This window comes from Gemmatimonas sp., assembly GCF_046594945.1.
Lineage (GTDB): Bacteria > Gemmatimonadota > Gemmatimonadetes > Gemmatimonadales > Gemmatimonadaceae > Gemmatimonas.
Genome location: NZ_JBKJRB010000077.1, coordinates 1 through 57,671, shown reverse-complemented (window position 1 = coordinate 57,671; position 57,671 = coordinate 1). Strand labels below are relative to the sequence as shown.

Sequence of the window (57,671 nt, the reverse complement as noted above, 5' to 3'; positions counted from 1 at the left end):
CGGATGCGACGGCCGCGTCGATGCGGTCGGCGTTTGCCTCCGCACCAATGGGAGCGAACGAATCGGTGACGAGTCCTTCGAGGTCGACGCTGCTGCGCGCGTGGCGCGCCAGTAGTTCGATGTGCCATCCATGCGGCGCCGGCCCGTGCACGGCGGTGGTCCCGTCGGCGGTGGTAATGCGCGCCACTGGTGACTCGCCGGGTGCTTCGCCGCCGGGTGCGGCTCCGCTGCGGGCGTCGAGTAGTACGCGATGGACCGCTGGGTGCTCCTCGGACGTCTTCCAATGCCAGACCGACACCAGTCGACCAGTGGGTCCATGCAGTTCGACAGCGTGTCGGACCGTCTCGTTGCACCCTGGGGCACCGGGCGTGCGCGCCCGAATCAGGGTGGTCGGCACGTTGGCGGCGAACAGGAGTTGCGCGTTGGCGCGATGGCCGGGCGCGCCGCTTGCGGTGACTGCGATCGCGTCGATAACCGCCGTTCCTTCGATCGCGACCGACTCCACGTGATGCAGAAAATCGAAGCCGTCTTCGAGCCCGCCGGCTCCCGGTCGCAACGTGGGCGCGAAGGCGAAGGGCGTGGTGCGAAGCGCGTCACCACAGACGGGCAACGTGATCGTGATGTCGTCGGATGCCGCAGCTGCGGATGCGGATTCAGCGACGGCCGGATCGCGGCCCCATTCGAGCAGGTCGACGCAATAGCCCTCGCACACCACGATCGTTCGCGTGGCGCGTAGGCCTTGCCCAATCGATGCGCGCTTCTGAATCCAGCCCATCCCGCCACGATCCTCAAATGCAACGAGCGTGGCGCTGCCAGTCGGTTGTGAACCGCCGTTTACGAGCGGTGCGTGATGCGCGAGCGTGCTGCGATACCAGTACAGCGTGCGTTCCACGTAGCTGCCCGTGCCGGGATCCTGCAACCACCGTTCGGGACCGGTGTGCAGCGTGAGCGCGAGGCGATCCGGGTGCCCGTGACCACTGCCGGAATGGCCGCCTTCGAGCGCGACGTACACCTGCCCGTGTTCGCGCCGCAGCACCGCCAGTCCCTGCGACGGGAGCACCACACTGGCGGGGGCCACGCTTGCCGCGGGAACAGGTTGGGCCGACGCCATGAGTACTGATCGCCACGAGAGATCCGCCCGCGAGAGCGCCGACGGGCCTTCGTTTCGCTCGGCATCGGCGGTGGAGCGGGCACGCGCATTGGAGTGATGGGTGAGCGATCCGTCGTAGAGACGCGACAAGAGGCCCGCGAGTCGTGGATCGGCGCGATGGGCGTGCCCAAGTTCGCACCACTCGGCGAACCGCCACTGACGAATCGAGACCGCGTACGGCGAATCGCGCCGTGACGGGATGGTCTCGTCGGGAAGCAGGCCGAGAAATGGTGTGACGAAACCCGAGGCGTAGCGATCACCAAGGGCTGCCGGCAGCGACAAGCCAGCCGCCGCGAGCAGCTGCATGCCGTACCAGAGCGCACGGTGCGCGAAGAAGTGATAGTTCTCGCCTTCGTACCAGCTGCCGTCGGCCAGCAGGCCCTGCTCCATGAGCTTGAGCAGCCCATCGCTGGCCTCGAGTCGACGCTGGAACGCGCGCTGGTCATCCAGTACACGGAAGGCCGACAGGACAGCGACCTCGTTCCACACCTGCCGGTTGGACGTGGCCTCGTGAAACGACGCGATGAGCGCCGCGCTGGGCGCGATGAGTTGCTCGCGTAGGCGCGCACCCACGGGACCGGCGCCCGGCGCTATCGCCGCGTCGAGCAGATCGAGCGCGTGACAGATGTTGAGCAGCCAGATGGACTCGAGATAGGTGCTGAAGAACGGCCGTGTGGGCCCGAGCACGTTGTCGCGATTGGGCCACTGGCCGTAGCGATCGGCCAACTCCGAGAGGATGCGTACGGCGAGCGCCGCGTGTTTGGGTTCACCGCGCAGCGCGTAGAGTGTGGCAGCGTGCACGGCGCGTTCGGCCGTGTACAGTTGCGCACCCATCGCCCACCAGTCATCGTGCTCGACACCCGTGTAGGCCCGATCACAGCGCTTGCAGCGGTGCGCATGCGGTGACCGCGGATCGAACTCGAGCAGCACTCCATGCACCGGACAGCGTCCGCCGGCTCGTGTGAGACGCGCCTTCTGTCGCGGGATTGGCAGCTCGCCGAGCAAGAGCGGCTCCAGCTCGGCGGCGAGTCCCTGAATGGTGGGCGCGAGCGACGATCCCACGGCGGTCTCTCGTCGGCGCGCGTGGAGGTCGAGCGGCAGCAGTGGGAGGCGCTTCACGGCGTGTCCTTGCGAGTCCACCGCGCGACGGTGACGAGTTCTCCACGCAGATCCATCTGCACGCCATCAAGTTTGCGCGAGCGTCCCTGCACGCCTCGCGCGTGAAAGAGCCAAGCCACCGGCATCCGTTCATCGAGTTCAGCCGCCACGGCGCTCCAGGCACTGGCCGCTGATTCCGGGGCGGCACTGCGGGCGGCGGCGAGCCGGCCGTTAAGCGAGGCGGTGTGAAAACCGGTGTAGTCGAGCGCACCGCCACGTTGCGCGGACGCGAAGAGGGCCGACAGGTGACCAAGGGCGATGTCACCGGGAATACCGGTGAGCACGACATCGAACTGCTTTGTCGGCGCGCGCACTGTTGCGAGGAAGGTGGAGAGCTCCATCACGCGCAGCTTGAGCACGACCCCACGCGCCGCGAGGTCGGCCTGCACCAGTTGCTCGACCGCCATGTCGCCGCCGCCCACGGTTAGCAGCGTGACTTCCAGCGGCGTGCCACGGCGCGCGCGACTTCCCCCCGTGTGGGTGCGCATCCAACTGGCGGCATCGAGCAACGAGTCGGCTTGCCGTGTGTCGTGCTGCGGGGCGTGGGCGGTGGAAAACGGCAACCCCGGTGGAATGGCGCCACTGGCCGGCGTGGCGTAGCCCGCCACGGCGGCGCGAACGAGACGCTCGCGATCGATCGATAAACTCAGCGCCCGCCGCACGCGGGCATCGTCGAACGGTGCGCGTGTGGTGTTGAAGGCGAGCACGGTCGAAAAGAGTGCGGGCGGCGTCATCAACATGAGCGACGGGTCTCTCTCCACGAGATGGGCCATGGTTGGCGATACGCCCGCGACGTCGAGTTCTCCGCTCACCAACCCGGCGAACTTCGTGGCGGCCTCGTCGACGACCGCGACAATAATCTGTTGTGCGTTGGGGGGCCCGCCGAGCGCGGCCGGGAAGTCTGCGTTGCGTGCGAATCGCCACTGTCGCCCCGCGGTGCGCGAGATGAAGCGAAACGGCCCATTTCCGACTGGTGCCGTCGAGTACGGATGCGCGCGCCAACGGGCACGCGGCACGCTATCAAGGAGATGTTTCGGCACGAGGGGCAGTTCGGCGAGCACGGTAGGCAGCGCGGTGCGTGGTTCGCGAAAGACAACGCGCACGGTACTGTCGTTAAGCGCGACGACGCTGTCCATATCCGCCACATCACCAGCTCGCGGCGAGCCCAGCGTCGGGTCTCGCGCCGCAGCGATGGTGAAGGCCACATCCGCCGCGGTGGTCGGTTCCCCATCGTGCCACCTCAGGCCCATGAACAGCGTAAACGTGACTGACCGACGCGACGGATCCCAGTGCCACGATCGCGCAAAGTAGGGCTCCGACTGTAGCGCGCTGTCGAGCTTCACGAGCGTGACGAACAGGGCGTGCCGCTGCAGTTGCCGGGAGAGCGGATGCACCGTGACCAGTGGATTGCCAGACTCGAGGTCGGCTCCGGAGGCCATGACGATCGTGCCTGCGGGTCGGTCGGGCCGACCACACGCCGCGAGTCCTATCACCAAGGCAACGACAAAGCGCCCTGCGAGGGCGGCGGCGGCGCGCGCAATCCATTGTCGCGTGCGGGTTGACGTCGTCGCGCCACGAGGCATCATCCCCCAGGTGCATCGTCTCTCGTCACGCGTACTCGACGCGCTCGTGCTGCTCTGGCTCGTTACCACCATCACCTTCGCGCTGATCCATCTGGCGCCGGGTGATCCGGCGGCGTTGCTGATCTCTCCGACGGCGTCCGCCGAGGAGGCGGCCCGACAGCGGACCACACTGGGGCTCGATGCCCCGCTGCTGATGCAATATGCGCACTGGATCGGCGGCGTGCTGCGCGGGGATCTGGGTGAGAGTCTCGTGCGGGCCGAACCGGTCACACGCGTTATTGCGGATGCCCTGCCGGTTTCATTGTTTCTCGGCGGCGTGTCGTTGCTGGCAAGCTTCGTGATCGGCACGATGCTGGGGATGATTCAGTCGCTCCGGGCATCGCACCGCGCGGACCGCGTGATCACGGCCCTGACGACGGCGATTTACGCCGCACCCAGTTTCTGGTTGGCTCTCGCGCTGGTGACCCTGTTCACGTCGGGTGTGGTGTGGCTCGGGCTGCCGCCGTTCCTGCGACTTCCGGCGTTCGGGATGCAGGACCCCGCCGCCGACCCGACGTCGATTGGCTGGGCAGACCGATGGCGCCACGCCGTCTTGCCGCTGCTGGTGCTGTCGTTGCCCGGCGCGGCCGGTGTGTCGCGCTTCGCGCGACGCGCGCTGCTGGACGCCGCCGTGGCGCCGCATGTGTCGGCGGCGTATGCGCGCGGATTATCACGCGGCGGTGTCGAACGGGCGCACGTACTGCGGAACGCACTCACCCCGCTCGTGGTCCTGTTCGGTCTCACATTGCCCGGCGTGATTGCTGGCTCGGTGTTCGTTGAGCAGGTGTTCGCCTGGCCCGGACTTGGGCGCACGATGCTGTCGGCGATCGCCGCCCGTGACTATCCGGTGGTGCTCGGACTCACGTTGGTGTACGCCGGCGCGGTGGTGACGGCCAATCTACTGTCCGACGTGATCCTGCTGCGGCTCGATCCGCGCCGGCGGACGCCGTGACGGTCGGCCTCGTGTCGGCAGCACGATCCGGCCCGGTATTTGAGCGCGCCCCGCGCTGGGCGGCAGGTGTACTGCTCGCGATGACGGTTGCGGCGATCGTGGTGCCGACATTGGCGTCCGATGGCTCTCGAGACATCGGCGACGTGCTTGCCACGCGCTTAGTCCCTCCGTTCTCGCGCGACGGGCGCGGCGTTTGGCATTTGCTGGGCACCGATGCCTTTGGCCGTGATCTTTGGGTGCGCTTGTGGACGGGCGCCCGCATTTCGCTGGGAGTGGGCGTTACGGGATCAGCGCTCAGCGGCGCCTTGGGCATTTTGCTGGGCGCGATCGCGGGCTGGCGCGGCGGCGTCATTGATCGGGCGATCGTGGCGTTTGGCGACGCGCTGCTGGCGATTCCCCGCTTGGTCTTGCTGCTCGTGATCGCGTCGCTTTGGGGTCCTGGGCTCGGGGTCGTGATCAGTGTGCTCGGCCTCACGGGATGGATGTCGGTGATGCGCCTCGTGCGCGCGGACGTGCAGGGTGCGCGCGCGCTGGCGTTCGTAGAAGCGGCGAACGCCCTGGGCGTGCCGTCGTGGCGCGTGCTGCAGAGACATGTGTTACCGAATGCGTTGGGCAGCGCGCTGGTGGCGATTACTCTTGGCGTCGGCAACGCCATTCTCTTGGAGAGCGGCCTGTCGTTTTTGGGCCTCGGCATTCAGCCTCCCGCCTCGAGTTGGGGTAACATGATCGCTGGCGGTCGCGAGTGGCTGTTGGTCGCTCCGTGGATTGCTCTTATGCCGGGGCTCGCATTGGTGCTCACGGTGGTAGCGTGCACCGCGCTCGGCGACGCGCTGGGGGACCGCCGCACGGGGAGCGATATTCGGTAGGGGGTGCGGCGACGATGCCGCCGATATTTCAATCGGCCGCGGCAATCAGTAGGGTCACAATCTCCCGTGGCCCGGCGGTGAACTCCACGCGAGCGGCACGCGATGTCGCGGCCTCGAGCGGCGTTTCGTCGAGCCGACACCGGGTGACAAGCCACGGCCCGTCGTGGGGGAGCCGCCAGTAGCCTTGCACCGCAGTCGAGCTGAGGTTCACAGCGCGCAAGATGACCCCATCGGAGCGTTGTGCTAGCGTGACGGCCGACGCTTCGAGGCCGCCCCCGTGCAGTGCGGGCCCGGCCATGAGCGTGGACGTATTTGCCACATCTAGATCGCGCCACGTGTCCCCGCATAGCGGGAGCAACAGCGAATCGGCAGCGCGACTGACAGTGTGCGCGCGCTCCGTTCCATCGTCGTGCAGCATCAGGCCAACGCGCGCACTGAAGCGACCGAGACACTGAGCCGCGGGCGTAGGCGAAGGCCAACCGCCATGTCCCGGACGCTCTGGAAGATCGGCGCGTGAGAGTTCACCGATCGCTCGCACGAGCGTGAGCGACAGTGCGTCGGACTTACACTCGGCCTCAGCAAGTCCGTCGGCGAACATCGTGATGCACCGCCCGTGCTGCGATTGTGTGGCCCAGCGATGCATCGGCATGGTAGGCACGACCGTTTCGCGCGCGTTCGGGGGTGCGACGGCGACTCGGCGTTCCACCGGACCGAAGGCCGCATCGGCCATCGTGAGCGGGTTAGTGAATCCGGTGTGACAGACGACCCGCAGTCGGTGATTGCGGCGTCGATTCACGCCGCGCAGATCGCACCGCAGCACGTCGGACGCCGCGTCGAGCACGAGGGTCGTGTGTACGCGAATATCCCGCGCCACGGACTCCCAGCAGAGACGGACGGCGGCCCTGAGCGGACCACGGTGCAGCACCAGTGTCTCAACGCACGCCAACGATTCGGGCGTACCGCGCAGTGACGGTGTGTAGCTGTCGCCGAGGTCGATCGTGCTCTCGAGCTGGAGTGCATGGTCGATTCGATGCGCGTGCTGCTCGATGGCGACCTGACCGTCGCGGATCGTGACCCGCAGGCGGTCGTTCTCGAGCACGATGCCGGACGCCGACTCCACGACGCGCACGGCGGGCGGCGCCGGGAGCTGCTCGTGATGTAGATGGTCGCAGACACCGATGCGTCGAGCGTCGAACACACGAAGTCCGTAGGCAGGTATCTCCGGAATCCACGCCAGCATCCGATGCACGCGCACGAGGTCGTTATCCGGGTAGTGCTGCGGCGATTCACGCCGCGAATGTACAACCCGGACATCGAGCGGCTGTAACACCATGCCTGGTAAAAACTCCGACATGAGCGAAGGGTGGTCCTGCCCCGTCACAATAGCTGGAGGTGCATCGGCGCCTTCCGGGCCGACGGCGATATCAGCCAGCGTCTCGAGCACACGAAGCTCGGCGACGCCGCCGCGGGCGTTGGCCGCGCGATTGCGCACTACGACGGCGTGATCGGTGCCGGGATCGATGGACCGCGAACGCGCCGCGACGATGTCGTGCTGCAGGGCGAGTTGCAACGTGGCTTCACGGAGTCCACGCACCTGCGACTGCACGCTCTCCTGACGAGCGTCCATGGCGCGCGCGACCGCGTCGACGGAACAGCCGCAGAGCGTATCGTGTGGATGTGTCTCCAGCAGCTCCTGCCACGCGCTGTTCAGCAGCGCAGGCAACTGCGAGAGCGTGAGCGTGCCGTTGGACGCCGTCGAGCGAGAACGCGCCGCGGCATGATGCAACCACGAGAGCACGAGCCACGGTTCGACATCGCGTAACAACGCACGCTCCAGCAACGCGTTGCGGCGCTTCTGGTGCGCGCGCGTGGCGAGCGTTCCTCCGAGCGTCCACGTGTACCCATAGGAGTCGCGCAGTTCACCGCGCACAACGGGCAGCACCGTGTCGCCACAGGCCGCATTGAACAGGTCGACGAAATCAGCCAGCGAACATCGTTGGACGATCGTTTCCGGAGCGGCCGCCTCGCGGAGCGCGTGCACCGAGGCGATCACGTCGGGCTGCAGCGCGTGGTGGTCGGCACCGTTCAGCAGCAAGACAACCCCGGTGCGATTCCGCTCCTCCAACACCGACTGCATCCGCGACCAACGCGCGACAGCGGCGGCGGGCGTCGCCGGCAATGCACTGCCGTATTCGTAGCCGTCAGGTGGCAGATGGTGCACCACGACCGACGATCCGTCGACCGCCGCCCATCGGAAGGCGTCTGTGGCAGGATGGGACGCACCGCCGGCACCGCGCCAGACGATTGCCGCGGGGAATCCGTATCCCGCTGCAATGGATGGCAACGCCGCCGGATGTCCGAAAGTGTCCGGGCAGTAGGCAATCGGTGGTGGTGCCGCCCCAAGGCGACGCAACACGCGATGCCCGGCTTCGAGATTCCGCAGGATCGCTTCACCGGACGGGATGAGGTTGTCGGCGAGCACGAACCACGGTCCGGCTTCGAGGGCCCCCGCGGTCAGCCGCGCGCGCAACTCGGCCTCCCTCTCGGGGCGCACCGCCAGAAAGTCGAGCAGCGTGATCGCCTGCCCGTCGAGGAGGAACGACTCGCCGACGGCGCTGCGCTCGAGCACGGCGTCCAGCAGCGCCACCAGCCGTTGGCGGAACCGGGATGCCGTGTGGTACCACTCCCGATCCCAATGGGTATGGGACACCACGCACACCCGCAGCGGGGTCCGCAGCGGCGTCCGGCCCGCGGTGCGAGATGCGTGGAAGGTGGCAGGCACGAGCGGAAGCTACCTTCCGTACCGACTCAGCGGCCAGACCGCGAATGACTCCGTGCTGACGTGCGCGCCTGCGGTTGACCGCGACGCCACCTCCATCGACCTTTCGGCCTGTCGAATGACTCCCGCCGTTCCCGTTCTTGCCTGTATCCGGATGTCTGCTTGGATCTTCTGACCGAGTTCTACCACAAGCTTCGTGACCTTCCCGCCCTCGTGCAGTGGGCTGGGTACGTGGGGCTGACCATTATCATCTTCGCAGAGACAGGGCTGCTGGTCGGCTTTTTTCTCCCTGGGGATTCACTCTTGGTGACCGCGGGGCTTCTGGCGGCGGACCCGGCATTTGGCCTTAACGTGTGGCTGCTGGGGCTGATCCTGACCGTAGCGGCCATTGTGGGCGACACGGTCGGCTATCACGTGGGCAAGGCCACCGGTCCGCGTATCTTTACCCGCCAGAACTCGATCTTTTTTCACAAGGATCACCTGCTGAAAGCGCAGGCGTTCTACGAGAAGCATGGCGGCAAGACGATCATTATCGCGCGCTTCATGCCCATCGTTCGGACGTTCGCCCCCGTGGTGGCCGGCGTCGGACAAATGCGGTACGCGTCGTTTCTTGCATATAACGTGGTCGGTGGCGTGCTGTGGATCTGGAGCATGCTCATCACCGGCTACGTGCTGGCGAAGACGGTGCCGGGCGTGGCCAAGCATGTCGAGAAGGTGATTCTGGTGGTCGTGCTCCTGTCGATTCTTCCGGGCATTATTGCTTGGTGGCGCAATCGGAGTCCCGAGGTGAAGGCCTAAACGCTCGCGCCGTCTCGTTCGAACTCGCGTCGTACTCACGTCCTACTGAAGGAGTCGTTGTCATGGCCCACGTTCTTCCCCCGCTACCGTACGCGCCCGAGGCGCTCGAGCCGCATATCGATGCGCAGACCATGAATATTCATCATGGCAAGCATCATCAGGCGTATGTCACGAATCTGAATGCTGCGATCGAGAAGGCGCCGGAGCTGGCGTCATGGTCGATCGACGAGCTGTGCAGCAAGATCAACGACGTACCGGAGGCGGTTCGCACGGCGGTCCGGAACAACGGTGGTGGCCATTGGAATCACTCGCTGTTCTGGCAGACGATGGCGCCGAACGCGGGTGGCGAGCCCACCGGCGCGCTGTCCGAGGCCATCACGAAGGCGTTCGGTTCCTTCGCCGCCTTCAAGGACCAGTTTCAGGCCGCCGGCATCGGTCGCTTCGGTTCAGGCTGGGCATGGTTGGTGTCCGCGAATGGTGCACTCTCGATCATGAGCACGCCGAATCAGGACAATCCGCTAATGGAAGGCAAGCACGCGCTCTTCGGCTGCGACGTGTGGGAGCATGCGTATTACCTGCAGTACCAGAACCGTCGCGCGGACTATCTTGGCGCCTACTGGAACGTGGTGAACTGGGCCGAAGTCGCGAAGCGATTCGCTAGCTGACCGCAACGCGACTGCCGCACAAAACCCGAACGCATTCCTCGCCGCGGTATTGTCGCGACAGATGCGTTCGGGGTTTTGCTGATCCGCCTACAGTACGCTTACCCGATTGCCGGCTCGGGCCGATGAGTGCGACGTGCGCTCATGATCAACGTGAACGCGGTGTAGGTCACGACGACAGCCACGAGCCATCGCATGGCCGTGAGCGGCAGCGACTTCACGATGAAGGCCGCAACGAGTACCGCCGGAACGCCGCCGATAATGTTGCCGACCACGGCACGCGGGTTGACCTTGCCAAGGCGGATGAAGCGCGCGCTGGCGAAGGGCATCAGGAAGGCGCACGAACCCATCATGATCGGGAACGCCGCGGTCGGACTCATCCCGAGCGCGCTGACGAGCAACAGACACGGGCCGTACAAGCCGATGCCGATGGTCATCAGCACGCCGAGCACGAAGTTGCCGAACAATGCGATGCCGAGCTTCACCCCGCTAACACCGATGGCCTCACCGCCGCCGGGGATGGCGCCGGCGGCCTGCGCGAAGGTCAGCGCGGCTGCTGCAGCGAGGCACAAGCCCATCCCCAACTGGATGCGCTGGGTAGGCCACTTGGCCACGAGTCCGGCGCCGAGCCACGATCCGAACACGGCGGCAATGATCATGCCCACCAACGTGACCGGTTCTACCTCGACGACCTGCGTGTAAATGAACGCTTGCGCCAGCGTGGCCAGTGTATGCCCTGCGTTCAGCGTGCCCGGAATCAATGCATCCTTCACCCACTTGGTCGCGCGATAGATCGTCGTTGTAGTCGCAAACGATCCAATGCCGAGCGTGTCGAGGAAGTCGGTGAACATGCCGGTCAGGATGAAACCGGTGGTGGGGCGCACCGAGCCAAGCTTCGGCAAGCCTCGCACAAGGGTGACCAGATGATACACGGCCACGAGCGCGAGGCCTGCCAACAGCAGGCGCTTGGCATCAAAGATCATGTTGAGTTTGAGAAGGTGGAGTTCGATGCCAGAGCGCCGGCCGCTGAATTCAGGCGAGCAGCGCCGGAACGACAGTCAGCGCGACACCTAGGCCCCAGGCCACGAGCGCGCCAACGACGCCGGCACTCCGCTCGACGCGACCGATCACGCTGATTCCGACCGCCATGATCACGAGCTGCCAGATATTGAACAGATCGAAGTTGGCCAACATCGCCATCAGCGCCGGCGACGCGGTGGTCGGATCGACGAATCGCGCGGCACCAAGCGCCGAATCGGAGAACGAGCGAATCGTCTGCGGATCCGCCATCGCGCCCTGAACGGCGGTCGCGATGAAGCTGAGCACGCGAGGCACGGACGCGAGCGTAGCGATCAGCATGGCCTGCCCGTACGTGAAACGTGCCGAGGCCACCTTGCCACCGATCCAGACCAGGAGGCCTGTGAGCACCGCGCCCAGCGGAATGAGTAGCACGCCCGTCGCGAGAAACCCGTAGCCGGCGAATTTTTGGGCAGCAGCCACCGCTTCCGCCGGCATCGGTTTGCCCTTGGCCGCCATCTGCTGCATCTGCAGGTCGAAATTCGCGTCGACGTACGGCTGGATCAGTCCCTTCGTCGCAAGCACGATGACCAGCGTGATCGCCGTGAGCACCAGGATATACATCCCCACTCCCTTCGCCCGCGAGCGATCGAACACCTTCGCGGGCGCCCACAGCACTTCCAGCACGTCTTCGAACACACTGCCCTTGGGCGATCCAGCCAAAACTTCATTCATCGCGCGGCCTCTCCTTCGAGATAGGTATATCCCTCCAGTCCAGCGACGTAGTCCGCGATGAAGGCGTTCGCCTCCTCACGCGTCAGGGATGTTGTGGAATTCACCTTACGACGAAACGTGGCCAAAAGTTGCGACGCACCGAACTGCACGTAATTCAGCACTTCGGTGACCGTGTCGCCTTCCACCAGGTCGGTGATCTCGTAAGCGCCCTGATCGTTCAAGCGCACGTGCACAGCGTTGGTGTCGCCGAACAGGTTGTGCAGATCGCCGAGAATCTCCTGATACGCACCCGTGAGGAAGATCCCGAGGATATAGTCCTCGCCATCGCGGAACTCATGCAATTCGAGGCTCGGGCGCCCCTTTTTGTCGCCGACGAAACGATCGATCTTGCCATCGGAATCGCAGGTGACGTCCTGCAGCGTGCCACGACGGACCGGCTCTTCGTCGAGCCGATGAATTGGCATGATCGGGAAGAGCTGATCGATCGCCCAGCTGTCGGGCAGCGACTGGAAGAGCGAGAAGTTGCAGAAGTAGCGATCGACCAGCGCCGACTCGAGCTCGGGAAGGATGTCGGCGTAGGTATCCTCGTCGGCCTTGGCGATGCGATAGATCGCGTTCATGGTGCCGAGCCAGAGCACTTCGGCCTTGGCCAGTCCGCGGAGACTCAATACGCCGCTGTTGAAGTAGTTGCGGGCGCGATCCTTGTCGAACGATGCGTCGTGGAATACTTCGAGCACCTTGCGCGGCTTCGCACCACGCTCGGTGAGCGTACGAAAGTCCTCATACATCTCGTGCAGCAACGAATGTTCTTCGTCGTCGAGCACGGGGATCGGCTGCTCGGCCTGGGATTCGACGTCGATCACCTTCACCAGCAGAAGCGCGTGGTGCGCGGTCAACGCGCGCCCGGACTCGCTGATGATGTGCGGCATCGGCAGTTCGGCATCGCGGCACGCCTCGGCGATCGTGTAGATCACATCGTTGGCGTATTCCTGCAACGAGTAGTTGACGCTCGCGTTGTTCGTGGAGTTGGTGCCGTCGTAGTCGATGCCCAGTCCGCCGCCCACGTCCACGTGCGTGATGTCGACACCGATGGCGCGCAACTCGAGATAGAAGCGCGCGACTTCCTGCAGTCCCGACTTGATGAAGCGAATGTCGGTGATCTGACTGCCGAGGTGAAAGTGAATCAGCTTGAGCATGCCAAGCTTGTCCAATCCCTGCAACTTGTCGATGAGTTTAATGAGCTCGGCCGAGCTCAGACCGAACTTGCTCTTCTCACCACCACTCTGCGCCCAGCGTCCGGCGCCCTCGCTGGCCAGCTTGATGCGCACGCCGCAGGTGGGCGTGACGCCCAGTTCTTCGGCCACCTCGAGTAACACGTCGAGCTCACTGACCTGCTCGAGGACGATGAAGACCTTGTGCCCGAGCTTCTGCCCCATGAGGGCCAGCCGCATGAACTCGTGATCCTTGTAGCCATTGCACACGATGAGATGCTCGGTGCTCTCCGACAGGCCGAGGACGGCCTGCAGTTCGGGCTTGGATCCACATTCGAGACCGACGCCATGCCGCTTGCCGAATTTGACAATTTCCTCGACCACGTGCCGCTGCTGATTCACCTTGATCGGATACACGGTGGTATAGCCACCGGAGTAGTCGAACTCCTTCATCGCGGCGTCGAAGCGCTCACTGAGCGTTTCAATGCGCGACTTGAGGATGTCGGAGAAGCGCAACAACACCGGGAGGGCGATGCCTTGGCCTTCGAGATCATGCGCGAGATCGCGCAGATCGGCGGTGAGATCCGGCCGATCCGGATTCGGGCGGACGATGACGCGTCCGCGTTCGTTGATGTCGAAGTAGCCGGCACCCCAGCCCTCTACGTTGTAGAGGGCGCGCGCCGATTCGATGGACCAGGCAGCCGGAGTCGGCGCCGCGGTATTGGGCTGATTGCGAGTGGCCATAAGGGTGCAAAGCTAGATGGTTCGAGGCGGCGGAGGGAGCCGCCGCCCCGAATTCCCTCGTCGCCGACCACCGCGACCGACCGGTGCAACGACCTAGTTGTCGCCGTCGAGCAGACCGCCGAGACCGCCGAGAATCGATCCTTCGCCCACGCGCTTGCCACCCGCACGCGGCGACGCGGCGATGATACGGTCCGCCAGACGCGAGAACGGCAACGTTTGCAGGATTACGCGACCAGGGCCGGTGAGTTGAACGAAGAACAATCCTTCGCCGCCGAACAGTGCGGTTTTGATGCCGGGCACGCGCTGGATGTCGTAGTCCACCGTGGGCTGGAAGGCGACGAGGCAGCCGGTATCTACCCGAAGCTTTTCACCCGGCGCGAGATCGATCGCGTGCAGCGTGCCGGATGCGTGCAGGAAGGCGAGCCCGTCGCCCTGCAGCTTCTGCAGGATGAACCCTTCGCCACCGAAGAAGCCCGCGCCGATCTTCCGGGTGAAGGCCACAGAGATATCGATACCGCGCGCCGCGCAAAGAAAGCTGTCCTTCTGCGCCAGCACGGTACCGCCCCAGTCACGCAGGTTGAGCGGGACAATCTTGCCCGGGAACGGGGCGGCGAATGCCACGTCGGCGCGGCGTGCACTGTCGTTGCCGAAGAGCGTCACGAAAAACGAATCACCGGAGAGCACGCGCTTACCGGCGCCGACCAGCTTGTCAAACAACCCGCCGCCCTTGGCGTTTGGATCGAGGGTGGTCGCCATCGTGATGCCCTCGCGCATGAACATCATCCCACCCGCCTCGGCGAAGACTGCTTCGCCGGGGTCGAGCGTGATGATCACCGCCTGCAAGTCGTCGCCAATGATCTGGTAATCGATTTCGTCAGCAGCCATCACTTCCCTCCGTTGGGGCGAACCGGGGCCGTGCCGGTCGCCGTGGGATTGGACATCTTCACCTGATCCCGGCCCTTCTCGAGGAACGGGATACCGCGCACCATCCATGACGGTGGCTCGGCCCCCTGAAGTTTCACCGCAAAGAATTCGATCATCTTTCGGTCGATGTCCTTTTGGTTGGCTCGCTTGGTCGGATTGTGCTCATCGCCGTTGTAGACCACCATATACGCTTCCTTCTGCAATCGTCGCATGGCCACATAGAACTCGATCCCCTGATACCAGGGGACGGCGCCGTCGTTGTCGTTGGCCATGAACAGCACCGGCGTCGTGACGCGATCGAGCTTGAACAATGGCGAGTTCTCCACGAAACGCTCAGGGTACTGCCATAGCGATCCGCCAATGCGGCTTTGCGTGTGTTCGTATTGAAACGCGCGGGCCATGCCTGAGGCCCAGCGTATTCCACCGTATGCCGACGTCATGTTGACGACGGTTGCGTTGGGCACCGCGGCGGCGAACATGTTCGTCACCGTGATCAGATACGCCGACTGATAGCCGCCCCACGACTGTCCCGTGATCCCGACCCGCTTGGGATCGACGAAACCCTTCGCGATAAGCGCCTGCACCCCGGGAATAATCGACTTTGCGGCGCTCGGGCCGGGCTGTCCGTCAGTGTACACGATGTCCGGCTGAAAGACGAGGTAACCGAGACTGTTGTATACCAGCGGATTGACCGTGTTGCGTCCCGAGGGCGCGACATAGTTGTGCAGACCGTCGGTGAGTTTCTCGTAAAAATAGACGATCATCGGGTACTGCTTCGACGGATCGAAGTGCTCCGGTTTATGCAGCAAGCCGCGCAGCGGAATGCCATCACCATTCAACCACGACACCAGCTCGACCGTACCACGCGGATACAGCGAGTCCTGCGGATTGGCGTTCGTGATCTTCGTGGTGCTCGCGATCGACGGTCCCGTGTACAGATCGGGGAACTCGCGATAGGTGCTCTGCGTGAGCAGATACTGGTCGGCGTTCCGCGCCTTCTGCAGTCCGTTCAGGTTGCGGTCGGCCATGACAATCTTTTCTGGCTTCCCATCGACTCCCATCCGATCACGCCAGAAGCCAGACGCTTTCGTGAGCGAGTCAACCGCGCGGAGCAACAGTGGTGTGGTGGCATCAAGGAACGGATCTTCGCGATCGAGATCGACTACGCGGAACGTCATCCCGGCGAGACGTCCCTCGCCGTCGGTGAGATTTTTCGGTGCAGCCACACCGGCAGGATCGATTTCCCAAATGTCGAAGCGATCGTATACGAGCACGCGCTTGTCCGCGGTGCTCCAGCCACCGAGGCCGTAGGGTGGTGGCACGTCTGGCGAGTCGAACTCTTCATCCTGGAACTTCACGGGCAACTTGTCGGTGAGGACCAACTTTTTCCCGGTCGCGATCGCAAACGCGACCCACTGCCCGTTCTCGAACCATGTGACGTAGTTGCCACCAGGCGAGAGCTGCGCGTTGCCGTCGAGCCCCTTGGCGATGAGGGTGCGTGCGCCGGTGAGCGGGTCGATGAGATACGCGTCGCTAGCCCCTTCTCCCCAAAACTGTGGTATCGCGTACTCCACCGCATTAATGCCCAGCACCCGTCGTCCATCGTTGCTCACGGTCACGCGGAGGCTGTCATTGGCAAGTTGGGTCCACTTCGCGCTGCCGATGGTGTACAACGCGGTGTAGGTGCGATTGCGATCGCGATTGGCGCTGAGACGCTGCTGCGGCTGGATCTGCGTGTCCTTCCAGTGCCACAGGTCGTACCCGGCCTTGTCGACGAGCGAATCGGCAGGGATCGAGTCCATCGGCAGGTTGCCGAGCGCGAAGATGACGCCGTTGCCTTCACGTGTGAAGCTGAGGGCGCCGCGATCTGCGATCAGGAGGCCGGCCGGTGCTTCGGAGGCGGCGACGATTTTGCGCGCCACGATTGGCTTGCCCTTGGCCGACACGAGCGGGGCGTAATAGACCGCCATCTTCGGCTTCGGTGTGGAGTCACCGAGGTCGGAGATGAGCGCGACCTGCGTGCCCTTCCGATCGAACGTCAAGCTTCGGTACGTAGCCTGACCAGTGAGAAGCGGCGTGACCGTCCCCGCGGCGAGCGCACGCACGAAGGCGCCGTTACCGGTACCATCACGGGTACTCACCGTGTAGCCGAGCCACTTTTCGTCGTCATCGAACGAGAACGCCGTTACGCCCTCGGTACGCTGCTCAGAACCGGCGGTGAGATCGCGGAGGACGAGCGTGACGCCGTTTTCGCGGCGTGGCGTGATCGGCGCCGACGCTGCGCCGGGCGGTGCGCCAGCACTGTTGCGGGGGGCCGCCGTCGTGTCTTCCAGCAGGTACGCCAGGAACCGACCACCGTTTCGGGCGAAGCGATACGAGCGCACGCCAGCCACGGTCGTGACGGTGCCGTCGGCCAGGTTCAAGAGACCGAGGCCGTTCCGCGGCGCAGCGGCTCCACGCCGGGCGCGAGCGCGCTCCACATCGGCGCGCGACGCATAGATCGTGTACGCGACGAACCGACCATCGGCGCTGAACTGGGCGGGCTGGGCGGAGAATTGCGCGGCCGAGTCGGCGGCGGGTTGCAGTTGCGGGCGGCCCGTGAAGCCGCGCGGCGCGCGATATTCCGTGGACGCGGCGGTGGCGCGCACGACGAGTTCCCCGTCGCCCACCACAGGGCTCAGCGTGTAGGCCGCCCACTTGCCGTCATTCGACAGCGAGGAGCCCGAAATCGTGCGCCATTCGTCGTACGTGTCCTGGGTGATGGGCTTCTTGCCGGCCAGGAGGGGCGGCGGCGACCAGCGGGACACGCTGGTGTACGGATTGGCCGGCACGGATGCCTGAGCCGACGTCGCCGACTGCGCGTCGAGCAGTGACGCGCCGACGAGGCCGGCGACGAGTGCGGACGCAGCGGCCGCGCGCATGACACGGGACGAAGGATTCACTGGCGATCGCATCAGCTAGGGGGGTGAGGCGTGAGACGGGCTGGTCGTTCGGGGCGCTGAGCCCCAACTTGGGCCAGGACCTGTTGGAAAAAAGCTTAACGGCGCGGCTTCGACCGCGTGAGGAATTCGATGAGACGGTTGCTCGGCTACTTTGCGCGCGGACTCGTACTACTGGCCCCACTGGTCGTCACGGTGTGGGTGTGTTGGCTGGTGTTCAAAAATGTCGACGGCTGGCTGGGCTTGCCCATACCCGGCGCTGGATTCGTGGCGACGCTGGTGTTGATCACCGTGGTGGGGTTCCTCGGATCCAACCTGCTTACGCGATCGGCCGTGAACCTGCTGGAGAGGCTGATGGGGCGGCTCCCGTTTGTCCGCCTGCTCTACGGTTCCACCAAGGACCTGCTTAATGCCTTCGTGGGTGAAAAGCGTCGTTTCGACAAGCCGGTGTCAGTTGACCTCGGGCCAGACGGCGGCGTGCGGCTGGTCGGGTTCGTGACACAGGAGTCGCTCGCCCATCTCGGCATGTCCGAGTACGTGGCGGTGTATTGTCCGCACTCTTACAATTTTTCCGGCCAGTTGCATCTCGTGCTGGCGACCCGCGTGCGCGCGCTCGATGTGGCGAGCGCAGACGCGATGGCGTTCGTGGTGTCCGGTGGTGTGTCCGGACTCGTCCCTGCTGCACTTTCCACTGGCGAATACGCCACCGTCCGGACCTCCTGATGTTTTATACGAATCGCGCCACTCGTGGCGCGCTGACGCTCGCGACGGCAATTGGCGCGTGCGTGTCGCTTGCTCGCGCCGCCTCGGCACAACCGCCCACGGCCCTACCCTCCGCTTCGAAGCCGATCCTGCTGGTTCCCGACGCGGTGTTCGATGGCGTGAGCAATGGCCTACAGCGCGGGTGGGTGGTGCTGGTGAGAGGTGCGCGGATCTCGGCCGTCGGGCCGGCGGCGAACATGACCGTGCCGCCGGATGCCGAGCGAATTTCCTTGCCCGGCACCACACTACTGCCCGGGATGAGCGACCTCCACAGTCACGTGTTGCTGCATCCGTACGACGAGACGCCGTGGAACGATCAGGTGCTGCGTGAATCGCTGGCACTGCGCACGGCGCGGGCGGTGAATCATCTGAAGGCCACGCTGGACGCGGGCTTTACCGTGTTGCGTGATCTCGGCACCGAGGGCGCCGACTACGCCGACGTGGGCCTCAAGGAAGCGGTGGACCAAGGGATCATTCCGGGTCCACGCTTATTCGTGACGACGAAGGCGATCGTGGCGACCGGTTCCTATGGTCCGAAGGGATTTGGGGCGGAGATCGGCGTACCTCAGGGGGCGGAAGAAGCCGATGGCGTCGACGGGGTGACGCGCGTGGTGCGCGATCAGATCGGGCATGGCGCCGACTGGATCAAGATCTACGCCGACTACCGTTGGGGGCCGCGTGGGGAAGCACGTCCCACCTTCACCCCGGAAGAATGGGCAGCCATCGTGCGAACGTCGATGTCGAGCGGACGTCCGGTGGTGGCACACGCCAGCACCGTGGAAGGCATGACCCGCGCGATCATGGCCGGCGTGGAAGACATCGAGCATGGCGACATGGCAACCCCCGAGGTGTTCTCGCTGATGAAGCAGCACAATGTGGCGTTCTGCCCGACGCTCTCGGCCACCGAAAGCACGACCCGCTATCGCGGGTGGAAGAAGGGTGTCGACCCTGATCCAGCGGGCATCGTACAAAAGAAGGCGATGTTCAAGGCCGCATTGGCGTCGGGCGTGACGATCTGCAACGGCAGCGACGTGGGCGTGTTCACGCACGGTACAAATGCACTCGAGCTTGAGCTTATGGTCGAATACGGCATGTCACCGATCGCCGCGCTCCAGGCCGCGACGAGTGTCAACGCCCGCATCATGCACCGCGAGAACGAATTTGGACGGATTGCGCCTGGCCTGCTGGCCGATGTGGTCGCGGTTACCGGTGACCCGAGCCAAAACATCCGCGCGCTCCGCGCCGTCCGGTTCGTCATGAAGAACGGGGTTGTCGTTCGTCGTTGAGCGGGGCAATCGCGTCGTAGCTCTGGACATCAGCGGGTCCAGACCGGAAGGTTACGCTCCGCGCAGGGCGGCCCGAACCGCCTACCCGCTGTCCGTCTCCCTTTCCCACCAATCGGAGCACGCTTGTCCTCGTCCAACACCGGCTCGAACGAAGCTTGGGGTAGTCGAATCGGTCTCATTCTCGCCATGGCGGGTAATGCGGTCGGTCTCGGCAACTTCCTACGCTTCCCGCGTCAGGCTGCCGCCAATGGTGGCGGCTCGTACATGATTGCGTACTTCATTGCCCTTCTGCTGCTTGGTATACCGCTCATGTGGATCGAGTGGGGCGTCGGGCGCAATGGCGGACGGTACCGCAAGGGTCACCTGCCGGGCATGTTCGCGGCGCTGTGGAAGCATCCGGCGGCGAAGTACGTCGGTGTGGTGGGCATGGTCGTGCCGCTCGGCGTCATGATCTACTACACGTACATCGAAAGCTGGACCCTGGCCTTCGCGATCTTCTCGGCGACGAAGGACTACTGGGGACTGACGACTCAAGAAGGGATGATCGGCTATCTGCGCTCGTTCCAGGGGCTCACGCCGGCAGGCAGCACGCCGGTGCACGCGTCGTACACACCGTATGCGTTCTTCGCGGTCACGATGCTGATCAACATTTACATATTGTCGAAGGGCATCTCCGGAGGCATCGAGAAGTTGGCCAAGATCGGTATGCCGATCCTATTTCTGTTTGCGATCGTGCTGGCGGGTGTCGTGTTGACGATGCCGGCACAGCCCGGCGTCGGGGCCACGCCGGCGCAGGGACTCCAGTTCATCTACGCGCCAGACTTCTCGCGACTCGGCTCGCCGGGTATCTGGCTGGCCGCGGCCGGACAGATCTTCTTCACACTGTCGGTCGGCATGGGCTCGTTGCAGGCGTACGCGTCATACCTGTCCACGAAAGATGATATCGCGCTGAGCGGCATCGCGACCGCCGCGACCAATGAAACGGCGGAAGTCGTGCTCGGCGGGTCCATTGCGATCCCGGCGGCCGTGACGTTCTTCGGCGTAGCCGGCGCGATGCAGATTGCGCAGGGTGGTTCGTTCGACCTTGGTTTTGCCACGATGCCGGTGGTGTTCCAGCAGATCGACAAGACACTGCCGATCGGCAACCTCCTTGGCGTGATGTGGTTCGGACTGTTGTTCTTCGCTGGTATCACGTCGTCGGTGTCGATGCTCACCCCGATCACGGCGTTCTTCCGCGAGGAGTTCGGATGGAAGCGTGAAACGGTGGCGTGGTCGTTCGGTGCCATCTGCTTTACGCTCGGTCTGATGCACGTGGCTTGGCTGGGCCATGGCTTCCTGGACGAATGGGACTATTGGGTGGGTACGTTTGGCTTGGTGCTCGTGGCAATCACCGAGGTCATCATCTTCGTGTGGATCTTCAAGCCCGAGAATGCGTGGAAGTCGATCCACATGGGCGCGGACATCCAGATCCCGAAGATCTTCAAGTTCATCATGACGTACGTGACGCCACTGTACTTGCTGATCATTCTCACGTGGTGGGGTAAAGACGAGGCGATTCCTATCCTGCTGAATCAGCGCTCGGCTGGCAGTGCGACGCCGGTGTCGGAGACCGACATGCCATTCATCACGATCTCGCGTGGTATTCTGGTGCTCTTCGTCATCGTCTTCCTGTTTTTCATCCGCACGGCATGGAAGCGAAATGGCTATGACGATCGGAAGGGCTTCGTCGAGATTTCCACTAACCGCTCGGAGGTCTGATGTCTGGTGGAGCCATCGCTTTCATGGCAGTCAGTTGGACGTTCGTGCTTGGTCTGACCGCGTGGTCATTCGCCAGGTTGCTGACGGATCAGAAGCATTTTGATCCGGATGGAATCGGGCCAGAATCGCCGCCTGAGCCGCCGCACGCCAAGAAGACGTAAACCGGTACTGTTGGCACAAGAGAGGGTCGGAGCGCGTTACATAGCGTGCTCCGACCCGATTCTTTTCCCAGCCAACTCGCCGAGCGGATTACCGACCACTCGGCTTTCGCCGCAATCCCCGACGGCGGCGCCTTCGTGATCTACTGGATGCGCACCGCGGTACGCGCACATGAGAATCCCGCGCTCGACGTCGCGCTCACGGCCGGCCAGCGACTTGGGCTTCCCGTGTTCGTGTACCACGCGCTGTCGGAGACGTACCCTTTCGCATCGGACCGACACCACACGTTTATTCTGGAAGGCGCCCGCGACGTCGAGGCGGAGTGCGCCGCGCGCGGCATCGGCTACGCGTTTCATCTCGAACGCCCGGGGTACCGCGGTCCTGTGCTTCGTACGCTGGCCGCCCGAGCCGCGCTAGTCGTGACCGAGACCCTGCCCGTCGCGCCGCTGGACAGGCTGACGGACGCGCTGGCCGAGGCGGTAACGTGCCCCGTGTGGAGTGTGGATACCGCCTGTGTGGTACCGATGCCAATGGTTGGGAAAGTGCACACGCGCGCCTTCGCATTTCGGGAGGCGACAGCGACGTTGCGGGCGGCGCGGGTCGCCGTCGACTGGATCGACGTTGCCACGCACACCCCACCGTTCGTACCGGATGCGCTGCCGTTTGAACCGCGGCGATTGGCCGACGCCGACATCGCTGCAATGGTCGCGCTTTGTGAAATCGACCATAGCGTGGCGCCGGTCCCGCATACGCCGGGCGGCACGGAAGCTGGCTATCTGCGATGGCGCGAGTTCGTGAGCACGGGTCGACTCGATCGCTACGCCGCCAAGCGCAACGACCCGAGTATCGATGGCGTAAGTCGGATGTCGGCGTACTTCCACTACGGCATGGTGTCGACGTTCCGCATTGTGCGGGAATGTGCGACACGCGGAGGCGACGGAGCCGATAAGTTCCTCGACGAACTACTCGTGTGGCGCGAGCTGGCGTATGCGTTCTGCTATTGGCACGATGCGCCCGACACGCTCGAGGCAATTCCGTTCTGGGCACGCGACGCACTTGCGCGGCACGAGTCGGATGCGCGCACGGTGCACTCGTGGGAGACGCTCGCACGGAGCGGCACCGGCGATGAGCTTTGGGACGCCGCGCAACAGTCGCTCCGCGTGCATGGCGAGCTGCACAACAACGTGCGCATGACGTGGGGCAAGGCGATTCCCATGTGGTCACCTAGCGCCGCCGACGCGCTGGAACGTCTCATCGATTTAAACCATCGTTACGCCTTGGATGGGCGCGATCCAGCGAGCTACGGCGGTCTCCTCTGGTGTCTCGGACAGTTCGACCGGCCGTTCACGCCAGAAGTCGGGGTGCTTGGGACCGTTCGACCGCGGCGATCCGACGAGCACCGGCAACGCATGAACTTCCCGGCATATCGGGCGCATGTGAGCCGGGCAGTTGGCCTGTCACCCCGTGTCACGGTCATCGGCGCGGGCATCTCCGGGCTGGCCTGCGCGCGCACGTTGCACGATCACGGCATTGCGGTGACCGTGCTCGAGAAGAGCCGTGGTGTGGGCGGGCGCATGAGCACGCGGCGCGAAGGCGAGTGGCAATTCGACCATGGCGCACCGTGGTTCCGTCTTGCCGATCCGCGCTTGGCACGCCTCACCGAGTCGTGGCGTCACGATGGGGTGCTGCGTGACGTGAACGGCGGCGAGTTCATCGGCGCCAGCGGCATGAATGCGTTGGCCAAGCATCTGGCGCGGGATCTCACCGTGAAGACTGGGGTGCACGTGTCGTCTATGGCCCCGGCGGGATCCCGTGCAGGCTTCGGCTGGGCCGTCGCAGACCGCGACGGCCTGCAGCTGCACTCAGACATCGTGTTGCTGGCCACGCCGGCGCCACAGGCTTCGGTACTGCTCAGCACGCTCGAAGAACCCGTGGCGTTTGGGATGCGGTTGGCCGAGGTCGCGATGCTCCCGTGCTGGAGCAGCATGATCGTGTTCGACGGACCGCCGCCGACAGTCGTCGGTGACTCGCTCATTGCCGGTGCGCTGCGCACGGACTCGCCGCTCGTGCATCGGGCGTGGCGCCAATCCGCTCGTCCGGGCCGACACAGCGACGAAGCGTGGGTCGTGCACAGCGCAGGGCACTGGAGCGCCGAACACGTGGAGGAGGAGCCGGCCGTGGTCGCGGCGCTGGTTGCCGAGGCGCTACGGGCGCGGCTGCAGATTGCCGACAACATCGTGCACGCCGTAGCGCATCGCTGGCGCTATGCGCGCGTGCAGACGGGTCTCGACGACTCGTGCCTGTTCGACGAGACTCGCGGACTCGGCGCCTGCGGCGACTGGGGAGCGGCCATCGCCACGCGGCGCCAGAATCAGTCGGTGGAGCGCGCGTGGCTGAGCGGTATTGCGCTGGCGGGACGTGTGCTGGGTCGCGTTACTTCGCAATCCCGTCCGGTGCTTTGAAGAGGGACGGATCGGGCAGGGTGAACGACACTTCGGCCGTCGTGAGAATCACGTCGCCCTGCGGCGTGGACTGCACGATTTTGGTCGGGATCTGCTTGCCCTCGAACGCTTTGTACTCGCGAAACATCGACTTCTGTGGGCCCATCGGCGTTTTCGTGACGGCGCCACGGCGAAGACCGGTCGCGACTTCGAAATACTCCGTGCGCTCTTCGCCCAGTTTCGAAGTGATCGAGAGCTTGTAGCACTCCACGCCGTCAAAGGCTTCCTTGGCGTCGACCGAGGCCTTCGCGAACCGACTCACATCGAGAAACGCTGCCCCGACCTGGATTGACTCGCCGAGCGACTTCTCCTGCTCGGCAGGCATGCGCGAGGCCTGTCCGGTGGGCTGCACCGCCCAACCCATCGTGCCATCGAAGCCCTGATCCACCTTGGCCATGCCAAGGTCGATGATCATACGCATTTTGTTGGGCGCGCCGCTGTGGCGCTCGTACGTTCCCGAGATACCGGCGAAGGTGATATCCGCCGTGCCCTTGTCACTGCGCCCCTGCACTTTCGACCACGCGTCGCGGCCTCCGACGGCCGTGGCGAAATTGTCGAACACCTGCTGAACCGTAGGCAACTGCGCTTCGGCGCGCGCCGACGCTGCGCTGAGGACCAGTGCCGCCACGCCGGCGTATCGTGCGAATCGCATTGAAGCTCCGAGAGATGAGGTCATGTCTCAGATACGACTCCGGAGCACAAAAGTTTCGTGCGGCCGGTCAGGTCAAACTGGCACCACCCCACGAAACGGCGCGTCCGCACCGGCACGCAATGCGGCAATCCGTTCCTCGGCAAACGCGACCAGCTCGGCCATGGTCTCCGCATCGAACACGAGCTTTACGCCGGCTTCGGCATAGAGCTCCGGCAGCGGGCGCGTGCCGCCAAGCTTGAGGAAGCGCTTGTACGCGGCCACGGCATCACCGGCGTCGGCCACGGCGTTCCGGAACACCTGCAACGCACCCAACTGAGCGAGTCCGTACTCGATGTAGTAGAACGGGAGCTCAAAGATATGAAGCTGACGATACCAGCGACCGACACGTTCAGGTTCGAGCCCCGTCCAGTCCACTCCGGCCTCGAACTCGTTACGGAGCTCGAGCCACTTCGCATCGCGCGCGTCGCGATCGGCGCCGGCGGGATCGGTGTAGATCCATGCCTGAAACGCGTCGACACTGGCGATGTGCACGAGGCTTCCCAACACATCCTCGAGGTGCTCGAGCCACGCCACGCGCGCTTGGTCGGGCGTGTAGTACCCATCGGGCGCCACGAAGTACGGCATGGCCAACAGTTCCATGCTCATCGACGCCAGCTCTGCGGCCTCATGCCCCGTGCGTCGCTGCCAAGTGAACGGCAATGCGTGCGTGGCAAAGTCGTGGAAGCAATGTCCCGCTTCGTGCACCAGCGTCTGCACATCGTCGGGCACCCCGACGGCATTCATAAAAATGAACGGACGGCCGCGAAACGAGAGGTCGGTGCAGTATCCACCGGGCGCCTTGCCGGGGCGGCTCTCGAGATCGAGCAACTGCTCGTCGGCCATAATGCCGAACTGGGTGCCCAGCGCTGGGTCGACGCGCTGAAAAATGTTCTTGGCGCGATCGATGAATGTGTCCACGTCGGCGAACGGCTTGAGCGGTTCGTCGGCGTTGAGATCGACGGTGACGTCCCACGGGCGCAACACATCGACGCCGAGCGACTCCCGGCGATGCTGCATGAGGCGCGCCACGGCGGGCGTGACCGTGTGCTTCACCGCCTCGTGAAACCGCGCCGTGTCTTCCGGCGTGTAGTCGAACCGATGCTTGGCGGCGAAGCAATATCGCTGATAGTCGGGGAAGCCAGCTTCCTTGGCTACGGCATCGCGTAGCGTGTACATGCTGTCGAACAAGTCGGCAAACTCGTCGCGCTTGACCATGTACGCCTCAGCGCCGAGCCGGAACGCGCGTTCGCGCTCGGTGCGATCGGCGGACTTGAGATACGGTTGCAACTGCGGAATCGTTTTCGGGGTGCCATCCCAGTCCACGCTCAGCCCACCGGTAATCTTCTGGTAGCCAGCGGACAATTCCTCGATCTGCGAGAAGCGGGCGACGTTCGCTTCGCGGAAAATGTCGATGTCGGTTCGGAACCGCCGAAGCGTGGTCTCGAGATCGGCGCGCGACCAGTCGAGCTGCAGCAGTCGCTTCGCGAGACGGACCCCCTGTTCTTCCAATTTCGGGAAGATCTCCATCGAGAAACGGAGGTAGGCCGTCTCGGCCGCCGAATCGGCGGTGTTGCCGGTGTAGGCGATCATGGCGAGCGTACCGGCTTCACTGACCAGCGTGTCGAGTCGTGACCACGTGCTGAGCCATGCTTCGACGACGGGTGTCGTGTCGTCGAGGGCGATCGTGGCCAGCTGTTCGTAATACGGCAGGATGTCGCCCCACGCCGCGTCGCGAAAAGCGTCGGGGGAGTCGGGGAGTTGGATCATGATATTTGAGTTGAGTTGCATGAACCACACACTACGTCGTGGCGTCGCCGCGGCGTCAGCGGAGCGCGGTGATGTGCGCGCTCTCGCCTGACAGAGGGCGTTATTCGCCGTACGGAATCCAGATGTTCTTGACCTGTACTGCGCGCCGCAGGAACTCACGGCCTTCGCCAACCCGCGGATCCAGCCATTCGCGCCCGTCCCATTCGGTCCATGTGCGCTTCAGGTTCGCGGCCGACGCTTTCTCAACAGCGGTCGCACCCTCCCGCGAACCCACGTACCACATGGCATCGACGTCGTCATGCTCGGCGAGCACTTGGGCAAGCGAGTCACGCCGGCCGGTCACGATGTTGACCACGCCGGCCGGTACATCTGACGTTTCGAGTACGCTGTAAAAATCGGTCGCCGAGAGCGGATAACGCCCGGACGGCACGGCCACCACGCGATTGCCGGTGGCCAGCAACGGGGCGACGAGGGACACCAATCCGAGCAATGGATACGGGTCGGGACAGGCCACGCCCACGACCCCGATGGGCTCGTGCATCGCCAAGGCGACGCCACGCAATGGCACATCATGAACTGCGCCATCGTGCTTGTCCGCCCACGCCCCGTAGGTGAACAACCGAGAGATCGACGCCTCGACTTCGCGCGTGGCGTCGCTGGCGGCGGCTCCCGTCATCTCGGACAGTCGCTCGGCAAACTCCCGCTTCCGCGCTGACAGATTTTCTGCGATGTAGAACAGGATTTGCGACCGCTGATGTCCGGTGAGCTTGGACCAGCCCGCGCCGGCGTGCGCCGCCTCTACCGCGTTGCGCACATCCTTGCGGTTGCCATCTCCCACTTCTCCCACCAGGCGGCCGTTGGCCCCGACGATGCCACGCGAGTAGCCGGAATCGCTGCGGGTCTGCTTGCCGCCGATGAACAGCTTCGGCGTCCGGTCGATGGTGGGGAGCATCGACGATGTCAGTGCAGCGTCAGCGGCATCGTCGCTTTCGGATGGCGCGTGCGGCATGGTGCTCGCGTTGAGCGGAGGCGGAGCGCTTTCGTGCGAGCGCACCGGCTTGAGATACTCGCTGAGCCCCTCGCGTCCGCCCTCGCGTCCGAACCCCGACTCGCGGTATCCGCCGAATCCTGCGGCCGCGTCGAACAGGTTCGTGCTGTTGATCCACACCACGCCGCACTTGAGCTTGGGTGCGATATCGAGGGCGAGATTGATATTCTCGCTCCACACGCTGGCCGCGAGGCCGAACGGGGTGTTGTTCGCGAGCGCGACCGCTTCTTCCGGCGTGCGGAACGTCATGCTGACCAGCACGGGACCGAAGATCTCTACCTGCGCGATCGTGGCCGACGGGGCGACGTTCGTGAAGAGCGTGGGCGGATGAAACGAGCCTTCAGCGGGCGTCGCCCACGAGGGCTGCCAGCAGGTCGCGCCTTCTTCGATGCCCAGCGCACACAGCTGCCGGATGCGATCGAGCTGCACCGGAGCAACGATGGCACCCATGTCGACGGTCTTGTCGAGCGGCGATCCGATACGCAGCCGTTCCATGCGATCGCGCAGCTTCGCGATGAGCTGATCGGCCACGCCTTCCTGCACGAGGAGACGCGAACCCGCGCAGCACACCTGCCCTTGATTGAACCAGATCGCATCGACCACGCCCTCCACCACGCTATCGAGGTCGGCGTCTTCGAACACGACGAACGGACTCTTGCCGCCGAGTTCGAGCGAGAGCCCCTTGCCCGATCCCGCAGTGGCGACGCGAATGGCGCGACCGACCTCGGTGCTTCCGGTGAACGCGATCTTGTCGACGTCAGAATGATCGACCATCGCGGCGCCCGTGCGTCCATCTCCGGTCACGAGGTTGAACACGCCCGGCGGTAGGCCGATTTCGTGCACCAGCTCCGCGAAGCGCAGTGCCGTGAGTGGCGTAAACTCGGCGGGTTTGAGCACCACCGTGTTTCCGGCGGCCAGCGCGGGCGCGACTTTCCACGCCAGCATCAGCAGCGGGAAGTTCCACGGAATGATCTGCCCGACCACTCCATACGCGTGCTGCCCGGGAAACTCGGCCGAGAGCAGTTGTGCCCAGCCAGCGTGATACGAGAAGTGTCGCGCGACCAGCGGAATATCGATATCGCGCGTTTCGCGAATCGGCTTGCCGTTGTCCAGCGATTCGAGCACGGCGAAGTGACGCGCATGCTTCTGAATGCCGCGGGCAATCGCGTACAACCAGCGGGCACGGGTGTGATCGTCGAGCCCCTGCCAGCCGGGCAAGGCGGCACGTGCCGCCGCGACCGCGGCATCGACGTCCTGCGTGCTCCCCTGCGCGACGCGGGCGAGCGGTACGCCCGTGGACGGGTCCTGCACCTCGAAAGACTCACCAGCGGCTGGACTGGTGAAGACTCCACCGATGTAGTGGCCGAATACGCGGCCATGACCGTTGAGCCAGGCGCGAACCATCGCGTCGCTTTCCGGTGCCGGACCGTAACTCATGGTCTCGAAGATGTCGCGGACGGTGCCGCCCGTTGGTGTCGTTGTGGTAGCCATGCGGATCACACCATGGGTTGGCGATGAGCCGCCGCGTAGCGACCCGTCACGAAATGTTCGAGCTGCCGTTCGACATCGGTGAGCAGACCACTCGCGCCGAAGCGGAACAGGTGCGGCCGAAGCCAGCGGTCACCGAGTTCTTCCTTCATGAGGATCAGCCAATCGAGCGCCTGCTTCGCCGTACGAATACCGCCCGCGGGCTTGAACCCTACCTCGAAGCCGGTGCGCGATCCGAAGTCCCGGATCATGCGCGTCATGACTAGCCCCACGGGCAGCGTGGCGTTGCTGGCTTCCTTGCCGGTGCTGGTTTTGATAAAATCCGAACCGGCCATCATGGCCACCTGACTGGCCCGTGCGACATTCGTGAGCGTCGCGAGTTCACCGACGCCGAGTATCGTCTTGAGGTGGGCCTCGCCGCAGGCGTTGCGGAAGGCGCGCACTTCGTCGTAGAGGGCCTGCCAGTTCCCCGTGAGGACGTGCGCGCGAGTGATTACGATATCGATTTCCGTGGCGCCCGCGGCCACCGACGCATGGATCTCCGCGACACGCTGTTCGAACGGCGACAGGCCGGCCGGGAAGCCGGTGGAGACCGCGGCGACCGGCACACCTGACCCCCGCAGCGCCTCGACCGCCGTTGCGACATACTGGTGATAGACGCACACCGCTCCGACCGTCAGTCCCAGGTCGCGCACGCCGAGCGCGTCGATGATATCGCGGCGAAGCGGGTGTCGGGCCTTGGCACACAGCCGCTGCACATTGCCGGGGGTGTCGTCGCCCGCCAGGGTGGTCAGGTCCATGCAGGTCATCGCGCGTAATAGCCACGCGGCCTGCCACTCCTTCTTCACGGTGCGTCGGCCAGCGAGCGAAGCACAGCGGCGTTCGACGGCGCTGCGGTTCACCTTGGTGGCCCGCACGAGCGCGAGGTCGAGGGCCGTGCCGGGATTCCGTGCCGGCGGAATATCGGGCCCCAGTCCGGTGGGCCAGCGAACCCCGTTTGGCGACTCGGCGTCGGTCGAACGGAGCGGTCGCGGGGCGTGCAATGGAGTTACGGTCATGAGATCACCAATCTAGGTCACGGAACGATCCGGCGCTCGACCGAATGGTCGGGAAGGTCGTGTTCAACTTCGTGAGCCGAGCGGCCGATACTGGTAGACGGAGAGGAGTACCCCGACCGACGAGGCCATGCGTTCCGCCCGACCCACACATCTGCTTGCCGTGCTATTCACGGCCGTCCCGACGCTTCTGGCGTTCCCCGGTTGTACAAAAACTGTGGAGGCACCGGCTGCGGCGCAGCTGACGATCGTGCAGGGACATCTGCAGACCGCTGCCGCGGGCACCCTCCTTCCCACGCCCGTCGTGCTTCGGGTGATAGGCACCGATGGCGCGCCCATTGGAAAGATTCCGGTGAGCTTCAACGTGCTTGCCGGCGGTGGCTCGGTGGATCCCGGCACGGTGGTCAGCGATGCAAACGGCGAGGTCAAGGCGCGCTGGACGTTGGGCCCGGGAGCGCAAGTACAGACGATGACGGGGACGGCCCCCGGTGTCGATCCGGTCACTCTGAGCGCCAACGGCATCCTGCCCAGCGATCTGGTCATTGCGCAGGGCAACAACCAGACGGGCAAGGCAAGTGGCGCGCTGACCGTGCAGATCGTGCTGCGGGTGACAGGTGGATTCAACGTCCCGATTCCGGGCCAGACGATCGGATTGGCGATCACGAGTGGAGGCGGAAGCATTTCCCCCCAGTCGGCGGTGACCAATGCACTCGGGGAAGTCACGGTGCGCTGGACGCTCGGTCCACAGACTGGTCAGCAGACGGCCACGGCCACCGCTGGCACGCTCGGCCCGATCGCAATCGCCGCCATCGCGAATTAATCGGCTGACTCTCGGGTTCCACCAGATGCCAACGTCGTCGGTTCGCCAAGTCATGCGAACCGACGACGTTCTCGCATCGTTGAATGGGGGTACGACCCGCGATCGCGCGGCATTACCCTGACACAGGCCATGACGAACGCACCGACCCCGAACCCTCTGGAAGGCAAGACCGTTGTCGTGACCGGCGCCAGCGACGGCATCGGCAAGGCCGCGGTGCGCGCGTACGTGGCTGCCGGCGCGTCGGTGGTCATGGTTGGCCGCAACGAGGCCAAGACGGCCGCCGCGGCGCACGCCATCATGAGCGACCTCGGCGACCCAGCCCGCGGTCGTCCGATCACGTGGGAAATCGCCGACCTTTCGCGTCAGGAGGCGGTACATGATCTGGCCGATCGGCTGCTGGCGCGCCTCCCTCGGATCGACGTGCTGGCCAACAACGCCGGCGCGATGTTTCTCGAGCGCCAGGTGACGCCCGACGGTTTTGAGCGCACCTTCGCGCTGAACCATCTGAGCTACTTCACGCTGACCATGCGTCTGTTGGTCCCGCTGATGGCCTCCGCTCAACCCGGCGCGCCCGCCCGCGTGCTGAGCGTGTCGAGCCGCGCGCACGAAAATGCACATCCGGTGCTCGACGATCTGCAGCTTGCGCGCAAATTCGGCGGATGGACCCAGTACGCGAATTCGAAGCTGTATAACATCTGGTTCACCCGAGCGCTCGCGCGCCGTCTCGATCCGTCCTGCGTGGTCACGCAGTCGCTGCATCCGGGTGTGGTGAGTACACGCTTCGCGACCAACAACGGTCGGGTGGGTCGCCTTCTCAGGCGCGTCATGGACGTCGTATCCGTCACGCCCACGCAGGGGGCGGACACCTTGGTGTGGCTGGCGCACGCACCGGAGGCGCGGAACGGGTCCGGCGAGTACTGGGTGAAGCGACGACGCGTCATCCCTTCGCGAACGGCCCGTGATGACGTGCGCGCCGAGCAACTGTGGACGACCACGTCCCAACTGACCGGACTCGACGCCGACCAGCTCATTCGCGACGCGATGTCTCATGCCGTGGCGTGACCTGCCGCGGTTAGTCGTGATTCTCTGGCGACTGGTACCGCTGGTGCTATCGTTTCTACGGGATCGCCGCCGCTGGATTCGTTGGGGCGGTGCCGCACCGCGTACTCCGGCGTTTCACGAGCGCCGCGCGCGTGGCATGGTGCGCGACCTAGCCGTGCTTGGTCCGGCGTTCGTGAAGCTCGCCCAGATTTTCGCGACCCGAGCCGACCTGGTGCCCGAACCGTATCTCGCGGCCCTCGGCACGCTCACCGACCGCGTACCGCCAGTGCCCTGGACGCACATTCGCGCGGCGCTGCACCGGGCTTGGCACGCCGATCCCGACCGCATCGTCGACCAGCTCGACCAGACGCCCTTGGCAGCGGGATCACTGGGTCAAGTGCATCGCGCCCGTTACGAGGGGCGTGAGGTGGTGGTGAAGGTGCTGCGTCCGAATGTAGAAGCCGTGGTCGGGCGCGACGTGCGATTGGCGCGTGCGATCGTGAGCACGGTGTACGCGCGCTTTCCGCATCATCACGTGCTGGGGTTCCGCGTGGTGCTCGACGAGTTCGACCGGCACGTGCGCGAAGAGATGGACTTCGAGCGCGAAGCCATGCAGTGCATGCGGATGCGCGAACGCTTCTCGGACGAGCCGCGCCTGCGCATCCCGCGTGTCGAAACGGCGCTGACCCGTCGCGACGTCATCGTGCTCGAGTTTATGGAAGGCACGCGTATCGATGCGTTGGACGCCCAGATCGCGCGCGGCCTGGTGTCTCCTCGCGCGCTGGTCGAGACCTTAATCGAGAGCTACGCGCGGATGATGCTGCGCGACGGCGTGTTCCACGCCGATCCGCACCCTGGCAACCTGCTGGTCGATGCCCAAGGACGCCTCGTGCTGCTGGACTTCGGGATGGTGATCGACGTCGGCGTGCCGGTGCGCAAGGCGCTGTTCGAGACGATCATGGCGGCCATTCGCCGCGATGCAGATGCCACGACCGATGGCTTCTTTGCGTTGGGCATGGTCGCACCGGGTACCTCGCGTGATGCAATGCGCGAGCTGGTTCGCGTGCTGCTTGACATCGCGTTTCTGGACACGACGATGGAAGACCGGGCGCGCGCCATCGCCGATCGGGTTATGCGCGAGCTGTTCAACTGGCCGATCGTCTTACCCGGCGAGTTGGTGTACTTCGCGCGCACTGCAGCGCTTATCGAAGGGGTCGGCACGCGCTACGACCGCAACTTCAACAGCATCAAGGTCGCGTCGCCGGTAGTCCTGAAGCTGCGCCGGGAGCTACTGGCCGTGCTGCTGGGCGACGCGGGGACGCGAGAGCCGATCATCACATTCGCGGCCACGCTGGGTGCGCTCGCGGGTGGTGCGACTGCGGTCATCGGTCGCGCCTGGCGACGCCTGCAACGCGACCACTCCGCGGCGGCTCGCTGACCTCACACCAGCATCGTGTTCGCGAGACGCGCTACCCGGACCCTACGTTCCTAAAAGATCCACTCGCGGAACAAATCGAAACCGAACTGCAGCCGCGGGAGGCCGTTCGTGCCAAGCTGGGTGCAGGGTGCCGAGCCAGGATCCATACCGATCTGTCCGGAGAGATTTCGGCTGATGCGGTACTCGGCGGCCAGGCCGATCCAGAGCGACGAGCGCGAAGAGGCCGCGCCCCCTCGGCAGACGCCAGTGTTCGCACGCAAAAACGTGCGTTCTCCAAGCTGCTTGCCGGCGCTGATGCTGAGGTTATCGAGCAACGACAAGGCCGAGAGATCTTGCTGCGACTGGCCGCCGGCGTTGGTCACTTGAATGGTGTTGATACCGGGGAAGAATTTTTGCAAGGCGCCTTCCACGGCGCCGCCGACGGTGGGCAGCAGGACACCGGTCACCGCTCGCACGGTGCTTTGGCCTGCCCCATCGAGTGCAAACGTCGGCGCTCCGAAGATCAAAAGTGAGATGATTTCCGACTCGGGCGCGCTGGCGTACAGCGGATCGCTGCTGGAGAGCGTGAGCACCGGTACGTCGTAGGTACCACCGATATGCACGCGCACCGGAATCGCGCTGCCGGCGGCAACGCGGACGGTGTTTGTGGCGCTGATGTCGAGCGTTGGCGCAATCGCGCTGCTGCCGAAGAAGCGTACGCGTCCCGAATCGACGCTGAAACTTCGGCTGACGACGCCGAGATCGAGACGGTACTGCCCTCGGTTCGCGTTGAGCTCACCCTCGAGGGCGAGTCGATCTCCGCTCATCGCGACCGAGAGCCCGCCGGAGACCTTCACCCGCGCCTCGGGCGTCTGCACCCATACTTCGTTGCCAAGGTCGACGCGTGCATTTTCGACGTTCAGAAACGAGCCAAGCGCCGCCAACGACTGCGCCGCCGTCTCCGCCACCGGTACTTCCTCTGCGCCGAGCAACTCGCGGGCCGCTTCAGAGGAAAGATCGAGCGCATTGCGCGCGCCGAGCGGATCGAACACGAGATTGGCCCGGGGTACGAAGATGGCACCGCTGAGGGTGGGGCGCCGGAGCGGACCGACCAACGTGACGTTGGCGCTGAGGTCGAGGTCCGTACCATCGCGCTGCCGCGACAATTCGGCGTTGTTGGCGGAGACTTTGAGCGAGACAGTGGACGGCTCGCCGACATGAAAATGCAGCGCACCCGACGCGCCGATCGTATCGAGTACATCGCCACTACGAATGCGCAACGTCTCAAGAATGAGCGAGTCTTCGGCCGCGCGCAACACGATGCGACCGTCGGACGGCTCGATGTTGAGGTCGCGAAAGAACGCGCCGACGCCCTCGGCCGTCATGGACCCGCGAGCCACTGGGCGGTCCATGTTCCCGCTCAGTGCCAGTTGTCCCGACACGCGACCGCGCAGCCGCTGCACCCCGTCAATGGCAAGCGGCAGCCCCTCGAGTCGTAACGAGTCCGCCGTGATCTTGGCGTCCACCTGATCCGACAACATCCGCTTGTCGACCGAAGCGATGGCGAGGTCGACGGGCACGCGTGCTTCAGCGCGCAGGGCTCCCCCAAGCGAATCGGTGAGCAGCGCAGTGACCACGAGCGTCCGGTCGGCGTACTGTCCGGTCGAATTGATCGACGGTAGTCGAAACCTGTTGATTCCGAGCGAATCGCCGCGCAAGGCCCACGACAACAGCGGCGACGGCCGCGTGCCGGTCAGCTCCGCCGTGCCACTCAGGGTCCCGGCGAAGGTGGGCGTGCCGGCGAGCAGCGCAGCGAGCTCGCCCACCGGGAACTGTTCGAGCCGGACGGAGCCGGTGATGGCGCTACTGCTCGGCACGTTGGCCGAGGCACTCAGTACACCCGCGACGTTCGAGCGCAGCTCGACGGGGAAGAGGCGAAAGCCGACGGAGTCCTGTTCCAGCATGATCGGCTTCGCACTGCGCCACACGACATCGGCGTAGGCGAGACGCAGCGAATCGAGCGCGACCGCGAATCGCGACGGTGCGCGCGTGTAGACACCGCGCGCGAACAGATGCGCTTCGGACTGTGAGCTGACATCGAGCGCCAGTAAGCCGCTGTCGGCGTTGGCCTTCTGGACGCGGAAGCCGACGGTCTGCAAACGAATGGCGCCGAGTCCATCAATATCGTCGGCGGTGGCGGCGCCTTCGAACGCGGGGCGCGTGAACACGTGATCGGCCTTGGCGGATCCGAACACGCGTCCCACGCGGACGGATCCAACCTGCATTGCTCGCGCGCCAATGGCCGCCGTGGCACCGGCATCGGTGAGGCTGCCGTACAGGTAGCCGGAGAGTGACAGGTCGCCTTCAAGCGTATCCGCCGCGAGCTTGCGCAACGACGTGGCCGTACTACTGTCCACCGACTGCATCATGGACGCGAGACGATCGAGCTGCGCACGCACGGCACCGAGGGAGTCGGCCCGTGCGGACAGCGTGAGCGTATCCACTTTGAGCGAGTCGCGCGCCAGCGCCCCACGCGCATCGAAGGTGACACCGCCGATGTGCGCCGTGGCCGAATCGACCAGCAGACGCTCAGCACCCAGTGACACACTTCCAGACAGGTCGAAGGCGGGTCGATCATCAGCCGCCAGCTGTTTCCAGTCGGCCACCATGTTCCCTTCGAAAAGCGACCGACTCGCATTGTCCGTGGCATTCACGCCGTTGGCCGAACGGGGACCACGCGCCGAGAGCGTCACCGTGCCGTCCACGGCGGTGGACGGCACATCCGGGCGCCCGATCCATTGGCGCACGTCGAACTGATTGAGCGCACCGTCCGCGGTGAGTTGCCACGTGCTGGCGGTGAGCGCCGCCGTCCCCTGCATGGTTACCGCGCTGCCGGATGCATTCGTGTTGTTCGGCGCGACGACCCCACTGCCATCGGAGGCACGGAGCGCCGCCGTCCAACGCATGGCGTCGGTGCGGCCGTCCATCGTGACCCGACCCGCGATGGCACCGCGAATGGGCAGTGTGGTGTCGATCCGGGCCAGTGCGCGCATGGAGAGCGGATCGAGCTGCAGGACAGCGTTCACCAGCGGTGCCTTCGCATTGGCTCCACCATACCGCGCTCGGACATCCCCACGAATGACCGAGATGTTGCCGACGGCGTCGGTCCACATGAGCCCCACATTCGTGAGGTCGGCCCCGTCGAGGTCGGCCGACCGGATGACTCCACGCGCGGTGAGCATACCATCGACGGCCGGCACGACGGGAATGAGCGCCGGCGAGAGAGCCCGTACGGAACGCAGGTCCACCCGGGCATCATCGAGGGTCATACCCCACGCACGCGGACGTTCTCCAATCGCCACCATGCCGCGCAGTTTCGCGGTGGACACCGCGCCACCGGGCACGAGCGCATCGGCGAAGCGTGCGTCGAGCAGATCCATCTTGAAGGCCGTGAGCGGCCCGCCGTCACGAGCCACCAGCTTGCCGGTAAACGTGCCGCGAATTTCCGGAGGCAGCGCGTCGTAGCTGATCCGACGGAGCAGATCACTGTGCAGCGGCACGAACGCCAAGTCGACCCGTTGCAGTCGCATCTGCGCCGGCTGCAGCACGATGTCGATGCCACCGGTGATGCGGGACGCACCACTTTTCACATCGAGCGCGGTGAGCGCGAACTCGACATCGTCGGGATTCTCCAACGTTCGCATGCGCACGATTGCCGATCCGCGTCCATCAGCTGGCAGCACATCCCAGATCCACTGCAGGTCCGTGAGCCCGGCATCGGTCTTGATCACCACGTCGTAGCGAAGCGGTCCCGGGTTGTGCCAGTCGATAGTACCAACGGCGGTGCCGGTGGACGCCGGCAGTTTCACATCGCGGAGGTTCAGTTGCAGGGAGTCCCCTGTCCAGCGAATCGCGCCGGCAGCTTGCGCGATGCGGATCGGAGGGTCGGAGATCACACCGCTCAACGTGTCGAGCTGCATCGACGCCGGGCGCTTTTCGACATCGACGATGATGGCATCGTGGGCACGAACCCGCTCAAGCACCACCAGCCGACGCTCGAAGTACGTGCCATTGGGCGCCCGCACGATATCATGCAGGCTATCCTTGACCGCAATCACACTATCCCGCGCGGTACCTGTAAAGATCGGATGCGGTGCCCACGGCGCAATCATTCCCACCCGTCCACCGTCGACGATCAGGGAGTCGATGCGAATATCATCACCGAAACCGGGTGTGCTGCGCGGCGTCTTCTTGGTGGTATCGCCGGAAATGATATACGCGATGTTCCACGGTCCCTTCTCGTCGCGCTCGAGGTCGAGACGAAGGCCACGCACGGCGAGGGTCCGAATGTGGATCACTTTGTTGAACACACCGCTGATCTCGATCGAGCCTTCCAAGTGCTGCGCCGTGACCACCGGCACGCCGGCGGTATCGACCAGCGACACGTTATCGGCCACGATGTGCGTGGGACTGATGGATCGCAGAATACCGACCCGCAGGGTGCCGCGGCCACCGAACAACCCATTGGCGCCGGAGATCGCCGCGCTGAGCAACCATCGGCGACCGCTCTCCGTGTTGACGGCGAGATAGTAGGAGATGCCCAAACCGCCGATCGCACCGAGAATAGTACCGGCCGCCCACCAGAAGCGCCGCTGGCGCGACGACATACCCGGTGATCCGTCGGTGTCGGCGCTCGTATCCGGCGTGGTCATCAGAACGCCTGCCCCAGTCCGAAGTGGAACGTGAGCCGCGAGAGCACACCGCGGCGGCTGCTTGGACGGTACGTGCTCGGGCAGTCAAAAATATCGATGGCGCGTGGATCGCTGATGTCACGCGGACTGGCGCAGAGAATGTCTCCCGTGGTGCCTTTGTTGTCGCCTGACGTGAAGAACAGGGCGCGTCCGGCGCGCGGCTCGTACGGCTGATAGCCGACATCCACTCGGAACGGACCCAGCGGCGTCACTAAGCGAAGCCCCAGTCCCGGCGTGGCGCGGAGGTTGCCCCAGAGGAAGCCTTCAGATTGGGCTTCCCACACGTTCCCGGCGTCCACGAAAGCCGCGAACTGCAGCTGTTCGGCAATGAAGCGGAAACCGCGGCGCCATTCGAGATTGGCGACCACCATCGCTGTACCTCCGCGTGGTACGGCGCGATCAAAGGTCGCGCCGTCTTTCACCACGACCACGCGCTCGCCATTGGCGCCGACGGTGTCGATGACGTTCGCACCGGACACGACATACACCAGGGGACCGAGCAGATTCTGCTGGTAGCCGCGCACGGAGTTTTGACCGCCGGCAAAGATCCGCTCCTGCTGCGGGATCAATGGCGAGCCATCGACGAGATCGGCGCCGGGCGCGAAGGCCCGTGCCATTTGCACTCGCGTGCCGATCACGCCACCGGCGAAGCGGAAGTACGTGGACGCCTCTCCCGTGCCGCGATAGAACGTGAGCGACTTGACCAGTTGCGAAAAGGTTTGCCCGGCCCGTACGTCGCCTCGCACACGCCAACCGCGCGACGGATTGACGGCGTCGTTCGTCCGATCGTGCGAGGCACTCGTGCTGACGACACCGATGCTGCGACCGAACAGCGACAGTGCGAAATCTTCAGGGCGGCACTGTCCAAATCGCGCGCACGAGACCGCGGGATCGGTGATCGTCTTGCCGTTTTCGTACTGAAATCCGGCAGCGCCTGCGGTGCGGGTGGTGAACTGGCGGGAGAGTTCGACCAGGGCACCGACGCTGGTTTCGCGCAGGTACGCAAACGGCTCGCCCCGACGCTCACTGTACACCGTGAACACCGGCTGAATGGGCCAGCCGAACAGGCGCGTATTGGAGAGCGTGGATCCTACGTAATAGTTCAGCTTCTCGCTGAACGGATCAATACGAAGGGCGCCGGAGCAGAGCGCTGGCGCAAAATCAGCCGGGCTGCCGACGCCAATTTTGGAGGCACGCGCCGACAGCTCAACCCGGCGGCCGACCCCGAGGAACCCGCGATCGGAGATGCGCCCCTGCATACGAATACAGTCTTGCGTGGCCCACCCCAGTCCCACGCGCGCCGCCCGCGTACGGGCTTCAGCCACGGCGACCCGCAAATCGAGCACGCTGTCGCGCGCATCGGTCAGGGGCGTGAGCGTGTCGATCAGCACCAGGCGGAACGCCTCGGAGCGGTAGAGGTCACGCTGCGCATCGAGGATCGCGCTGGCCCGAAAGCGATCACCCGGGTGAATCGCGACCAGCCGCGCGACATCGGCCGAGTCGATCCGTGGACTACCGTCACGGAGCGGCTGCACGTCGATCTGCACGTTGCCGATCGAGAGGACGCGGCCGGGCGCGAAGGTGAGCGAGAGCGTGGCCAGGGCCGTGGCGGTATCGATCGAGACCTTGCTCTGTGGGCGTTGGGCGCGCGCATAGCCCGCGTCGCGCAGGCGGGTAAGCACACGGTCGATTGTCGTGTCGACACGCGTCCGGTCGAAGCGCTTGTTCTCAAGCGCGCGGAGGGGCGCCTCGAACGGGCGCTTGCCCGCGGTCGGCTCAGGAACCCCCTGGATCAAGATCGTGTCGAGGACGGCGTCGGGACCAGGGTTGATCGCGAAGAGCAAGCGCACGCCGTCCCGCCGGCGATCGATGGTCGGCATGACCGAGGCCTGAAACCAGCCGACCTGTCGATGCATGACCGCCAGCCGCAGCGCATCGCGCCGGAGCTCGAGGGAGTCGAGGCAGGGCGCGGTGCCGATACGAAACCAGCGCGTAGCCAATCCCGGCTCGTGCGTGACAATGCTCGCCGCCAGCGTGGTCGCATCGAAGCGCGGGCTTCCGGCGAACTTCACGGAACGCACCCGCTGCGCTGCGTCGCACCGAGCGGTGCGCTGCGCGTCCACCCGCATCGGCGAGCCGGCCGCGGCGAGTGCAAGAAGGGCGAAGAAAATCGAACGCGACGGGAATACTTTGGGGTGGCGCATGCGTCTATGCAATGTAAGTCGAGGCGATCACCGTAGCCTGGTACCCCGTCCCAGCGAACGAACGAGTGCGCTGCGGCACCAATTCGCGTCGCGACCACGGGGGAACGTCGTCTCCCGCGTGTTCACCGTTCATCGACCGTTCATCACGTCTGGGTAGATTCCCCGTTCGTCCGTCCAGTCATCCATTCGGAGTGCCTGCATGATCCCGATCACCGATGTCGCGGTTGGCTTTCTCATGGTCTGGCAGGGAGCCGTGAGTCCGGGGACAACGTCCCCTCCAGTATACGCAGACTCTCTACCGCGGCCGCGCGCCGCGACCGTGGTAACTCCGGTTGGATTGACGAGGTTCTCTGCGGATACCGTGCCACGGGTTCGCCGACGAGCGGTCGTGTACAGCGATGGGTACGCGACCCGACTCCGAATCCACAAGATTCTCAGTTGGGGAATGATTCCGCTGTTCGCGGCGTCGTACTTCTCTGGCGACCAATTGCTCGAAAAAGGCACCGACGCCCCGTCGTGGGCGCGCAACATGCACGCACCGGCGGCCACGGGGAGCGCGATCCTATTCGGCGCGAACACCGTGACCGGAGGATGGAACCTCTGGGAGGGCCGAAAGGATCCCAACGGCCGTACCCGTCGTATCATCCATAGCATGCTCTTTACCGCCGCCAGCGGCGGCTTCGCCTACGCCGGCACCAAGCTCGCGAACGACGCTGAGGAAGACATGACCGCGCGTCGAAAACACCGGAACGTGGCGCTCGGCTCGATGGGCGTCTCGACCGTGAGCTGGCTGATTATGCTAATCGGCAACTGACCCTCTTTCGCCAATCGCTGCTGATGCTTGAGACGCTGACCGCCGTTTTTCAACCTTGGTCGGATTACTACGCCGACAGCGCATGGATCCCTACCACGATTCTCGCTATGCACATGTTGGCGCTGTTTGCCGGCGGCGGGCTGGCGATCGCGGCGGATCGACGCGTGCTGTTGGCAACACCGGGAACACGTGAGGCGTACCAGGCGGCGGCGGAAGATCTGCGCACGACGCACGCCATCGTGATCGGTTCCATTCTGATCATGGTGTTGAGCGGCCTCGCCATGGCCACCGCGGACGTCGGGACCTTCGCCGTGTCTAAAGTGTTTTGGACCAAGATGGCCACCTTCCTCGTACTCATCGCGAATGGCGCGTACATGCGGCGCACCGAATCGCGCGTGCTCATCGCCGCCACCGATGCCGGTGTCGTCATCAACCAGACGACGCAGTGGCCGAGCCCTCATCTCCCGTGGGCGGTGCTCAAGCGCTCGGCTGCCGTCAGCCTGACCGCGTGGTTCGCGATGGTACTGCTGGGCGTCGTGCTCTCCGATGTCTGATTTCACTTTCCTGTCCTTTCTGCCTCGGAACGCCGTCGTATGACTGATTCCCACTCGCCGTGCTCGGGTTGTTCTGGGCGACGCGATTTTTTACGCACCGCGCTCACTGGCGCGGCATCGATCGCGGCGCTCAGCGCGCTTGGTCCGGTCAACGCGATCTCCGCGTTGGTGCCGCGCGCGGCCGGCGGTGCGGTGCGTTATACGTTGCCCGCCGTCGACGGCGTATCGATCGACAGTGCGAACGAAGTGATCCTTTGTCGTTCACATGGTGAGGTGTTCGCGTTCGCCCTGTCCTGTCCGCATCAGAATACGGCGCTGAAGACGATGCCGAAGAACGCGGGCTTTCAGTGCCCGCGCCACAAGTCGAAGTACCTGCCGAACGGCACGTTCGTGAGCGGTCGCGCCACGCGGAACATGGACCGCCTGCCGATTACTCGTGATGGCGTGCAGATCGTCGTGGACCCTGACGTTGCGCTCGCGAGCGACCTCGACCCGGCAAAATGGGCAGCCGCGCTTGTCAAAATCTGAACCATTTCGTCCAGACTTTAATCTCTACAGGGAGTCATGATGTCCGACTGCGCGAATTGCCGGAGCGCTGGCGTTAACCGCCGGGAATTTCTGACCACGGGTTCCGCGCTGGCGATTACCGCCGTCCTGGCCGCCTGTGGCGATGGCATCGGCGGCGGTGCCACTGGACCGTCCAACGTGAGTGAAACGGTTGTCTTGGCCAACTACTCCGCCCTCGGCGCCGTGGGTGGGATCGCCGTCGTGAGTGGTGCGGGGACGCCGATCGCGGTCGTTCGGTCGGCCACGAGCCAATACCGGGCCTATTCGCTGATTTGTCCGCATCAACGTACCACCGTGTTGATCAACGGGACGGGCTTCCGCTGCCCGAACCATGGCGCCACGTTCAATGCAAGCGGCGCGTGGACCGGTGGCCAGCGTACCAGCGGTCTCTCCGAGTTCACCGTCGCGTTGAACACGACCGCCGGCACGCTCACGATTACCTCCTGACGTCATGTCCTCTCTCGTTTCGCCTCGCAGCGTCGGCACCACCATCCCGGCGCTGTTGTCATTTTTGACCTTCTCGCTGGCGTCGCCCGCCGCTGGCCACGCGCAGCAGCCCAAGCTGGCCGCCAAGGTCACCCCCACCGAAGCCGCGCTCGATCGACTCGCCAAGCAGCCCGCCGTGGCCAAGGCCCTGTCGGCGCTGCAGAACGAGAACGAATGGACGCTGAGCGAGCAAATTGCTCTCTGTGAAATCCCCGCCCCACCGTTCAAGGAGGCGGCGCGCGCGGCCGCGTTCCGTGACAAACTGGCGGCGCTCGGCGTGCAAAAGCTGCGCATTGATCGCGAAGGCAATGTGATCGGCGAGATCAAAGGCGCGGGCCCGGGACCCACGCTGGTATTGAGCGGTCACCTCGACACCGTGTTCCCTGAGGGCACGAACGTCAAGGTGAAGCGCGAGGGCACAAAGCTCACCGCCCCCGGTATCGGCGACGACTGTCGTGGACTGGCGGCCGTACTCGCCACCACACGGCAGATCATCGCCAACAAGATCCCGTTCAACGGCCGCCTGCTGGTGGTCGGAACGATGGGCGAAGAGGGTCCAGGCAACCTACGTGGCGTGCGGGCGTTGTTCAGCGGCCCGCTCAAGGATTCGATCGATATGTTCATCTCGATCGACGGCACCGGCTTCGGCATCACCAACGGCGCCGTCGGCAGCAACCGCTATCGCGTGACGTACAAAGGCCCGGGCGGCCACAGTTACGGTGCGTTCGGCATGCCGAATCCGATCCATGCCATGGGCCGTGCCATCGCGAAAATCGCCGCGCTCGAGGCGTCGACGAATCCGAAGGTCACGTTCAATGTGGGTCTCGTTTCGGGGGGCACGTCAGTGAATTCCATTTCCGCCGAGGGCGTGATGGACATCGACCTGCGCAGCGAATCAGCTTCGGCGCTGGCCGACATCGACGCCCGTTTACAGGTAGCGCTGCGTCAGGCGCTGGCCGAAGAAAAGGCGCGCTGGCCGAAGTCGACGGTGCCGCTGGCGCTGCTGATCGACACAACCGGTTTGCGTCCCGCCGGGACAACCGCCGATACGACGTTCATTGTGCGGACATCGCTCGCCGCGGCGCGCACGATGAATGTGTACGCGCCGCTCACGATCTCGAGCACCGATGCCAACATTCCGATTTCCAAGGGCATCGCTGCCGTGACGCTGGACGGCGGCGGTGTGGGTCGCGGTGCACACTCGCTCGACGAGTCGTACGACGATCGCACGGATGGCTACAAGGGCCCGCAATGGATTCTGCTGGTAGTGATCGGTTTGCTGACGACCCGCTAGGCGCAACACGGTCCAGCTACGGTGTTCGCCGCCGCCACTCACGCGCGGCGGATCCACCATCCACTATCGTCGTCCGACACCGCCCGGCAATTTCGTGGTTGAAGCGGCCGCCTCACCGCCGGTTAGCAGGCGTGCTCGCGAATACGTCGCAACGACCACCCGTGGTTGTTGGCGTTGATCCGCGGTACCGCTGTTCTCTGCGACCTTTTACGAACAGTGTACCGCGGATTGGCACAAATCTTCGCGTGAATCAGCTGGCTCTCCGACCGCTCCGAGGCCGCCGCCAGCACCGCGGTTGACGCGAAGATCGCGAAGATCGCGAAGAACAGCATACCACGAGAGCGGAATGGCGTGACCGAAATCCGACAGGTCGTGCGTGTGGCCCGCTTCGCAATCGCCAGATCAATCAACAACGCACGCCGCCACCCCGCGATGCAGATCTGAATTTCGAGCCGAGGTCGCTCTTTCTTCTCTCAAAGTTGTTGGAACGCTCCTGCTGGACAGTCGCGAAACTCGGTGCTCTGACGGAACAGCGATGGCAGCTCGTCAATCGTGAGATCACGGGCTGCCGGCAGCAGTCCCGCCAGAAAGGCCGCCTCGCCGAGCAGTGCCGCCGCGTGTGCACCGGCGGCGCGCCGATCCCGAATCGATGTGTCCCGATTCGCTTTGCTGAGTTTACGGCCGTCAGGATGCACGAGCAGTGGATGATGCCACCACGCCAATCGCCGCTCACGTCCGAGCAGCGCCGCAAGCTGCAGCTGTCGGCCTGTGCTGGCGAGAAGATCCTCGCCGCGTATCACGACATCGATGTCGTGCTCCATGTCATCGACGACGACGGCAAACTGATACGTCCATTGTCCGTGCCGATCGCGCACGAGCACGTCGCCGCACTGCTCCACCGGTGACTGCTGCAGTAGGCCGCGCCGGCGGTCGTCGAACGTTACGACGCCCTCGCCCGTGCGCACGCGTCGCGCCAGTGACTCCGTCTCGGCATGACGCGCCTCGCGACAGGTGCCCGGGTATCGGGGTTCCGCGCCGGGAGCATGCGGCGCGTGCTGTGCAATGTCGCGTCGCGTGCATGTGCACACGTACGTGAGGTCGCGCTCGGTCAGTATCGCGAGCGCTGCGGTGTAGCGCGCGTCATTGTCTGACTGTCGTTGGGAACGCGGTTCGCGGCGCCTCAGCGTTTCCAAGGGTGCAACACGTGCCCGGCGAAAGCTGTCGGTGCGGCCGACGTCTGGTACGAAGCCCAGCCAATCAAGATCGTCGAGCAGGGCATCTTCGTACTCCTCTCGACAGCGCGTGCGATCGTGATCTTCGATGCGCAGTAGTACATCACCGCCGAACGCTCGCGCGATTCCCCAGACGTGGATCGCGTTGACGACATGGCCGAGGTGCAGATACCCGGTCGGTGACGGCGCGAAGCGCGTGCGCCAAGCCACCAACTACTTCCAGCTGGTGAGATCCGCGTTCTCGCCTTCACCGCCAAGTTGACCATCGGCACCGTAGGTTAGCAGATCGTAGCTGGCCGGATTCACTTTGCCCGGCGCGACATACTGGTACGCACGTCCCCAAGGATCATCGGGAACCGGCTTACGCAGATAGGGCTCGCTCCAGCCACTCGGCGGATCGATCACCGGCTTCTGCCACAAGGCCAAAAGCCCCTGCGTGGTGGTCGGGTAGCGTCCGTTGTCGAGCCGATAGCCGTCGAGCGCCGTGCCGAAGCTCTCGATCTGCGCCTTGGCCGTCGCCACGCGGGCGTCGTTCACGTTGCGAAAAAGACTGGGCGCCACGAACGTGGCGAGGACGGCGATCACCACGATCACCACCAACACTTCAATCAGCGTGAAGGCACGCCGGAGGAAAATCACGTTTCGCTGCATGTCAGTGGAAACTCTCTGCTGAGCATCCACGTGGCAACTGCTGCGCGAGATCGGGACGGATCTCGAGGCCGACATCACTCGCCGCGAATGCGCAGCGAATCCGGTGCGAACAGTCGCGGATCGACCCAACCGGTCACGTCAGGGGAACGCACTTGGCGCCAACCGGCCCGGTCGGTACCCAGCATCGCGCGCGAAGCCGGCTTGATGACGCCCACCACTTCGCCGCCACGACTCGCGTCATTGCGGACATTCACCCACGTACGAGCCACGGCTGGTGTCCAGATGATGCTGTCGATGGCGCTCGCCGACGACAGCGCGAGGCTGTCGGCCAACGTCACGTTGGTCGCCGTTGCCGAGAGCGCCACCTCGGCTACCCCTGATGATGACACCGACACGCGCTCATTGGTCGCAACCTGGTCGAACGCTACCGATTCCGCACTCAATCGCTGCATGAGATCCACCCGCAGCGGCGATCCGTATCGCCACGCAGCACCGGCAACGCTTACCGACAGGAGCACAGCGGCGGCCGATCGCCACAGGGCCGGAGACTGCCAAAACGCCCTGGGCAACACGCCGCACCAATGACAGGTGCCGTCGAAGCGATGCATGATTCCGCAACCACGACAACGAGACAGCTTCACCCGATCACCGCGAGAACCCAGCAGGTTAAAGGGGTGAGCGCAACGCGGACACTGCGAGGCAGCGACCAACGCCTTAGAACCGCATGCGGTGCAGCGAAGATAGGCCATAGCATCCAACGGCCGAAGGAGCGAGCTGTACGAAGAACGAGATTCCGTGCGTCACTGAGAATTCGCCGCGCGGCCATCCTAGTGACGGTTGGTGCACGTCTCCGTAACTACCCGTGAAGCTTTGTACACCAAGCCCATCCGCGCTACGTGACGGCGAGCAAGCATTGAAAGAATCTTCGGCTTATGCAAGTAGGCACTTGCATAAGCCTTCAGAAGCGAACGGCAAGACCAACCCCGTTCCCGTGAGGAGCAATCACGAACGGCGTCGACCCGCGCTTGGCGAACCTTCCCGCTTCGAGGGCCGCCGCCAGAGTGAGCCCGGCGCCAACGGCAAGCGCCGAGGTGCGGTAGGGCCGCTCGTTCACCCTCACGGCGTATGGAGCTGGCACCCCATTCGGATCGACATACGGCACCGTCACGCTGCGGCTTGAGCTGTACATCGACGTGTACGCCGACCCGCCGACCAGCGCGAGAACAATGAGGCCCCACGCGGGACGGCGCGTGTAGAACTGCCCCATTCCTGGGATAAGGCCGACGGCGACGGCCGCACCCGACCCATAATGAGGCCGACGAAGCGCATCGAGCGATTGTTGTACCAGTCCCCGATCCGGCGCATCCGGGGTCAGGGTGAGATAGGTGGCAAAATCGCGGCGTGCGGCTGACCGATCACCGAGTTGAAGCTGGGCGATGGCTCGATTAAATGGCGCCTCCACTGCCGCCGGAACGGCGCGCGCTGCGTCGTCAAACGCCCGGCGCGCTTCCTCATACCGGCGCGAATCGAAGGCGACTACGCCCACGGCGAACCGCTCTCGTGCCCGGAGCAACACGGCACCCGTTCCCCTCGGCGTCAGCCGTTCGATGCGAGCGCGGATGTCGGAAACGTCCCGCCCGGCTGGCGACAAGCGGAGGGCGCGACAATACTCGAGCACCGCTGCCGAGCTGTCGTTCACTTCTTCAAGCGCACGCGCAAACGCGTACGCGATGCGATCATCAGCGGGATCCAGGGCGGACGCCCGCGCGAAGGCGACGCCTGCCCCGCGAGGATCACCCTGCAACGACGACTCCTGCCCCGAAGCGAACGCGCGACGCGCTGCAGCGACATCGCGTGGTGGGGATGCGCTGGTGCTGCCAACTGGTGCGCAGCCGGCCACGATGGTCGTGGCGAACACACGTTTGATTGAAAGCGATATCGGTTGCGCGCTCACCCGCGCCGCTCCGCACGCGCAGGTAAAGAGCATCCCTAGTGCATATGGCATGCGTGCGAGCGTCATCGCTTGATTACCGTGATCGTGGAGATGCCGGACTTGGAAGCACTGGTGGCATTGATAATCGCGGTGCCCTCCGAGATTCCAGTTACCAATCCGTCGACACTCACGGTCGCGATGAGCGGCGCACTACTGGTCCACACCACCATCGCGTCCGTGAGCACACGTCCCCCACTTGCGCTGTCGGCGTACACGACGGCTTGGAGTTGAATGGTGCGCTCCGATGGTCCCGACGATTTGATCGTCGCCGAGGTGGGATTCACCACGACCCGCCCGACCGTTTGCACGACGGGCGACGAGACGAGAATCTGCGCGGTGCCCGATCTGCCATCGACGGTGGCGGTGATCGTGCTCGATCCAGCCGTCACGGCGGTCACGCGCCCGGTGCTCGAGACCGTGGCCACGGCCGGCGTGCTCGAACTCCACGCCACGCTGCGTCCGGTAACCACCACCCCATTCGCATCGCGCACCGTGGCGACGAGATCAACGGTGCCACCGATGGCCAGCGTGCTACTGGTCGGAGCGATGCTCACGGTACCAATTGGCGTGGGCGACACGGTGATCTGCGCGGTGCCCGATCTGCCATCGACGGTGGCGGTGATCGTGCTCGATCCGGCCGTCACGGCGGTCACGCGCCCGGTGCTCGAGACCGTGGCCACGGCCGGCGTGCTCGAACTCCAGAGCACGACGCGGCCAAACACTGTAGCGCCGTTGACGTCGGCCACCGTCGTCACGAGCTCAATCGTACCACCCACCTCGAGCGAGGCCGTTGACGGCGCGACAGTGACCGTCGCAATCGGCGGCGCAGTTACCGTGACGGTGGCCGACCCGATCCGCCCCTCAGCCTGCGCGAGGATTACGACACTACCGACACCGACCGCCGTGACAACGCCCGCTGACGACACGGTGGCGACGCTCGGCGCACCACTACTCCACGTAATCGTCCGACCGCTGAGTGTGGCGCCTGACGCGTCACGCGCGGAGGCCGTGAGCAACGTGTCGCCACCAACCGTAAGCGTCGACTGGCTTGGCGTAACGCGAATGTCCGCGATCGGCACGGCCGACACCACCACGCTCACCGTTGCGCTTCGCCCTTCACTTGCTACGGTGATGGTGGTAGAGCCTGGCGCGACGGCGGTCACGGCACCGGACGTTGTGACCTGCGCGACGCCGGTATTATCGGAGCGGTACGTGACCGGCCGACCACTCAGTAGGTTACCCACCGCGTCCGTGATCTGCACGCTGAGTGAAAAGCTCTGACCCGCAATGAGCGAAAGCTGAGACGGCGACACCACAATGCCATTCACTGGACGCGCCGTGATCACAATGGCGGCGGTGGCGGAACGGCCCTCGCTGGACGCGGTGATCGTCGTCGTTCCGGTCGAGACGCCGGTCACGAGGCCAGACGACGACACGCTCGCCACCGTGGCATTTGCGGACGTCCATGTGATCGTACGTCCGGTCAGCACAACGCCGGCCGCCGAACGCGCCTCGGCGCGCAACTGCGTAGTCTGTCCTTCGACAATGGAGGTGCTGGACGGCGTGACGCCGATCGATGCCACTGGAATCGATGTCACGAATACGGCAGCAGCCGCGGTGCGCCCTTCGCTGGTGGCTGTGACCGTTGTGCCTCCAGGGGCGAGCGCGGTCACGGCACCGGTACTGTCCACCACTGCAATGCTGGCATCGCCGACCGTCCACGTGATGACACGTCCGCTCAAGGGCGCGCCCGACGCGTCGCGCGCGCTGGCGGAAAGCTGTACGCGCTGACCGGTCGTAAGGCGCAGTTCCACTGTCGAAAGCTGCACACTCGCCACGGCCAACGGAGCTACTACGACGTTCGCCACAGCACTCTTCCCTTGCACCGTCGCGGATATCTGCGCGGAGCCTGGCGCCAGTGCTGTGATCAGTCCCGAGGCCGAAACACGCACGATCGTGGCGTCGCTACTGGACCAGAAAATGGTGCGCGGGCTTGCCGGTTGACCGTTGGCATCGCGCAACGCGACGTCGAGCGCCACACTGCTGCCCACGCCCAGTGTAAGCGTTTGCGGCGACACCGTAATCGTGCTGATGCCGCCGGTCGCGGGGGTGGTGGATGTTTCCCCACCACACGCCGTCGCGGCCACGTACAACAGTGATACCATCAGTGTGCTCACGACTCGTCGAAGCGACCGCGCGGCGTGCGGTACGGACTGTCGATATGTGGAGAATGAGAGCGCGATCATCGCGGAGTTCCTACGCGGACCGGCCGCGGCTGATTGTTTCGGGTACCATCGCCGAGTTGTCCGTCGATGTTGTATCCCCAGCACATCGTCTCACCGCCGGCGAGGACACCGCAGGTGTGTGCGCCATTGGCACTGATCGACGTGAACGAGGACGGTGCGATCACTTTCACGGGAACGGTCCGATCGTTCGTGGTCCCGTCGCCGAGTTGTCCGTAGCCGTTACGGCCCATGCACAGCACATCGCCCGAGGTCGTGCGGGCGCATACGTGCACAGTCCCGGCGACCACGGAGGTATACGCCGCCGAAGAGGCAATTCGTATCGGTTCGGCACGCGACGTTCCGGGGGAGCTGCCTCCGCCATCGCGTCCCCAGCACCACAACGCACCAAAGGTGGAAATTGCGCATGTCTGGTCGCTGCCGGCGGCGATGCTTGTGAAGCGCGTGCTGCCGGCAACCGGTAGCGGCGTGGTGCGCGACACGACGGTTCCGTCGCCCAATTGTCCGCTGGTGTTGTTGCCCCAACAGATCGCGGTTCCATCACGCGAAAGCCCGCAGCTGTGGTGCCACCCGGCGGTGACCGCGATGAATCGAAGCGGCGTAGCAGCGGCGGTCGGCGTGGCGCGCGCAAGCGTGGTGCCGTCGCCCAATTGGCCCCGCGCATTGCTTCCCCAGCAGGCGACGACGCCATCGATGGTGAGCGCGCAGCTATGATCGCGTCCCGCGCGCACCACCGTGAAAAGCAAATTCGAGGCGACACGTACCGGTGCGCTACGCGACGTGCGCGTGGCATCGCCTAACTGTCCGAATGCATCGCTACCCCAGCAATAGACATCGCGCTCGCGCGCCAACGCACAGCTGTGCGAAAATCCAGAGGACACTTGCGTGAAGCGCAGGTCGCTCCGCACCGCATCGGGAAGCGCTGCGTCCTCGAAGCTACCGCTGCCCAGTTGTCCATCGTCGTTGGCGCCCCAACAAGTGAGACGCGAATCGCGGATGACGCACGAGTGTCGCCCGCCGGCAGCGACCAAGCCGGGGTCCGATGTGGCACGCAGGATGGGCCCATCCGGCACCGGTGTCTCGGGCGCAATCGGCGCGACGGCCGTCGGGATCGGCAGCGGTGCTCGAATTCGGCGTAAGGTCACTGCCGTTCCTGTCATGGAAGGAGACGGCACGACTTTTCCTGCGATTTGACCGAGTGTTGCCGCCATACTGTCGACCAATACGGCGCCTGATCGCGGATCCGTGACGGGATCCGATGTTGCAGCCGCCGGCGCAGCTGAGGACGGAGCACCGGGAGCGGCCACTGGCAAACCCACCGGTAATTCCACCGCCGCGCGATCCGACAGCGGCGACAGCGCCGCGGTATCGGGCACGCTCCGCTCACCGGGATCTTCACTGGCCCACCATACCCCGACGAGCGCGACCAGCGCGACCACAGCGATTCCGATGGCCGCCCAGCGACGACTGCGCGATGGTGTCACGACATCCGTGTCATCGTCCTCCTGCTCCATCCACGTTGGCTGATCGTCGGCCGCGACATCGACGTCGTGCGCGGCGTGCACGTCTGTTGGCGCATTCGCGCTGTCGCCCGCGCCGGCCTCACCGGTGACCAGTGCGATATGGCGCTCGAGCGCGGCTGTCGACGGGTCCTGCGCAATCTCTGGCGCCGGCCGGCGAAAGCGGATGGTCTGCATGGCCGCCGCCAACAGTCCAATCGGCGCCGCGGCCCGGCTCGCGTGATTCGGATCGCGGAGCGCGGCACGCTGTGATTCCCGCTCGGCATCTCGTACCACTCGGCGCCGGCGATGCGCAACACGCCAGTGTGTCCAATCGGGTGGAAGGACGCTCCCGTCAAGCTGCGCGAGCAATCCATCGGCTCCGGCCCATCGGGCTCCCGGTCGCTTCTGCAACGCACGTTCAATGAGATATTGCAAGCGTTCGGGCACGTCGGTGCGCACGTCGTCGATTGGCCGCAGCGTCTCATGCTTCTGCCGATAGATCACGTTGTACAGCGAGTCGCCTTCCCACGGACGATGTCCCACGAGCATCTCCCACCCGACCAACCCCAAACTGTAGACATCCGATCGCGCGTCCGCCGTCGCACCGTCGATTTGTTCGGGCGCCATGTAGGTCGGTGTGCCGATCGCCGTACCCGTCATCGTGAGTCGAGAATCGAACTCGCGCGACGACGCAATGCCGAAGTCGCTGAGAAGCGCACGTCCACTCACGGCGTCGAGAAAGATGTTCTCGGGCTTCACATCCCGATGGATGACACCGTGCGCATGCGCATACGCCAATGCCGACGCGATGTCGCGCAGCAGGCTTTCGGCGCGCGCTGGGGCGAGTGGACCCTCCTCGAGAATCGTCTGCTTGAGCGTGCGACCGGGCACCCATTGCATGATCAGCGCAAGCCCATCCGGCAGTCGCTTCACCGCGTATACCGAAACGATCTGCGGATGCTGCAATTGCGCGACCATCCGCGCTTCGCGTCCGAGCCTCGCAATCAGTTCATCGTCGAGCCCACCGGGACGCCCACGTACCACCTTGATGGCCACGTCCCGTCCCAGCACGCGATCCCTCGCGCGATATACGACGGCACTTCCGCCCCGTCCGAGTTCGGCGACGATCTCGTACTCGTCATCGAGATCGGCGACCGCCGCCGCCTCGCTGTGATCGTCCACCATCAGACGTGGAACCGGAAGACCACCTCACCCATCTCAACCCGGTCACCCTCAACAAGCGCATGGTCCTCATCGCCATCGACGATGAAGCCGTTGCGTAGGACTGGATTAGTGTCGGAAAGATTGGACAGCAACCACCGCCCGTCGCGGAAGCGCATGCGGGCGTGCGCCCGACTCACCGTGGCGTCGTGAAGTTGCACATGACGATACGGCGGTCCTTCATTTCGCCCGAATGTCACGTCGACCGCATCGCGCCCGGGTGTACGCACGAAGCGAATGTCACGGCCCGCATCGGGACCGCCGATGATCTCGAGTCGTCCGGGCAGGAATTGGAGCGTGCTGTCCGTGGGGACGCTGTAGCGAACGGAATGGCCGTCGAATTGTGCGGCCTCGGACATCGCGGCGTCCGGCATCGGCGCGTATCCAGTGCGTGCGCTCGGCGTCGACCAGCTCGGCGAGGAGGCTCGCGTGGTGCGTGGTGCGGCGCGACCGGTGGCCTGCGCGGCACCGTTACCCCCCGACGCCGGTGTGCTCGTGACCGTTCCGCTTGCCGCCGCTACCCGATTAGGCGACCGAGCCATGATCAACTGCGCCCGGTCATCCTCGTCGTCATCCTCATCTTCAGTGCGCGCATACACCACCGCGCGATCGTGGCCGAAAAGTGGCAGCACATCATGCGACTTCCGCCGAACCGAGATGGGTCTGCGCACCCACCAGACGAGTCCGCCAATGAACCCAACGAAGGACAGGATGGCGAACAGCGCGCCGAAGACGAGGCCATAAGACATATCGTCCTTCTAGCGCAACTTCCATTCCCTCATCTACGTCCACCGTGATCTCACGCACGACTTGTGCGCCCGAGGTGGCGAGCCCGTGCATAATGATTGGCGAGCTAACGACCTACAACAGTCCGGGATTTCGGCGCCACACGGCAATGCTGAGCGCCGTCGCGAAAGTGACCCACGTGAGGTACGGCACAAAAAGCAGACCGGCCAGCACGTCTCGGCGCCAGAAGAGGACGAGCGTGATGGCGACTGTCAGCCAGAGACAGACTACGTCAATCGTGGCCCCGAGTCCGGTGCGACGCACGAAAAAGAAGTAGCTGTAGGCCATGTTGAAGACGAGCTGCACCGCGTACAACGAGAGCTCCACCTTGGCGCCACTGAAGCCGGCGTCACGCCAGACGCGCCACGCGGCCGTACCCATGAGGAGGTACAGCAGGGTCCACGCCGGGCCAAAAAGCCATCCCGGCGGTGCCCACGTCGGCTTGTCGAGCATTCCATAGAACTCGTTTGCCGCTTTGGCGGAGACCGCCCCACTGATAGCCGCCAGGCTGGTGCCAAAAATCCAGGCGAGCAAACTCGGAATTGATTGCAACATTGATAAAAGATGGTCAATCGACTCGGCCAGCGCATCGGTGTCGCATTCCATCACGCCGTGTTGCTCGCGCGTATTGCGAATGGCACTATTGCCGAGCGCCCTCGGAACGACCTGTGTACCCCGACCGGATGTTTATGCATCTCCCTCGTGAAATTCTCGCCGGCGCGTTTCTGGCGGCCACCGCCGCGACGGCGTCGAGCGCTACGGCGTCAACCGTTCGCGCGCAACAGACGCCGCCGGCCGGTGGCGCCGCGCAGCCCCCGGCGGAGGGGGGCGCTAGTACCGCCAGCGCAGCCGCCCGGCGTGCCCCACGTCCGTACGCGCAGGTCATTCCCGTCAGAGCCCGCACCGAGCGGGGTGGCCTCACGGTGCACCGCGTGGACGACCGCTACTTCTTTGAAGTGCCGGACTCGCTGGTGGGACGCGACTTCCTGATGGTGACGCGCGTGGCGGGCGTGCCGGCCGGTGCCGGCGGATTTCAAAGCGCCGGCACGTCGCTGAACGAGCGGCTGGTGCGATGGGAGCGCGTGAATGACCGTGTGCTTCTGAAGAGCATGAGCACCTCGGCCGTGGCCGACGACTCGTTACCGATCGCACGCAGTGTGGCGCAGAACAACTATCCGGCGATTATCGGCGCGTTTCCGATTGCCGCGTTCGGCAGCGACAGCGCGGCCTACGTGATCGACGTGACCGACTTCTTCGCGAACGACAACCCGGCCACCAGCGGCCTCGATGCGAATCAGCGTCGCGCGTACGGTGTGCGCCGCTATGACGCCGCCCGCAGCTACATCAGCAGTGTGCGCAGCTTCCCGACCAATATCGAAGTCAGGCAGGTGCAAACGTTCGACGCCGCCACGCCGCCCAGTGACCAAGATGGCGCGACGGTCACGATGGAAACACGGCAATCGCTCGTACTGTTGCCGAAGACGCCGATGCGCCCGCGCTATGCCGACGCGCGCGTGGGCTACTTTTCGGTAGACCGCGTGAACTATGGACTCGACGTGCAAAAAGCGGAGAGTCAGGCGTTCATCACGCGGTGGCGTCTCGAGCCGAAAGATCCGGCGGCCTACGCCCGCGGTGAGTTAGTCGAGCCGACCAAGCCGATCGTGTACTACCTCGACCCGGCCACGCCGACCCGCTGGAAGCGCTACGTGCGCGAGGGCGTGGAGAATTGGCAACGGGTATTCGAGAAGGCCGGCTTCAAGAATGCCATCCTCGCCAAGGATGCGCCCACGAAGGCCGACGATCCGGATTTCGATCTCGACGACGCGCGCTATTCCGTGGTACGCTGGGCGGCGAGTCTCACACGTAACGCTACCGGACCACACACGCACGACCCGCGCTCCGGTGAGATCATCAACAGCGAGATCACGTGGTATCACAACCACATGCGCTCGTACCGTAACTGGCTGATGATGGAAACCGGCGGCGCCAATCCAACGGCGCGCACGCTGGACATTCCCGAAGAGTTGATGGGCGAGACGATGCGTCAGGTGATCACGCACGAAGTCGGTCACGCGTTGGGACTGCAGCACAACATGATCGCCTCGGCGTCGTTCCCGGTGGATTCGTTGCGGAGCCCGACGTTTACGCGGGTATACGGCGTAAGCGCAACGATCATGGACTACGCGCGACAGAACTACATCGCGCAGCCAGGTGACGGCTTGCAGCCCAAGGATTTCATTCGACGCGTGGGTCCGTTCGACGACTTTGCGATCAACTGGGGCTATCGCGTGATTGCGGCGCCGACGGCCGAAGCGGAGCGCGTGACGCTGCATCGCTGGCTCACGCAGCAGACCGGCGCGTTCCCGTATCGCTTCGCGTCGCAGCAGCTTGCGGCCGGCGATCCGCGTAACCAGACGGAAGATCTCGGCGACGATCCGATCAAGGCGTCGACGTTCTCGACGATGAACTACAAGCGCGTGATTCCGAACCTAGTGGCGTGGACATCGACGCCTGGTGAGGACTACACCGAACTGCGCGAGTTATACGAGGAATCGGTATCACGCTGGTTCGGCAACATGAACCACGTGGCCACGATGATTGGCGGCGTCGAAATGGACCTTAAGACCTCCGAGCAGACCGGCGCGGTGTATCGGGTGGTACCCAAGGCACGGCAGGAGGCGGCACTCGCGTTCCTTTCGGCGAATGTCATGACCACGCCAAGCTGGCTGTCGCCGCCGGGCATCGCCCAGCGGATCGGCCCGAGCAACGTGGTGTCTACGCGTCAGGCCGGGGTGCTGACGTCGCTGCTCACCCCCGCGCGCCTGGGCCGGCTGGCGGAATCGGAGAAGTACGATGTGGTGAACGCGTATCCGCTGGCCGAGTACATGGCCGATCTCAAGCGCGCGGTATTCGCCGGAAACACGCCCGACGCTGGCCGTCGTCAGCTGCAGCGGGTGTACGTGCAGCGCTTGGAAGCGCTGATCTCGCCGCCGAGCGCACCGGCGGCTGGTCCGCCGGGCGGCGGTGGTGGTGGTGCCGCCGCGCGATTCGTACCCTTCGTGTCGGCCCCCGCGCTCGCGCTCAGCGACCTGCCCGCATTAGCGCGATTGCAACTGCGTGAGATTCAGCGTGAAGCACGTGCCGCCGCGTTGGCATCGCCTGCGACGACCACCCGTGCCCATTGGAGCGACCTCTCCGACCGCATATCCGCGGCGCTCGAGCCGAAGTAGGCGTCACGCGGTCCACAGCCGCACGCACGAAGGGCCCCGAACGATCTCTCGCTCGGGGCCCTTCGCATATCGGACTCCCTACTCCCAACTCTTTACTTCGCCGTTATCAAGGGAGCCGATCCGTGCAACCCTTGAAGTTCGGGTTGTTCCGTTCGTCGGTGACGACGGGGAGATTCACATCTCCGCCGTAGTTGCCGCCTTTGAAGTGCACACCCTGCGGGAAGACCTGATCGACCGTGCGGCCGTACTGACGCACGAGACGACGCATGTCGCCGAGTCGCTGGCCGCGACTGAACGTCCAGAAGGCCTTCTCACGGAAGTGCAGCGAAACGCGACTCGCTTCGGTGCCGGGATCGACCAGCGCCGGCATGACAGCGGGCTGAATTTCGCCGAGTTTCGGCGGTGCCGCGCGCAGCGCGTTGTGGATCGCGAGCCATTGCGTGTTGTTTCCCGCCTTGAGCGCCGACTCGGCTTCGATCATGCGCGCATCGATACCGTTCACGACGTCGACGGCGCTGAACTGCCCCCACATGGTGGTGGTACGCGTGTACGTCTGTCCGTCCTGACCGTTCACCGCGCCCGAAGTCGGGATGGTGACCGGCAGGCGAGGATCCCTGGCCGAGGCGAACGGCGTGGCATTGCGCACGAGAATGATGCGAGCGTTGCCTTCCACACTGTCACCCACGCTGTAGCGGCGCGCGCTGAGCCCCTGCGCCCAAATCGTGTTCGTTCCGGCATTGGCGGAGAACGTGTGTTGATACAGGAACGCCGTGGGAACGCCCGTCACGAGCGT

General features: G+C 64.8%; 40 protein-coding genes (1 of these 40 running past the window's edge). 17 read left to right on the top strand and 23 right to left on the bottom strand.

Annotation, left to right across the window (positions count from 1 at the left end; all coding sequences use genetic code 11):
* Both ACLL97_RS08965 and ACLL97_RS08960 read right to left on the bottom strand, forming a co-directional pair.
* A protein-coding gene (locus ACLL97_RS08965) for a heparinase II/III family protein (RefSeq protein ID WP_411280133.1) crosses the window boundary here: on the bottom strand, positions 1-2,269 show its 5' portion. The gene continues 617 nt to the left of window position 1, outside the view; the window shows 2,269 of its 2,886 coding nt (coding positions 1-2,269); its start codon is at positions 2,267-2,269; the stop codon falls past the left edge of the window.
* Entirely contained in the window at positions 2,266-3,747 is a 1,482-nt protein-coding gene (locus tag ACLL97_RS08960; RefSeq protein WP_411280132.1) for a peptide ABC transporter substrate-binding protein, read from the bottom strand. The genes ACLL97_RS08965 and ACLL97_RS08960 overlap by 4 nt, the downstream gene beginning before the upstream one ends.
* 112 nt (positions 3,748-3,859) lie before the next feature.
* Between ACLL97_RS08960 and ACLL97_RS08955 the strand changes: the two genes are divergently transcribed.
* Both ACLL97_RS08955 and ACLL97_RS08950 read left to right on the top strand, forming a co-directional pair.
* Positions 3,860-4,882 (top strand): ABC transporter permease, encoded by a 1,023-nt coding sequence (locus ACLL97_RS08955; protein WP_411280131.1) that lies wholly within the window; start codon positions 3,860-3,862, stop codon positions 4,880-4,882.
* A complete protein-coding gene (locus ACLL97_RS08950; protein WP_411280130.1) occupies positions 4,879-5,748 on the top strand; it encodes an ABC transporter permease in 870 nt (289 codons plus the stop codon). Before ACLL97_RS08955 ends, ACLL97_RS08950 begins: the two co-directional genes overlap by 4 nt.
* Positions 5,749-5,776: 28 nt before the next feature.
* On the opposite strand, the gene ACLL97_RS08945 is transcribed toward ACLL97_RS08950, so the two are convergent.
* A complete protein-coding gene (locus ACLL97_RS08945) occupies positions 5,777-8,530 on the bottom strand; it encodes a hypothetical protein (RefSeq protein WP_411280129.1) in 2,754 nt (917 codons plus the stop codon).
* Between the two features lie 159 nt (positions 8,531-8,689).
* On the opposite strand from ACLL97_RS08945, the gene ACLL97_RS08940 reads away from it, so the two are divergent.
* A complete protein-coding gene (locus ACLL97_RS08940) occupies positions 8,690-9,325 on the top strand; it encodes a VTT domain-containing protein (RefSeq protein WP_411280128.1) in 636 nt (211 codons plus the stop codon).
* A gap of 62 nt (positions 9,326-9,387) precedes the next feature.
* Complete coding sequence (locus ACLL97_RS08935) at positions 9,388-9,990, top strand: superoxide dismutase (protein ID WP_411280127.1); 603 nt, start codon at positions 9,388-9,390, stop codon at positions 9,988-9,990.
* 98 nt (positions 9,991-10,088) lie between these two features.
* On the opposite strand, the gene ACLL97_RS08930 is transcribed toward ACLL97_RS08935, so the two are convergent.
* The 5 genes from ACLL97_RS08930 to ACLL97_RS08910 form a co-directional block, all read right to left on the bottom strand.
* Positions 10,089-10,970 (bottom strand): permease, encoded by an 882-nt coding sequence (locus ACLL97_RS08930; protein ID WP_411280126.1) that lies wholly within the window; start codon positions 10,968-10,970, stop codon positions 10,089-10,091.
* A gap of 49 nt (positions 10,971-11,019) precedes the next feature.
* Positions 11,020-11,739 carry a YIP1 family protein gene (locus ACLL97_RS08925; RefSeq protein WP_411280125.1) on the bottom strand — a complete coding sequence of 240 codons (720 nt, stop codon included), beginning with the start codon at positions 11,737-11,739 and terminating at the stop codon, positions 11,020-11,022.
* Positions 11,736-13,694, bottom strand: coding sequence for a biosynthetic arginine decarboxylase (speA, locus tag ACLL97_RS08920; RefSeq protein ID WP_411280124.1), 1,959 nt, complete (start codon positions 13,692-13,694; stop codon positions 11,736-11,738). The genes ACLL97_RS08925 and speA overlap by 4 nt, the downstream gene beginning before the upstream one ends.
* Before the next feature lie 93 nt (positions 13,695-13,787).
* A complete protein-coding gene (locus ACLL97_RS08915; RefSeq protein WP_411280123.1) occupies positions 13,788-14,579 on the bottom strand; it encodes a TIGR00266 family protein in 792 nt (263 codons plus the stop codon).
* Positions 14,579-17,539, bottom strand: coding sequence for an alpha/beta hydrolase family protein (locus ACLL97_RS08910; RefSeq protein ID WP_411280122.1), 2,961 nt, complete (start codon positions 17,537-17,539; stop codon positions 14,579-14,581). Before ACLL97_RS08910 ends, ACLL97_RS08915 begins: the two co-directional genes overlap by 1 nt.
* A gap of 150 nt (positions 17,540-17,689) precedes the next feature.
* On the opposite strand from ACLL97_RS08910, the gene ACLL97_RS08905 reads away from it, so the two are divergent.
* The 4 genes from ACLL97_RS08905 (at position 17,690) to ACLL97_RS08890 (ending at position 23,984) form a co-directional block, all read left to right on the top strand.
* Positions 17,690-18,280 carry a DUF502 domain-containing protein gene (locus tag ACLL97_RS08905; protein WP_411280121.1) on the top strand — a complete coding sequence of 197 codons (591 nt, stop codon included), beginning with the start codon at positions 17,690-17,692 and terminating at the stop codon, positions 18,278-18,280.
* Positions 18,280-19,605: an amidohydrolase family protein gene (locus ACLL97_RS08900; RefSeq protein ID WP_411280120.1), complete on the top strand. Its 1,326-nt coding sequence runs from the start codon at positions 18,280-18,282 to the stop codon at positions 19,603-19,605. The genes ACLL97_RS08905 and ACLL97_RS08900 overlap by 1 nt, the downstream gene beginning before the upstream one ends.
* A gap of 123 nt (positions 19,606-19,728) precedes the next feature.
* Positions 19,729-21,363 (top strand): sodium-dependent transporter, encoded by a 1,635-nt coding sequence (locus tag ACLL97_RS08895; RefSeq protein ID WP_411280119.1) that lies wholly within the window; start codon positions 19,729-19,731, stop codon positions 21,361-21,363.
* A gap of 206 nt (positions 21,364-21,569) precedes the next feature.
* On the top strand, positions 21,570-23,984 hold the full coding sequence (locus tag ACLL97_RS08890) for an FAD-dependent oxidoreductase (RefSeq protein ID WP_411280118.1): 2,415 nt from the start codon (positions 21,570-21,572) through the stop codon (positions 23,982-23,984).
* Here the strand turns inward: ACLL97_RS08890 and ACLL97_RS08885 are convergent.
* From ACLL97_RS08885 to deoC, 4 genes are all read right to left on the bottom strand, one after another.
* A complete protein-coding gene (locus tag ACLL97_RS08885; RefSeq protein WP_411280117.1) occupies positions 23,956-24,675 on the bottom strand; it encodes a hypothetical protein in 720 nt (239 codons plus the stop codon). The two genes, ACLL97_RS08890 and ACLL97_RS08885, sit on opposite strands and share 29 nt — an antisense overlap.
* A 72-nt stretch (positions 24,676-24,747) precedes the next feature.
* Positions 24,748-26,502: a M3 family oligoendopeptidase gene (locus ACLL97_RS08880; protein WP_411280116.1), complete on the bottom strand. Its 1,755-nt coding sequence runs from the start codon at positions 26,500-26,502 to the stop codon at positions 24,748-24,750.
* A gap of 79 nt (positions 26,503-26,581) precedes the next feature.
* On the bottom strand, positions 26,582-29,020 hold the full coding sequence (locus ACLL97_RS08875; RefSeq protein WP_411280115.1) for an aldehyde dehydrogenase family protein: 2,439 nt from the start codon (positions 29,018-29,020) through the stop codon (positions 26,582-26,584).
* Between the two features lie 5 nt (positions 29,021-29,025).
* Entirely contained in the window at positions 29,026-30,075 is a 1,050-nt protein-coding gene (gene deoC / locus ACLL97_RS08870) for a deoxyribose-phosphate aldolase (RefSeq protein ID WP_411280114.1), read from the bottom strand.
* Between the two features lie 127 nt (positions 30,076-30,202).
* Here deoC and ACLL97_RS08865 point away from each other — a divergent pair, with 127 nt between their 5' ends.
* The 3 genes from ACLL97_RS08865 (at position 30,203) to ACLL97_RS08855 (ending at position 33,371) form a co-directional block, all read left to right on the top strand.
* Positions 30,203-30,892, top strand: a complete 690-nt coding sequence (locus ACLL97_RS08865) for a hypothetical protein (RefSeq protein ID WP_411280113.1) — start codon at positions 30,203-30,205, stop codon at positions 30,890-30,892.
* A gap of 129 nt (positions 30,893-31,021) precedes the next feature.
* Positions 31,022-31,954 carry an SDR family NAD(P)-dependent oxidoreductase gene (locus ACLL97_RS08860; RefSeq protein ID WP_411280112.1) on the top strand — a complete coding sequence of 311 codons (933 nt, stop codon included), beginning with the start codon at positions 31,022-31,024 and terminating at the stop codon, positions 31,952-31,954.
* Positions 31,941-33,371, top strand: a complete 1,431-nt coding sequence (locus ACLL97_RS08855) for an ABC1 kinase family protein (protein ID WP_411280111.1) — start codon at positions 31,941-31,943, stop codon at positions 33,369-33,371. Before ACLL97_RS08860 ends, ACLL97_RS08855 begins: the two co-directional genes overlap by 14 nt.
* 50 nt (positions 33,372-33,421) lie before the next feature.
* Here the strand turns inward: ACLL97_RS08855 and ACLL97_RS08850 are convergent, their stop codons facing one another.
* Positions 33,422-38,062, bottom strand: a complete 4,641-nt coding sequence (locus ACLL97_RS08850) for a translocation/assembly module TamB domain-containing protein (protein WP_411280110.1) — start codon at positions 38,060-38,062, stop codon at positions 33,422-33,424.
* Positions 38,062-40,305, bottom strand: a complete 2,244-nt coding sequence (locus ACLL97_RS08845) for an outer membrane protein assembly factor (protein WP_411280109.1) — start codon at positions 40,303-40,305, stop codon at positions 38,062-38,064. The genes ACLL97_RS08850 and ACLL97_RS08845 overlap by 1 nt, the downstream gene beginning before the upstream one ends.
* A 445-nt stretch (positions 40,306-40,750) precedes the next feature.
* Here ACLL97_RS08845 and ACLL97_RS08840 point away from each other — a divergent pair, with 445 nt between their 5' ends.
* From ACLL97_RS08840 to ACLL97_RS08820, 5 genes are read left to right on the top strand one after another with little or no spacing between them, the layout of a single operon-like run.
* Positions 40,751-41,119, top strand: a complete 369-nt coding sequence (locus ACLL97_RS08840) for a hypothetical protein (RefSeq protein ID WP_411280108.1) — start codon at positions 40,751-40,753, stop codon at positions 41,117-41,119.
* 23 nt (positions 41,120-41,142) lie between these two features.
* Positions 41,143-41,673: a hypothetical protein gene (locus ACLL97_RS08835; protein ID WP_411280107.1), complete on the top strand. Its 531-nt coding sequence runs from the start codon at positions 41,143-41,145 to the stop codon at positions 41,671-41,673.
* A gap of 39 nt (positions 41,674-41,712) precedes the next feature.
* Complete coding sequence (locus ACLL97_RS08830; protein WP_411280106.1) at positions 41,713-42,201, top strand: ubiquinol-cytochrome c reductase iron-sulfur subunit; 489 nt, start codon at positions 41,713-41,715, stop codon at positions 42,199-42,201.
* Positions 42,202-42,237: 36 nt separating this feature from the next.
* Positions 42,238-42,687, top strand: a complete 450-nt coding sequence (locus tag ACLL97_RS08825; protein ID WP_411280105.1) for a ubiquinol-cytochrome c reductase iron-sulfur subunit — start codon at positions 42,238-42,240, stop codon at positions 42,685-42,687.
* Between the two features lie 4 nt (positions 42,688-42,691).
* Positions 42,692-44,020, top strand: coding sequence for a M20/M25/M40 family metallo-hydrolase (locus ACLL97_RS08820; RefSeq protein WP_411280104.1), 1,329 nt, complete (start codon positions 42,692-42,694; stop codon positions 44,018-44,020).
* A gap of 473 nt (positions 44,021-44,493) precedes the next feature.
* On the opposite strand, the gene ACLL97_RS08815 is transcribed toward ACLL97_RS08820, so the two are convergent.
* The 8 genes from ACLL97_RS08815 to ACLL97_RS08780 all read right to left on the bottom strand — a co-directional run bounded on the left by ACLL97_RS08815 (position 44,494) and on the right by ACLL97_RS08780 (position 54,203).
* Positions 44,494-45,462: a glutamate--tRNA ligase family protein gene (locus ACLL97_RS08815; RefSeq protein ID WP_411280103.1), complete on the bottom strand. Its 969-nt coding sequence runs from the start codon at positions 45,460-45,462 to the stop codon at positions 44,494-44,496.
* A 3-nt stretch (positions 45,463-45,465) separates the two neighbouring features.
* Positions 45,466-45,903, bottom strand: a complete 438-nt coding sequence (gene gspG / locus ACLL97_RS08810) for a type II secretion system major pseudopilin GspG (protein WP_411280102.1) — start codon at positions 45,901-45,903, stop codon at positions 45,466-45,468.
* A 74-nt stretch (positions 45,904-45,977) separates the two neighbouring features.
* Positions 45,978-46,511, bottom strand: coding sequence for a hypothetical protein (locus ACLL97_RS08805; RefSeq protein WP_411280101.1), 534 nt, complete (start codon positions 46,509-46,511; stop codon positions 45,978-45,980).
* 350 nt (positions 46,512-46,861) lie between these two features.
* The gene (locus ACLL97_RS08800; protein WP_411280100.1) at positions 46,862-47,908 is read right to left on the bottom strand and encodes a tetratricopeptide repeat protein; all 1,047 of its coding nucleotides are present in this window, start codon (positions 47,906-47,908) and stop codon (positions 46,862-46,864) included.
* Positions 47,909-47,919: 11 nt separating this feature from the next.
* Entirely contained in the window at positions 47,920-50,142 is a 2,223-nt protein-coding gene (locus tag ACLL97_RS08795; RefSeq protein ID WP_411280099.1) for an Ig-like domain-containing protein, read from the bottom strand.
* A complete protein-coding gene (locus ACLL97_RS08790) occupies positions 50,139-52,826 on the bottom strand; it encodes a protein kinase domain-containing protein (RefSeq protein ID WP_411280098.1) in 2,688 nt (895 codons plus the stop codon). Before ACLL97_RS08790 ends, ACLL97_RS08795 begins: the two co-directional genes overlap by 4 nt.
* Positions 52,826-53,611, bottom strand: a complete 786-nt coding sequence (locus ACLL97_RS08785) for an FHA domain-containing protein (protein ID WP_411280097.1) — start codon at positions 53,609-53,611, stop codon at positions 52,826-52,828. The genes ACLL97_RS08790 and ACLL97_RS08785 overlap by 1 nt, the downstream gene beginning before the upstream one ends.
* 112 nt (positions 53,612-53,723) lie before the next feature.
* Positions 53,724-54,203, bottom strand: a complete 480-nt coding sequence (locus ACLL97_RS08780) for a TspO/MBR family protein (protein WP_411280096.1) — start codon at positions 54,201-54,203, stop codon at positions 53,724-53,726.
* A 134-nt stretch (positions 54,204-54,337) separates the two neighbouring features.
* Between ACLL97_RS08780 and ACLL97_RS08775 the strand changes: the two genes are divergently transcribed.
* Positions 54,338-56,878 carry a zinc-dependent metalloprotease gene (locus tag ACLL97_RS08775; protein ID WP_411280095.1) on the top strand — a complete coding sequence of 847 codons (2,541 nt, stop codon included), beginning with the start codon at positions 54,338-54,340 and terminating at the stop codon, positions 56,876-56,878.
* 106 nt (positions 56,879-56,984) lie between these two features.
* On the opposite strand, the gene ACLL97_RS08770 is transcribed toward ACLL97_RS08775, so the two are convergent.
* Positions 56,985-57,671, bottom strand: a 687-nt coding sequence (locus ACLL97_RS08770; RefSeq protein ID WP_411280094.1) for a hypothetical protein, incomplete at its 5' end; no start/stop codon positions are given.

Bases quoted from the DNA above. Each gene is read 5' to 3' on its own strand.
- ACLL97_RS08960 (WP_411280132.1), bottom strand. From the start codon at position 3,747: ATGGCCTCCGGAGCCGACCTCGAGTCTGGCAATCCACTGGTCACGGTG.
- ACLL97_RS08935 (WP_411280127.1), top strand. From the start codon at position 9,388: ATGGCCCACGTTCTTCCCCCGCTACCGTACGCGCCCGAGGCGCTCGAG.
- ACLL97_RS08930 (WP_411280126.1), bottom strand. From the start codon at position 10,970: ATGATCTTTGATGCCAAGCGCCTGCTGTTGGCAGGCCTCGCGCTCGTG.
- ACLL97_RS08925 (WP_411280125.1), bottom strand. From the start codon at position 11,739: ATGAATGAAGTTTTGGCTGGATCGCCCAAGGGCAGTGTGTTCGAAGAC.
- speA (WP_411280124.1), bottom strand. From the start codon at position 13,694: ATGGCCACTCGCAATCAGCCCAATACCGCGGCGCCGACTCCGGCTGCC.
- ACLL97_RS08915 (WP_411280123.1), bottom strand. From the start codon at position 14,579: ATGGCTGCTGACGAAATCGATTACCAGATCATTGGCGACGACTTGCAG.
- ACLL97_RS08910 (WP_411280122.1), bottom strand. From the start codon at position 17,539: ATGCGCGCGGCCGCTGCGTCCGCACTCGTCGCCGGCCTCGTCGGCGCG.
- ACLL97_RS08905 (WP_411280121.1), top strand. From the start codon at position 17,690: ATGAGACGGTTGCTCGGCTACTTTGCGCGCGGACTCGTACTACTGGCC.
- ACLL97_RS08900 (WP_411280120.1), top strand. From the start codon at position 18,280: ATGTTTTATACGAATCGCGCCACTCGTGGCGCGCTGACGCTCGCGACG.
- ACLL97_RS08885 (WP_411280117.1), bottom strand. From the start codon at position 24,675: ATGCGATTCGCACGATACGCCGGCGTGGCGGCACTGGTCCTCAGCGCA.
- ACLL97_RS08880 (WP_411280116.1), bottom strand. From the start codon at position 26,502: ATGCAACTCAACTCAAATATCATGATCCAACTCCCCGACTCCCCCGAC.
- ACLL97_RS08875 (WP_411280115.1), bottom strand. From the start codon at position 29,020: ATGGCTACCACAACGACACCAACGGGCGGCACCGTCCGCGACATCTTC.
- deoC (WP_411280114.1), bottom strand. From the start codon at position 30,075: ATGACCGTAACTCCATTGCACGCCCCGCGACCGCTCCGTTCGACCGAC.
- ACLL97_RS08865 (WP_411280113.1), top strand. From the start codon at position 30,203: ATGCGTTCCGCCCGACCCACACATCTGCTTGCCGTGCTATTCACGGCC.
- ACLL97_RS08860 (WP_411280112.1), top strand. From the start codon at position 31,022: ATGACGAACGCACCGACCCCGAACCCTCTGGAAGGCAAGACCGTTGTC.
- ACLL97_RS08855 (WP_411280111.1), top strand. From the start codon at position 31,941: ATGCCGTGGCGTGACCTGCCGCGGTTAGTCGTGATTCTCTGGCGACTG.
- ACLL97_RS08850 (WP_411280110.1), bottom strand. From the start codon at position 38,062: ATGACCACGCCGGATACGAGCGCCGACACCGACGGATCACCGGGTATG.
- ACLL97_RS08845 (WP_411280109.1), bottom strand. From the start codon at position 40,305: ATGCGCCACCCCAAAGTATTCCCGTCGCGTTCGATTTTCTTCGCCCTT.
- ACLL97_RS08840 (WP_411280108.1), top strand. From the start codon at position 40,751: ATGATTCCGCTGTTCGCGGCGTCGTACTTCTCTGGCGACCAATTGCTC.
- ACLL97_RS08835 (WP_411280107.1), top strand. From the start codon at position 41,143: ATGCTTGAGACGCTGACCGCCGTTTTTCAACCTTGGTCGGATTACTAC.
- ACLL97_RS08830 (WP_411280106.1), top strand. From the start codon at position 41,713: ATGACTGATTCCCACTCGCCGTGCTCGGGTTGTTCTGGGCGACGCGAT.
- ACLL97_RS08825 (WP_411280105.1), top strand. From the start codon at position 42,238: ATGATGTCCGACTGCGCGAATTGCCGGAGCGCTGGCGTTAACCGCCGG.
- ACLL97_RS08820 (WP_411280104.1), top strand. From the start codon at position 42,692: ATGTCCTCTCTCGTTTCGCCTCGCAGCGTCGGCACCACCATCCCGGCG.
- gspG (WP_411280102.1), bottom strand. From the start codon at position 45,903: ATGCAGCGAAACGTGATTTTCCTCCGGCGTGCCTTCACGCTGATTGAA.
- ACLL97_RS08805 (WP_411280101.1), bottom strand. From the start codon at position 46,511: ATGCATCGCTTCGACGGCACCTGTCATTGGTGCGGCGTGTTGCCCAGG.
- ACLL97_RS08800 (WP_411280100.1), bottom strand. From the start codon at position 47,908: ATGCCATATGCACTAGGGATGCTCTTTACCTGCGCGTGCGGAGCGGCG.
- ACLL97_RS08795 (WP_411280099.1), bottom strand. From the start codon at position 50,142: ATGATCGCGCTCTCATTCTCCACATATCGACAGTCCGTACCGCACGCC.
- ACLL97_RS08790 (WP_411280098.1), bottom strand. From the start codon at position 52,826: ATGGTGGACGATCACAGCGAGGCGGCGGCGGTCGCCGATCTCGATGAC.
- ACLL97_RS08785 (WP_411280097.1), bottom strand. From the start codon at position 53,611: ATGTCTTATGGCCTCGTCTTCGGCGCGCTGTTCGCCATCCTGTCCTTC.
- ACLL97_RS08780 (WP_411280096.1), bottom strand. From the start codon at position 54,203: ATGTTGCAATCAATTCCGAGTTTGCTCGCCTGGATTTTTGGCACCAGC.
- ACLL97_RS08775 (WP_411280095.1), top strand. From the start codon at position 54,338: ATGCATCTCCCTCGTGAAATTCTCGCCGGCGCGTTTCTGGCGGCCACC.